This window comes from Fictibacillus aquaticus, from assembly GCF_002245695.1.
Taxonomy (GTDB): Bacteria; Bacillota; Bacilli; order Bacillales; family Fictibacillaceae; genus Fictibacillus; species Fictibacillus aquaticus.
The window spans coordinates 397,307-454,977 of the sequence record NZ_NOII01000002.1 but is presented as its reverse complement, the minus strand read 5'-3'; the positions used below and the strand labels follow the sequence as shown (position 1 = coordinate 454,977).

Annotated in this window: 54 protein-coding genes and 1 other annotated feature (1 of these 55 cut by a window edge); of the genes, 40 read left to right on the top strand and 14 right to left on the bottom strand. The window is 45.0% G+C overall.

The features are described from left to right. Both ccpA and CGZ90_RS10130 read left to right on the top strand, forming a co-directional pair. A protein-coding gene (ccpA, locus tag CGZ90_RS10135; RefSeq protein ID WP_094252370.1) for a catabolite control protein A crosses the window boundary here: on the top strand, positions 1-92 show its final stretch. Its footprint begins 910 nt before the window's first position; 92 of the gene's 1,002 nt are visible here — the last part of the coding sequence; its start codon lies beyond the left edge, outside the window; the stop codon is at positions 90-92. Positions 93-112: 20 nt separating this feature from the next. Continuing rightward, entirely contained in the window at positions 113-817 is a 705-nt protein-coding gene (locus CGZ90_RS10130) for a 5'-methylthioadenosine/adenosylhomocysteine nucleosidase (protein WP_094252369.1), read from the top strand. Positions 818-845: 28 nt separating this feature from the next. On the opposite strand, the gene CGZ90_RS10125 is transcribed toward CGZ90_RS10130, so the two are convergent. From CGZ90_RS10125 to CGZ90_RS10115, 3 genes are all read right to left on the bottom strand, one after another. Continuing rightward, positions 846-2,009 (bottom strand): acetoin utilization protein AcuC, encoded by a 1,164-nt coding sequence (locus CGZ90_RS10125; RefSeq protein WP_094252368.1) that lies wholly within the window; start codon positions 2,007-2,009, stop codon positions 846-848. A 1-nt stretch (position 2,010) separates the two neighbouring features. After that, on the bottom strand, positions 2,011-2,610 hold the full coding sequence (locus CGZ90_RS10120; protein ID WP_094252367.1) for a CBS domain-containing protein: 600 nt from the start codon (positions 2,608-2,610) through the stop codon (positions 2,011-2,013). Positions 2,611-2,701: 91 nt separating this feature from the next. Next, positions 2,702-3,334, bottom strand: coding sequence for a GNAT family N-acetyltransferase (locus tag CGZ90_RS10115; RefSeq protein ID WP_094252366.1), 633 nt, complete (start codon positions 3,332-3,334; stop codon positions 2,702-2,704). Between the two features lie 159 nt (positions 3,335-3,493). Here CGZ90_RS10115 and acsA point away from each other — a divergent pair, with 159 nt between their 5' ends. Further along, positions 3,494-5,209, top strand: coding sequence for an acetate--CoA ligase (gene acsA / locus CGZ90_RS10110; protein WP_094252365.1), 1,716 nt, complete (start codon positions 3,494-3,496; stop codon positions 5,207-5,209). A gap of 101 nt (positions 5,210-5,310) precedes the next feature. On the opposite strand, the gene CGZ90_RS10105 is transcribed toward acsA, so the two are convergent. Continuing rightward, positions 5,311-8,169, bottom strand: a complete 2,859-nt coding sequence (locus CGZ90_RS10105; protein ID WP_094252364.1) for a transglycosylase domain-containing protein — start codon at positions 8,167-8,169, stop codon at positions 5,311-5,313. A gap of 138 nt (positions 8,170-8,307) precedes the next feature. Continuing rightward, positions 8,308-8,527, top strand: a binding site (T-box leader). A 52-nt stretch (positions 8,528-8,579) separates the two neighbouring features. On the opposite strand from CGZ90_RS10105, the gene tyrS reads away from it, so the two are divergent. Both tyrS and CGZ90_RS10095 read left to right on the top strand, forming a co-directional pair. Then, a complete protein-coding gene (gene tyrS, locus CGZ90_RS10100) occupies positions 8,580-9,839 on the top strand; it encodes a tyrosine--tRNA ligase (protein ID WP_094252363.1) in 1,260 nt (419 codons plus the stop codon). Positions 9,840-9,872: 33 nt separating this feature from the next. Continuing rightward, on the top strand, positions 9,873-10,775 hold the full coding sequence (locus CGZ90_RS10095; RefSeq protein ID WP_094252362.1) for an aldo/keto reductase: 903 nt from the start codon (positions 9,873-9,875) through the stop codon (positions 10,773-10,775). Between the two features lie 420 nt (positions 10,776-11,195). On the opposite strand, the gene rpsD is transcribed toward CGZ90_RS10095, so the two are convergent. Next, a complete protein-coding gene (gene rpsD / locus CGZ90_RS10090) occupies positions 11,196-11,798 on the bottom strand; it encodes a 30S ribosomal protein S4 (RefSeq protein WP_094252361.1) in 603 nt (200 codons plus the stop codon). A 324-nt stretch (positions 11,799-12,122) separates the two neighbouring features. Between rpsD and megL the strand changes: the two genes are divergently transcribed. Then, positions 12,123-13,328: a methionine gamma-lyase gene (megL, locus tag CGZ90_RS10085; protein ID WP_240515405.1), complete on the top strand. Its 1,206-nt coding sequence runs from the start codon at positions 12,123-12,125 to the stop codon at positions 13,326-13,328. Between the two features lie 42 nt (positions 13,329-13,370). Here the strand turns inward: megL and CGZ90_RS10080 are convergent, their stop codons facing one another. Continuing rightward, positions 13,371-13,859, bottom strand: a complete 489-nt coding sequence (locus CGZ90_RS10080; RefSeq protein ID WP_094252359.1) for a GAF domain-containing protein — start codon at positions 13,857-13,859, stop codon at positions 13,371-13,373. A 191-nt stretch (positions 13,860-14,050) separates the two neighbouring features. Between CGZ90_RS10080 and refZ the strand changes: the two genes are divergently transcribed. Then, the gene (refZ, locus tag CGZ90_RS10075; protein WP_094252358.1) at positions 14,051-14,728 is read left to right on the top strand and encodes a forespore capture DNA-binding protein RefZ; all 678 of its coding nucleotides are present in this window, start codon (positions 14,051-14,053) and stop codon (positions 14,726-14,728) included. On the opposite strand, the gene hisJ is transcribed toward refZ, so the two are convergent. Next, a complete protein-coding gene (gene hisJ, locus CGZ90_RS10070) occupies positions 14,693-15,526 on the bottom strand; it encodes a histidinol-phosphatase HisJ (protein WP_094252357.1) in 834 nt (277 codons plus the stop codon). The two genes, refZ and hisJ, sit on opposite strands and share 36 nt — an antisense overlap. 197 nt (positions 15,527-15,723) lie before the next feature. On the opposite strand from hisJ, the gene ezrA reads away from it, so the two are divergent. The 6 genes from ezrA to CGZ90_RS10035 all read left to right on the top strand — a co-directional run bounded on the left by ezrA (position 15,724) and on the right by CGZ90_RS10035 (position 23,780). Further along, a complete protein-coding gene (gene ezrA / locus CGZ90_RS10065; protein ID WP_094252356.1) occupies positions 15,724-17,418 on the top strand; it encodes a septation ring formation regulator EzrA in 1,695 nt (564 codons plus the stop codon). Positions 17,419-17,620: 202 nt separating this feature from the next. Next, positions 17,621-18,763 (top strand): cysteine desulfurase family protein, encoded by a 1,143-nt coding sequence (locus tag CGZ90_RS10060; protein WP_094252355.1) that lies wholly within the window; start codon positions 17,621-17,623, stop codon positions 18,761-18,763. Positions 18,764-18,766: 3 nt separating this feature from the next. Then, on the top strand, positions 18,767-19,972 hold the full coding sequence (gene thiI / locus CGZ90_RS10055) for a tRNA uracil 4-sulfurtransferase ThiI (protein WP_094252354.1): 1,206 nt from the start codon (positions 18,767-18,769) through the stop codon (positions 19,970-19,972). A gap of 212 nt (positions 19,973-20,184) precedes the next feature. Then, positions 20,185-20,370 (top strand): alpha/beta-type small acid-soluble spore protein, encoded by a 186-nt coding sequence (locus CGZ90_RS10045; RefSeq protein WP_094252352.1) that lies wholly within the window; start codon positions 20,185-20,187, stop codon positions 20,368-20,370. Positions 20,371-20,496: 126 nt separating this feature from the next. Further along, entirely contained in the window at positions 20,497-22,080 is a 1,584-nt protein-coding gene (mbcS, locus tag CGZ90_RS10040) for an acyl-CoA synthetase MbcS (protein WP_094252351.1), read from the top strand. 98 nt (positions 22,081-22,178) lie between these two features. Next, entirely contained in the window at positions 22,179-23,780 is a 1,602-nt protein-coding gene (locus CGZ90_RS10035) for an amidohydrolase (RefSeq protein ID WP_094252350.1), read from the top strand. A gap of 585 nt (positions 23,781-24,365) precedes the next feature. On the opposite strand, the gene CGZ90_RS10030 is transcribed toward CGZ90_RS10035, so the two are convergent. Next, the gene (locus CGZ90_RS10030) at positions 24,366-25,163 is read right to left on the bottom strand and encodes an NAD kinase (RefSeq protein ID WP_094252349.1); all 798 of its coding nucleotides are present in this window, start codon (positions 25,161-25,163) and stop codon (positions 24,366-24,368) included. 142 nt (positions 25,164-25,305) lie between these two features. Here CGZ90_RS10030 and sppA point away from each other — a divergent pair, with 142 nt between their 5' ends. From sppA to CGZ90_RS09985, 9 genes are all read left to right on the top strand, one after another. Continuing rightward, positions 25,306-26,319, top strand: a complete 1,014-nt coding sequence (sppA, locus tag CGZ90_RS10025; RefSeq protein ID WP_094252348.1) for a signal peptide peptidase SppA — start codon at positions 25,306-25,308, stop codon at positions 26,317-26,319. A gap of 10 nt (positions 26,320-26,329) precedes the next feature. Next, complete coding sequence (locus CGZ90_RS10020) at positions 26,330-26,803, top strand: RDD family protein (RefSeq protein WP_094252347.1); 474 nt, start codon at positions 26,330-26,332, stop codon at positions 26,801-26,803. A gap of 80 nt (positions 26,804-26,883) precedes the next feature. Beyond that, on the top strand, positions 26,884-27,558 hold the full coding sequence (locus CGZ90_RS10015; RefSeq protein WP_165766828.1) for a DUF2953 domain-containing protein: 675 nt from the start codon (positions 26,884-26,886) through the stop codon (positions 27,556-27,558). Continuing rightward, positions 27,555-27,998: a GerW family sporulation protein gene (gene ytfJ, locus CGZ90_RS10010; RefSeq protein ID WP_094252345.1), complete on the top strand. Its 444-nt coding sequence runs from the start codon at positions 27,555-27,557 to the stop codon at positions 27,996-27,998. The genes CGZ90_RS10015 and ytfJ overlap by 4 nt, the downstream gene beginning before the upstream one ends. 120 nt (positions 27,999-28,118) lie before the next feature. Next, the gene (gene tpx / locus CGZ90_RS10005; RefSeq protein ID WP_094252344.1) at positions 28,119-28,616 is read left to right on the top strand and encodes a thiol peroxidase; all 498 of its coding nucleotides are present in this window, start codon (positions 28,119-28,121) and stop codon (positions 28,614-28,616) included. A 115-nt stretch (positions 28,617-28,731) separates the two neighbouring features. Further along, positions 28,732-29,730: a class I SAM-dependent methyltransferase gene (locus CGZ90_RS10000; protein ID WP_094252343.1), complete on the top strand. Its 999-nt coding sequence runs from the start codon at positions 28,732-28,734 to the stop codon at positions 29,728-29,730. A gap of 776 nt (positions 29,731-30,506) precedes the next feature. Then, the gene (locus tag CGZ90_RS09995; protein WP_094252342.1) at positions 30,507-31,694 is read left to right on the top strand and encodes an acetate kinase; all 1,188 of its coding nucleotides are present in this window, start codon (positions 30,507-30,509) and stop codon (positions 31,692-31,694) included. A 125-nt stretch (positions 31,695-31,819) separates the two neighbouring features. After that, complete coding sequence (locus CGZ90_RS09990; RefSeq protein ID WP_094252341.1) at positions 31,820-32,659, top strand: EcsC family protein; 840 nt, start codon at positions 31,820-31,822, stop codon at positions 32,657-32,659. A gap of 2 nt (positions 32,660-32,661) precedes the next feature. Continuing rightward, positions 32,662-33,174, top strand: a complete 513-nt coding sequence (locus CGZ90_RS09985; protein ID WP_094252340.1) for a MogA/MoaB family molybdenum cofactor biosynthesis protein — start codon at positions 32,662-32,664, stop codon at positions 33,172-33,174. 28 nt (positions 33,175-33,202) lie between these two features. On the opposite strand, the gene CGZ90_RS09980 is transcribed toward CGZ90_RS09985, so the two are convergent. Then, positions 33,203-33,517 (bottom strand): hypothetical protein, encoded by a 315-nt coding sequence (locus CGZ90_RS09980; protein ID WP_094252338.1) that lies wholly within the window; start codon positions 33,515-33,517, stop codon positions 33,203-33,205. Between the two features lie 228 nt (positions 33,518-33,745). On the opposite strand from CGZ90_RS09980, the gene CGZ90_RS09975 reads away from it, so the two are divergent. The 8 genes from CGZ90_RS09975 to CGZ90_RS09945 all read left to right on the top strand — a co-directional run bounded on the left by CGZ90_RS09975 (position 33,746) and on the right by CGZ90_RS09945 (position 41,226). Further along, positions 33,746-34,951 (top strand): argininosuccinate synthase, encoded by a 1,206-nt coding sequence (locus CGZ90_RS09975; protein WP_094252337.1) that lies wholly within the window; start codon positions 33,746-33,748, stop codon positions 34,949-34,951. Continuing rightward, positions 34,948-36,336, top strand: a complete 1,389-nt coding sequence (argH, locus tag CGZ90_RS09970) for an argininosuccinate lyase (RefSeq protein ID WP_094252335.1) — start codon at positions 34,948-34,950, stop codon at positions 36,334-36,336. The genes CGZ90_RS09975 and argH overlap by 4 nt, the downstream gene beginning before the upstream one ends. A gap of 62 nt (positions 36,337-36,398) precedes the next feature. After that, positions 36,399-36,557: a hypothetical protein gene (locus CGZ90_RS20735; RefSeq protein WP_165766827.1), complete on the top strand. Its 159-nt coding sequence runs from the start codon at positions 36,399-36,401 to the stop codon at positions 36,555-36,557. A 168-nt stretch (positions 36,558-36,725) separates the two neighbouring features. Beyond that, a complete protein-coding gene (locus CGZ90_RS09965; protein WP_094252333.1) occupies positions 36,726-37,487 on the top strand; it encodes an SDR family oxidoreductase in 762 nt (253 codons plus the stop codon). A gap of 118 nt (positions 37,488-37,605) precedes the next feature. Next, positions 37,606-38,727 (top strand): alanine dehydrogenase, encoded by a 1,122-nt coding sequence (ald, locus tag CGZ90_RS09960; RefSeq protein ID WP_094252331.1) that lies wholly within the window; start codon positions 37,606-37,608, stop codon positions 38,725-38,727. A gap of 132 nt (positions 38,728-38,859) precedes the next feature. After that, on the top strand, positions 38,860-39,537 hold the full coding sequence (locus tag CGZ90_RS09955; RefSeq protein WP_094252329.1) for a metal-dependent hydrolase: 678 nt from the start codon (positions 38,860-38,862) through the stop codon (positions 39,535-39,537). A 52-nt stretch (positions 39,538-39,589) separates the two neighbouring features. Continuing rightward, a complete protein-coding gene (locus CGZ90_RS09950; protein ID WP_094252327.1) occupies positions 39,590-39,829 on the top strand; it encodes a hypothetical protein in 240 nt (79 codons plus the stop codon). Positions 39,830-39,909: 80 nt separating this feature from the next. Then, the gene (locus CGZ90_RS09945) at positions 39,910-41,226 is read left to right on the top strand and encodes a DRTGG domain-containing protein (protein WP_094252325.1); all 1,317 of its coding nucleotides are present in this window, start codon (positions 39,910-39,912) and stop codon (positions 41,224-41,226) included. A gap of 569 nt (positions 41,227-41,795) precedes the next feature. On the opposite strand, the gene CGZ90_RS09940 is transcribed toward CGZ90_RS09945, so the two are convergent. Beyond that, complete coding sequence (locus tag CGZ90_RS09940; RefSeq protein WP_094252323.1) at positions 41,796-42,086, bottom strand: YtpI family protein; 291 nt, start codon at positions 42,084-42,086, stop codon at positions 41,796-41,798. A gap of 101 nt (positions 42,087-42,187) precedes the next feature. On the opposite strand from CGZ90_RS09940, the gene CGZ90_RS09935 reads away from it, so the two are divergent. Further along, entirely contained in the window at positions 42,188-43,135 is a 948-nt protein-coding gene (locus CGZ90_RS09935; protein ID WP_094252321.1) for a DHH family phosphoesterase, read from the top strand. Positions 43,136-43,725: 590 nt separating this feature from the next. On the opposite strand, the gene CGZ90_RS09930 is transcribed toward CGZ90_RS09935, so the two are convergent. The 3 genes from CGZ90_RS09930 to CGZ90_RS09920 all read right to left on the bottom strand — a co-directional run bounded on the left by CGZ90_RS09930 (position 43,726) and on the right by CGZ90_RS09920 (position 44,868). After that, entirely contained in the window at positions 43,726-43,908 is a 183-nt protein-coding gene (locus CGZ90_RS09930) for a YtzJ family protein (RefSeq protein ID WP_094252320.1), read from the bottom strand. A gap of 116 nt (positions 43,909-44,024) precedes the next feature. Further along, positions 44,025-44,534, bottom strand: coding sequence for a sporulation membrane protein YtrI (gene ytrI, locus CGZ90_RS09925; RefSeq protein WP_094252318.1), 510 nt, complete (start codon positions 44,532-44,534; stop codon positions 44,025-44,027). A gap of 1 nt (position 44,535) precedes the next feature. Next, complete coding sequence (locus CGZ90_RS09920; RefSeq protein ID WP_094252316.1) at positions 44,536-44,868, bottom strand: YtrH family sporulation protein; 333 nt, start codon at positions 44,866-44,868, stop codon at positions 44,536-44,538. Between the two features lie 122 nt (positions 44,869-44,990). On the opposite strand from CGZ90_RS09920, the gene CGZ90_RS09915 reads away from it, so the two are divergent. The 8 genes from CGZ90_RS09915 (at position 44,991) to CGZ90_RS09880 (ending at position 55,830) form a co-directional block, all read left to right on the top strand. Continuing rightward, entirely contained in the window at positions 44,991-48,362 is a 3,372-nt protein-coding gene (locus CGZ90_RS09915; protein ID WP_094252314.1) for a DNA polymerase III subunit alpha, read from the top strand. Positions 48,363-48,474: 112 nt separating this feature from the next. Continuing rightward, on the top strand, positions 48,475-49,710 hold the full coding sequence (gene ystJ / locus CGZ90_RS09910) for an NADP-dependent malic enzyme (protein ID WP_094252312.1): 1,236 nt from the start codon (positions 48,475-48,477) through the stop codon (positions 49,708-49,710). Between the two features lie 29 nt (positions 49,711-49,739). Then, positions 49,740-50,357, top strand: a complete 618-nt coding sequence (locus CGZ90_RS09905; protein ID WP_094252310.1) for a FadR/GntR family transcriptional regulator — start codon at positions 49,740-49,742, stop codon at positions 50,355-50,357. A 23-nt stretch (positions 50,358-50,380) separates the two neighbouring features. Continuing rightward, the gene (accD, locus tag CGZ90_RS09900) at positions 50,381-51,235 is read left to right on the top strand and encodes an acetyl-CoA carboxylase, carboxyltransferase subunit beta (protein ID WP_094252309.1); all 855 of its coding nucleotides are present in this window, start codon (positions 50,381-50,383) and stop codon (positions 51,233-51,235) included. A gap of 1 nt (position 51,236) precedes the next feature. Continuing rightward, entirely contained in the window at positions 51,237-52,214 is a 978-nt protein-coding gene (gene accA, locus CGZ90_RS09895) for an acetyl-CoA carboxylase carboxyl transferase subunit alpha (protein WP_094252307.1), read from the top strand. A 116-nt stretch (positions 52,215-52,330) separates the two neighbouring features. Next, a complete protein-coding gene (gene pfkA / locus CGZ90_RS09890; RefSeq protein WP_094252306.1) occupies positions 52,331-53,290 on the top strand; it encodes a 6-phosphofructokinase in 960 nt (319 codons plus the stop codon). 85 nt (positions 53,291-53,375) lie between these two features. Continuing rightward, positions 53,376-55,130: a pyruvate kinase gene (gene pyk / locus CGZ90_RS09885; RefSeq protein ID WP_094252304.1), complete on the top strand. Its 1,755-nt coding sequence runs from the start codon at positions 53,376-53,378 to the stop codon at positions 55,128-55,130. Positions 55,131-55,434: 304 nt separating this feature from the next. Next, entirely contained in the window at positions 55,435-55,830 is a 396-nt protein-coding gene (locus CGZ90_RS09880; protein ID WP_094252302.1) for an FxsA family protein, read from the top strand. Positions 55,831-55,871: 41 nt separating this feature from the next. Here the strand turns inward: CGZ90_RS09880 and ytvI are convergent, their stop codons facing one another. Then, positions 55,872-56,987, bottom strand: coding sequence for a sporulation integral membrane protein YtvI (gene ytvI, locus CGZ90_RS09875; protein ID WP_240515404.1), 1,116 nt, complete (start codon positions 56,985-56,987; stop codon positions 55,872-55,874). 45 nt (positions 56,988-57,032) lie between these two features. On the opposite strand from ytvI, the gene CGZ90_RS09870 reads away from it, so the two are divergent. Beyond that, entirely contained in the window at positions 57,033-57,491 is a 459-nt protein-coding gene (locus CGZ90_RS09870; RefSeq protein ID WP_094252301.1) for a DUF441 domain-containing protein, read from the top strand. Positions 57,492-57,671 lie beyond the last annotated feature (180 nt).

Here is a 57,671-nt window from a genome sequence, read left to right as displayed (position 1 = left end):
TGCTGACAAAGCTCATGAACAAGGAAAAAGTCGAAGAACATACGGTAGTGCTGCCACACCGCATTCAGTTCAGAAACACAACGAAAAACTGACTATATGGGGGAATTGAAAGTTGAGGATTGGAGTTATTGGCGCGATGGACGAGGAGATCGCGTTCATGAAAGAGAAACTGGATGTTTACGGTGAAAGCACCCAGGCTAAGATCAAGTTTTATGAAGGAACTTATGAAAACAAAGAAGTCGTATTGTGCAAGTCAGGAGTTGGGAAAGTGAACGCAGCGGTCACTACACAGCTGCTGATCGACCGTTTTAAAGTGACGCACATTATTTTTACTGGAGTTGCAGGAGCTCTTCACCCGCAACTTGAGGTTGGAGACATCGTTATATCTACCAGCCTTATGCAGCATGATATCGATGCATCTGCACTTAGCCCTCATTTTAAGCAAGGGACGATTCCGATGTTTGAGCATGAATCTGAATTTAATGCTTCAAAGGAGCTTGTGCTGCTTGCCGAAAAAGCGGCAGAACAGCTGAATGGACCGAAAGTGAGAAAAGGAAAAATCTTAAGCGGAGATCAGTTCATAGCTGACCGCAGCATCGTGGAAAAATACCATGCGGCATTCAGCGGCGACTGCATCGAGATGGAAGGCTCGGCGGTTGCTCAGACGTGTTTCCTGAACGATGTGCCTTTTGTTGTCATCCGTTCTATCTCCGACAAAGCAAACGGCGAGGCGCCTGCAAGCTTTACGGAGTTTACAAAGCTTGCTGCTGAACGCTCTTCGTTCATGGCTGAGTCGATCATCAAAACTTTGCAATGAAAAAAAGCGCTCTAAGCGCTTTTTTTATTTATCCGTTTTTCTTCTTTAATGACCGTATACTGTACAATGTCTTAGCGAGAGTGTCTTCGTTCTTAGCGGTAATTTCAGGCTTTCTTGGTATGGGTGTATAAATATCTGGGCTGTCGCTCCATGTTCTTGGAAGTTCAACGGGGCTCTCCCGGCTCCATTTGGCCAGCCACTCTGCAGGAAGATTTCCGCTTTCCTGAATGCCATTCATCGCAAGCCAGATGTTCGCCCATGCTCTAGGCACAACTCTCCATATGTCATAGCCGCCTCCGCCAGTTGCGATCCAGCGCCCGCCGCAATAGCGGTCTGCTATTTTTTTGGCAAGCCTAGGCATTGCCTCATATGTTTTCATCGTCACTGACAGGTGCGTAAGAGGATCATAGCAGTGCGCATCCGCTCCATTTTGCGTGACGATCACATCTGGCTTAAAATAATCCGCCACTTCAAGAAGGCTAGTCTCATAGCAGTGCAGCCAGGATTCGTCCTCTGTGAACGCGTCTACCGGAACATTAAAGGAGAAACCATAGCCAGATCCTTGTCCTTTTTCATGGACATTTCCAGTTCCAGGGAACAGGTACCTTCCTGTTTCATGAATAGATAGTGTGCAAACGTCGCTGTCGTCATAAAAAGCCCACTGCACCCCGTCTCCATGATGGGCGTCACTATCCACATAGAGGACACGCACACCGTATTTGCGGCGTATATACTCGATGACGATGGAGCTGTCATTGTAAATACAGAATCCTGAGGCTTTCCCTCGAAAACCATGGTGAAGGCCGCCGCTCAGCGAAAGAGCATGTTTTGTTTTTCCCTCCATTACAAGATCGGCTGCCGTCAATGTAGCTCCGACGATCCATGCGCCTGCATCGTGCATTCCTTTAAATGAAGGCGTGTCTTCCGTGCCAAGTCCATAGTTGCCCGCGATATCTGAAGACAGCGAGCCTTCTCCAGCTTTCTTTACTGCCTCAATGTATCCTTTGTCATGGATGAGCATAATTTCTTCGTCAGATGCTTTTCTCGGCTTCACGACAGACGTGTCAGAAAGGTGTCCTGACGCTTTCAGCAGATCATATGTCAGCTTGACCCTCAGCTGGTTAAAAGGATGGCTGTCATGAAACTTGTAGTCCAGCAGATTCTCAGAATATATAAAAAGAGGTTCGTTCATTTTATCTCACCGGTCCTAAAACAGTATACCCCTCGTCATTTAGGTGCTGTATAACTGGAAGCGGATTCATGGTGGCAAGGCGGAACACAAGCACTTTCTCTTCATCATTCTGACAAGGGTAAACCAATACACTTTGAATGTTTATATGATGTTCCTTAATGATTGCAGCGACCTCGGCAAGCTGTCCGGCTTTGTTGATCACTTTGATCTCCAGCTTTGAACTCGGCTGATGTGCGCCTGTGAGCCGCACAAGCGTATGCAGCATTTCTTTTTCTGTAACTAGCCCGATAATGCGGTCTTCTTCGATAATGGGTATATATTCCAGATTGTTTTGATAAAACACTCCAGATAGCTCCTCAGCACTGTCCAATGGATGAGCGGTTATCATGTCAGTTTTCATTATGTCCGATATGAAGTTATCTTCGCTTTCCTCCGCTTTTTTAATATCGATATCTGAAACCATGCCTTTCCATCTTCGGTCATTATCTTCTGCTGCAAAATATCTGGAAGACTGCTTCATCATTTCCTGTTTTGCCGCTGCAACAGAAACGCTGATCTTAAAAACAGGGACGTTTGCGGCCATGATGTCCTTAACAAGCATAATATCCGCTCCTTTTTACACTGTTGGAAAGTAGTGCTTTTTAACAAAAGCTGATTCGGCATCGTTATCGTAAAAGCGCAGCAAGGAACTTTTAGTACATGAAACGGTTTTGAAAGCGTATCCTGTCAAATTGCTGCACATCGTCCAGAGTGACACGGTTTCCAATCTTGACCATCAGGCAGTTGGCCGGATGCGAACAGATTTCAGGATCATCTGTCGCCATATATTGCAGCCCGCCGGCATTCATCATTTTCTCCATCACCTTCCGGTAGTCCCACACGTTCAGCCCGGTGCCTTGTAAATCCCAGTGCCAATAATACTCAGTGGTGATAATGATATAGTCGTTCATGGCATCATCCATCATGGATACTTTTAATAAATTCTTACCAATTTTATAGTTGCGGAACTCAGATATGACTTCGATGGCTCCGAGTTCAAGCAAGTTTTCCATACTGCCTTGTGACCAGCGCTCGAGTGGGTCAGGGTGGACATATGTAACATAGCCTATCACCGTGTCTTTCGTACGTGCGATGATAATCCGGCCTTCCTTAAGTCCTGCTATTTCAATCAGCGCCTTTTTCTGCTCTTCATGCGGTCTGAAGGCTTTTAACCCGCTGTGAAACTGAAGGGAAGACAGCGTCTCAGGTGACACTGGCCCCTCGATGGTCACTGCACCGGAGGAAGTCTGCAGTACAAGGCAATTGTACGTTTTTTTGTGTATCATCTATAACACCACCTAGAATTACTTCAACTCTATTATACATAAACTGCAGCGTTTAAGCGGCAGGCAATTGTGTATTTTCTGCACAATTCTAATTAGTTAAAAAATTCTGATGCATTATGATATAATAAATTGACTTTACACAGGGAAAGGAGATTGACGATGAAACTGGAAGCGCTTCCTATCATTCAAGGGAATTTTAACTTGCAGGACTATGAAAAAGCATACGAAACATTTGACTGGAAAGACGTTGAAAAAGAATTCTCCTGGCATGCAACAGGCAGAGTGAACATGGCATATGAAGCCATAGACCGCCATGCAGCCTCCCACAGGAAAAACAAAGTAGCTCTTTATTTTTCCGATCAGAACCGTGACGAAAAATATACGTTTAAAGAAATGAAAGAAATGTCAGACCGTGCTGGCAGCATGCTGAGAAAGCTTGGCGTTGAAAAAGGGGACAGGGTATTTATCTTTATGCCGCGTTCTCCTGAGCTTTACTTCACTTTCCTTGGAGCCATCAAGCTAGGTGCGATTGTCGGACCGCTTTTTGAAGCATTTATGGAAGGTGCGGTTAAGGATCGCCTAGAAGACAGTGAAGCAAAAGTGCTTGTTACGACGCCTGCTTTGCTTGAGCGTGTTCCTGTATCAGACCTGCCTCATCTAAAGCATGTCGTCCTAGTTGGAGAAGATGTTAAAGAAGAAGGGCCTTGCGTCAGCTATTTTAAACAGATGGAAAAAGCGGACAAAGACCTTCAAATTGAATGGGTGGACCGAGAAGACGGGCTCATTCTTCATTACACGTCCGGTTCAACGGGCAAGCCAAAAGGAGTCCTTCACGTTCATAACGCCATGCTCCAGCACTTCCAGACTGGAAAATGGGTGCTTGATCTGAAAGAAGACGATGTTTACTGGTGTACAGCTGATCCTGGCTGGGTAACTGGCACATCATACGGTATCTTCGGGCCATGGCTAAATGGAGCATCGAGTGTCATCCGCGGAGGGCGCTTCAGTCCTGAAGACTGGTATTCTACGATAGAAAGGTATGGCGTAACAGTTTGGTACAGCGCGCCGACAGCGTTCCGCATGCTGATGGGTGCAGGCGATGAAGTGCTGAAAAAATTTGACCTTTCTTCATTAAGGCATATCCTGAGTGTTGGTGAACCGTTGAATCCAGAAGTCGTCCGTTGGGGCATGAAGGTGTTCAACCTGCGCATTCATGATAACTGGTGGATGACAGAAACAGGCGGACAGCTGATCAGCAACTATCCATCGATGCAGATTAAGCCTGGATCGATGGGCAAGCCGTTTCCTGGCATCACCGCAGCGATCGTAGATGACCAGGACAATGTCCTGCCGCCTTACCGCATGGGGAACCTCGCCATTAAAAAAGGCTGGCCATCCATGATGCACACGATCTGGAATAATGAACAAAAATATGAATCTTATTTCACTCCAGGCGGATGGTACGTTTCAGGTGACTCCGCATATATGGATGAAGACGGCTACTTCTGGTTCCAAGGCCGCATTGATGATGTAATCATGACATCGGGTGAGCGAGTTGGTCCGTTTGAAGTAGAAAGCAAGCTTGTAGAACACCCTGCAGTTGCTGAAGCAGGTGTAATTGGAAAGCCTGATCCTGTCAGGGGAGAAATCATTAAAGCGTTCATCGCTCTGCGTGACGGCTATTCTCCGAACGACGAGCTGATTGAAGATATACGCTCATTCGTGAAAAAAGGACTCGCTGCTCATGCGGCTCCAAGAGAGATCGAATTTAAAGACAAGCTTCCAAAAACGAGAAGCGGAAAAATCATGCGCCGTGTCTTAAAAGCATGGGAGCTCGATCTTCCGACAGGTGATCTGTCAACGATGGAAGACTAATAACAAAACAAAAAAGCCGTCATATGACGGCTTTTTTGTTTTGCTTGAAAACACCAAAAAACCAGCATCTGCCAAAAAGCAGATGCTGGTGTTTACTATCTTTAATTCTTTTTCTTTTTCTTGTTCCCTTGGTTCGTCGTATCAGCCGGCGGCGGGTCCGCTGGAGGATCAGTTGGAGGCGGATCATCGGTTCCAGGTTTATCATCATCCGGCTTTGGCGGCTCAGTCGGTTTGTTCGCAGGAGGCTTAGGTCCTGTTGTTACTTTAGTAGCTGAACCAGATTCCCGTCCTGCGATATCCACCGCTGTTACATAGACAACACCTTTTGCCGGAATAGAGGCAGATGTTTTGTCAGATGTTACGCTCCCGATTTTCTTGAACGGTGCTTTTCCGTCTGCTGAATAATAGATTCGGTAGCCGATAACATCTTTTTCTCCATGAGCTGCCCATGTGAGCTTGCCGTTCTTGGCGGCAGAGCCTGTCACGGCGCCTGGTGCCTTACCGTTATCTTTCAGCGTTTTTTCAGGTACAACATTTTCAAAGAGCTTGCTCTTAGTCGTTGCATCAGTAAGCTTATCGAATCCTAGCTCTTTTAAGTAGTCTTCTTTGATTAGTACGCCTACTTTTGTGAACTCTTCCGGAGTGCTGTCAAGTGCCTTGTATTTTTCATCTCCGACCGTCACATAACGTCCTGGCATTAATGTGTCATCAACGCTGTTTGGTGTAAATTTTGCATTAAATAAATCACTTGTCACAAGTCCTGCGCTGCGGCACAGATCTGATGGAAGCTTTCCTGAAATTCCGCAGATCTGCATCCTGACAATTCCGGACGGCATAGAAAAGCTATTCTTAGGCGCCATCAAGTCAGGAGCGAACTGATATGCGTCATTCGCCAGTGCGGCCCAGATCGCCTGATTCCGCGGTCCTGTTCCTTTCTGCATTGAAGCAGGATGATCATACCCAAGCCATACACCAAGTGTGACGTTAGGATTCGTTGCGACAAACCATGAATCTTTGTCTTCATTGGTTGTTCCTGTCTTGCCTGCCCAGTCAGCCGAGAAGGAAAGCATCCCTTTAACGTTAGGTGCAGTTCCCCCGCCTGAGAGGACGTCTCGCATCATATCAATCGTCAAATAAGATGTCTGAGGCGAGAAAACCTTAACAGACTTTGGCTGGTGCTTATAAAGGACCTCGCCTTTGTTCGTTTCGATCTTCTCGATCATATAAGCATCTACAAACTCCCCGCCATTAGCGAATGTAGCGAAGGCGTTCGTGTTTTCCTCAACTGTGGCACCGATCGTCATCCCCCCGATAGCCAGGGATGAGCTGTAGCGGTCTTCTTCAACTATCCGTGAGAAGCCCATCTGAATCAGCTTGTTCGTTGCTTCAACAGAATTGACACGCATATAGCTGCGTATCGCTGGCGTGTTCCTGGACTGCATGAGTGATTCCCTGACAGAAAGGAGACCTTTAAACTTTCCATCCCAGTTTCCTACTACTTTTGATCCTACCTGCAAAGGTGCATCTGGAATGATCGTGCCAGGCTGCACTTTTCCAAGCTCCATCGAATACGAATATGCAAGCAGAGGTTTCATGGTCGAACCGTTCTGTCGCGGAGCTCTTGTAGCATGGTTGACTTGCTCACGTTTAAAATCTCGTCCGCCGACAAATGAGATGATGGCACCGGTTTTGTTTTCGATCAAAATTCCGCCGGTTTCCTCAGGCTCAGATTTTGTCACCCATTCGCCTTTTTCGTTCTGAACTTTGTAATAGTGGAGTGCAGGGCTGAACAGATTCTTGTTCTTTACCGTCTTATCCATTTTTTCGTATATTTTTTTATTCAATGTAGTGTGGATTTTTAAACCTTGTTTGCCCATCTGCTTGCTGGCGTTGTCTTTATATTCCTGCTGTTCGGCAGGCTTCAGCTTTCTCCAGACCTTGCCATCTTTCTTGGCTTGCAGTTCGCTTAAGATGTCGACTGTCCTGCGTTCGATCTCATACGTTATGTATGGATATTTTTCAAATGAAGTCTGTTTTTTCGAAGTCAGGCTTTTGCGCAGATTAAACTTAAGGGCCTGATTGTATTCCTGCTCTGTGATGTAACCGCCTGTGAGCATTCGGTTCAGGACGGTTTTCATTCGGCTGATCCCGTACCGAAGCTCTTTTTCGGGCTTGACTTGTCCGTTGTTTTGATACGGCGTGTAAACGAACGGATTTTGCGGCAAACCAGAAAGATAAGCGGCTTGAGCAAGGTTCAGCTTATCAGCGTTAACGCCGAAAATCCCTTGAGAGGCTGCCTGGATGCCTGCGACGTTGTTGCCGGAAGAGTTTCTTCCATAAGGAACGACATTCAAGTAAGCCTCTAAAATCTCTTCTTTTTTGAAAAACTTTTCGAGGCGCATTGCCAGCAATATTTCCTTTGCCTTGCGGTCGAATGACACTTCGTTGGTCAAAATCTGATTCTTGATCAGCTGCTGTGTCAATGTACTTCCGCCTGATCTAACCTCCGAACCCGTAAATTCCTGCAGCATAGCTCTCATGATTGCTTTAGGTACGACTCCGTAATGTTCATGAAAATACTGGTCCTCTGTTGCGATGACCGCTTTTTTGACAAACGGAGAAACCTTGCTCAGCGGTATTTCGGTCCGATCCAGATCAGATTTCATCGCACCGATATCTTCTCCGCCTTTAAAATAAGCTCTGCTCGTTTCCTCGTAATTGTATATATCTTTTTTCATAGATGCGTAAGCCCTTACAGGTTCGTCCCTGACAAGAGATGCAAAAAAACCTGCACCTACTCCTGCGGCAAATGTACCGCCCAGCAAACCGAGTACGACGAGCACTAAAAACGTATTCCAAAGAATTGTGTATGTAAGACTGGCTGTATAAATAATTTTTTTCTCGTGCAGAATACGGGTTAGATTTTCCCACTTCTGCTTTAGTGAGTCTAGTTGAGACATCCCATAATTCCCCCCTATCTCGTACAATTATACCATATTGGATAAAACGGAAAAGCAGTCGTTTTAACATTCGATTTGTTTACTATGATTGACAGAAGAACACTGTTGTGATAAAAATGAGAAAACAAATGGCGAATACAATTGGCGTTGATAGGAACGAGTAGCGTGCGTCTCCCTGTTTCAGAAAGCTGGTGGCTGATGCGAACCAGTACACAGGCGTAAGTGAATTACCTCCTGGAGCTTTCTCTGTGAACGGAACTAAGTAGCAGGGGACGGAACTGATCCGTTAACAAGTTGAGGTGGAGAGCATTTATGCTCTCAATCAGGGTGGTACCGCGCGAGAAATCACGTCCCTTTTTATAAGGGGCGTTTTTTATTTGCCTAAAAATCGGTAAAAGGAGAGAAAAAAGATGTCAGTCATTAAAGACCTTGAATTTCGCGGGCTGCTCCACCAGGTAACAGACCGTGAAGGACTTGAAAAAGAATTAGAAAACGGGATGGTCACCCTTTACTGCGGTTTTGATCCGACGGCAGACAGCCTTCATATCGGAAACCTGCTTCCTATTCTTACATTAAAAAGATTTCAGATTGCTGGTCATCAGCCGCTTGCCCTAGTAGGGGGAGGAACAGGACTGATTGGCGACCCGAGCGGGAAGAAAGCAGAACGTACATTAAATGAACAGCAGACAGTTGTGAATTGGTCCAATAAAATTAAAGATCAGCTTTCTCGTTTTTTAGATTTTAACGCAGAGAAGAACCCAGCAAGAACGGTAAACAACTACGATTGGCTGAGTGAGCTGAGCGTCATCGGCTTCTTGCGCGATGTTGGGAAAAACTTCAGCATCAACTACATGCTTGCTAAAGATTCTGTCAACGCACGCTTGGATGCAGGTATATCATTTACTGAGTTCTCATACATGATCCTTCAGTCGTACGATTTCCTTAATCTGTACCAGAAAGAAAACTGTAAGCTGCAGATCGGCGGAAGTGACCAGTGGGGCAATATTACAGCAGGTATGGAGCTGATCCGCCGCAGCGGTGAAGATGAGAAGGCTTTCGGACTGACGATCCCGTTGATCACAAAAGCGGACGGTACGAAATTCGGAAAATCTGAATCGGGCACGATTTGGCTAGACAGTGACAAGACGACACCTTATGAATTCTACCAGTTCTGGGTGAACACAGCAGATGCCGATGTAATGAACATGCTGAAATATTTCACGTTCTTGTCTCAGGAAGAAATCGCTGCACTCGAAGAGCAGTTTAAAACTGCTCCAGAAAAGCGTGAAGCCCAGAAAGCCCTAGCTCGAGAGGTAACAACTTTGGTTCATGGAGAGGAAGCTTACAATCAGGCGCTCAAAATCACGGAAGCACTGTTCAGCGGCAACGTGAGTGAGCTTTCTGCAAATGAAATCGAACAAGGGTTTAAAGATTTCCCTTCCCATACAATGGAATCAAGAGAAGAGGTACAGCTTGTAGACCTTCTTATCGCAGCGAAGGTTTCTCCTTCTAAACGGCAGGCGAGAGAAGACATCACGAATGGAGCCATTTATGTAAATGGTGAGCGGCTGACAGAGCTTGATGCAGTGATTGGTGAAAAAGACCGTATCGAAGACAAGTTCGTGTTAGTCCGCAGAGGTAAAAAGAAGTATACACTTATCCGATTTTAATCTTCATCCAGAAACACAACGGGAGTGATAAGAATGGAAAAGGTACAGCTGGCAAACGACTTAGAATTTTCACGTATCGTACACGGTCATTGGAGACTGGAAGAATGGAATCTCAGCGATCAGGAACTACTGGCCCTTGTTGAACAGTGCATCGAATGGGGGATAACAACGTTCGATCATGCTGACATTTATGGCGGCTACACGTGCGAAGAGATTTTTGGCAGAGCATTGGCATTGAAGCCAGAGCTGAGAGACAAAATTCAGATCGTTTCAAAGTGCGGAATTAAGCTCGTATCTGGAAACAGACCAGATCACAGCATCAAATCGTATGATACAAGCAAAAAACATATCATTGAATCAGCGGAACGTTCGTTAAAGAATATGGGGACAGATTACCTGGATCTTTTATTGATTCACCGTCCTGACCCGTTCATGAACCCGGCAGAGACGGCAGAGGCGTTCAATGAGCTAAAGAAACAGGGGAAAGTAAGGCATTTCGGCGTATCCAATTTCACACCGTCACAGTTTAACATGCTTCAAAGTTATTGTGACACAGAACTGGTAACGAACCAGATCGAACTATCAGTGCTGCATACAGAACCGTTTTTCAACGGTTCTATGGATCACTGTCTCGAGAAAAGAATCGCTCCAATGGCTTGGTCGCCTCTTGCTGGCGGCAGGCTATTTACAGGCAGTGATGAAAAGAGTGCGGCAGTTAAAAAGACTATGGAAAAAGTGGGAAGCGAGATTGGTGCAGAAAGCCTTGATGAAACGGCTTATGCATGGCTCCTCGCCCACCCGGGACGTATCATGCCGATTGTCGGAAGCGGAAAGAAAGAACGCATCGCCGCAGCTGTAAAAGCCGAGCAGCTAAAGATGAGCACAGAACAATGGTTTGACATCCTGCAGAGCAGCATGGGCCGGGAAGTGGATTAATAATAAGTAAAAAAGGGACGAAGCGGTGGCTGCGTCCCTTTTTTTAGTTTTTTGCTTTTGAATGTTTTTTTTACTTAGACAGTTCAGCGGAGTTGACACTGAAATCTGAACTTCAAAGCTTGATCCACTGGTATTTCGATTCCAAATGCTGTGGCTGGCACATTCACTTAATCATCTAGAATTCTTCTTTGATAAAGTTGATCGGAGTGTAAGGCGCCGACTCCAGCGGGACGAGTGGGACAGGTGAGACCCTTTAGGGCGCGCAGCGGCAAAGGGGCTCACCGCCCGCCCCGCGGAAAGCGTGCGCCTGAAACGGAGGTCAACCTCTTCTCTGAATGCTTTAAAGCAACATAGTTTTTACGAAAACAGTATAAAACAAAAACCCCGATCCATATGGACCGGGGTTTTGCTTCGCTAAGATTAACGAGAGTAGTATTCAACGATAAGCTGCTCAGTGATCTCAGCTGGAAGCTCAGAACGCTCAGGAAGGCGAGTGAATGTGCCTTCAAGCTTGTTTTCGTCGAAAGTCAAGAAGTCAGGAACAAAGTTGTTTGTTTCAAGAGCTTCTTTAACTGCTACTAGGTTGCGTGACTTTTCACGTACACCAACAACATCTCCAGTAGATAGACGGTAAGAAGCGATATCAACACGCTTTCCGTTTACTGTGATGTGTCCGTGGTTTACAAGCTGGCGAGACGCACGGCGAGTGCGAGCAAGACCAAGACGGTAAACAACGTTATCTAGACGAGACTCAAGAAGAACCATGAAGTTTTCGCCGTGGATACCAGGCATTTTGCCAGCATCATCAAAAATGCGACGGAATTGACGCTCGTTAACTCCGTACATGTGGCGAAGCTTTTGCTTCTCTTGAAGCTGAAGTCCGTATTCAGAGATTTTTTTGCGTTGGTTTGGTCCGTGTTGACCTGGAGCGTAAGGACGCTTAGCAAGTTCCTTACCAGTTCCGCTTAATGAAATTCCAAGACGACGGGAAATTTTCCACGTAGATCCTGTGTATCGAGACATAATTGTCTCCTCCTTCACGTGTTTTGTTTTGGAGTAAAACAAGAAACAGTGACTCCGCCCTTTTCAGCGGCAGATTTTGTTTTCACACATCTTCACTTCAGCAGCCTAGAAGCTACGCGATGTACCTTAAACAAGGAACAAAATCAAACGGCCGATGGACACAGTGCTGCATTATTTTACACAAAGAACAGTATACGATTAATAACGAGTTAAGTCAAGCAGTCATTTATAAAAAGCGGGCGGTATATTAATTGTCAATCTGAAATTAATTTTATATGATAAAATAATAAAGAAAGCGCTTACATTATGTGAAAAGAGGGTCTTATGATGGAGGATATTCAATCAAGACAGGAACGTTCACGACGATTTGAAACAGAGGTTATTCACACAGGCTATAACGCCCAGCAGCATTGTGGCAGCCTGGCTCCGCCAATTTTCCAAACCTCGACCTTCGTATTCCCTGATGCAGAATCGGGAGAACGGAGATTTGCAGGAGAAGAGGAAGGCTTCATCTATACCAGACTGAATAATCCAACTGTAGCGATGCTTGAGGAAAGAATAGCAGCGCTGGAAAAAGCTGAAAAAGGTCTGGCGTTCGGTTCCGGTATGGCAGCTGTCTCAGCTGTTTTAATGGGTATGGTAAGAACAAGGGATCATATTTTGTGTTCAGAAGGCGTATACGGGTGTACATTCGGCCTGCTGAATTTAATGAACGAGCGGTTCGGGGTGAGCCATAGCTTTCAGGCGATGGATGAAGAAGAACGGATTAGAGCTGCCATCCGTCCTGAAACGGCGCTCATTTATGTTGAATCCCCAATTAATCCGACAATGAAGCTTGTAGATTTAAAACTTGTCGCTGATATCGCGAAAGAATATCATATACCAGTTGTAGTTGATAACACTTTTTCTTCTCCGTATCTTCAGAGGCCGCTAGAACTGGGCTGCGATGTCGTCGTCCACAGCGCAACAAAATATTTATGCGGACATGGAGATGTTATTGGAGGTCTTGCAGCGGGCAGCAAGGAATTAATGAGCAGACTGGCGATGACAACGCAAAAAGATATTGGCGGGGTGATGTCTCCATTTGATGCATGGCTTGTACTCCGCGGTATGAAAACACTGCCCGTCAGGATGGACCGGCATTGCAGCAATGCATCAGAGCTGGCAATAAAATTGAAGAATCATCATCGTGTATCGCGTGTACTGTTTCCAGGAGATCCCGAATTTGCACAATACGGGATTGCAGCCTTGCAGATGGATGGACCAGGCGGTCTGATCAGCTTTGAATTAACAGGCGCGAAAGAGGATGCACAGCGGTTTATGAATTCACTCGAACTCATTAAGATTGCAGTAAGTTTAGGAGATGCGGAAACATTGATCCAGCATCCTGCAACAATGACTCATGCGGTTGTTCCTGAGGCTGACAGACAAAACATGGGAATAAGTGATACGCTTCTCAGGCTTTCAGTAGGACTTGAAGCATGGCAGGATATATGGGCTGACATTGAACAGAGCCTTAACTCCTTATAAATGAAAAAAACGCCAGGCATCTTGACATGCCTGGCGTTTTTTCTATGAAAGGTGCTTTATTAAAATACTGACAAACGTTTCAAGGTTATCTTTATCAACAGCATCAAAGCGTCCCTTTTCAGGGCTGTCAATATCGAGCACACCAAGAAGTTTTCCTTCTTTTAAGATAGGAACGACGATCTCTGACTGTGATGCAGCATCACAGGCGATATGTCCCGGAAACTGATGAACATCTTCTACGAGAACCGTCTCCTGATCTTGAGCAGCCTTCCCGCATACTCCTCTGCCAAGAGGAATTCTAACACAAGCTGGAAGACCTTGGAACGGGCCAAGTACAAGCTGAGAAGTGCTCTCTTCCATCAAGTAAAATCCAACCCAGTTCGTGCGGTCAAGAAACTGATTGAGCAGCGCAGAGGCATTCGCCAGATTCGCTGTCATGTTTCTCTCGCCTTCAAGCAAAGCATCAAGCTGCTTGAACAGCAGTCCATATGCTTCTGCCCGGTTTTCACTGTAAGACTGAACGTTAAACATACAAATTCCCCCCAACTACTTTATGATATGCCATATATATTAGCAGAAATTGTCGAAGTGTACAGGTTATAGGCTTTATTTGCCGAGCGATTATGAAAGGTATTAATAACAAGCTGCAAGAATGTTATAACTATAATCTCATTTCAATCTTTACATGCATTTCACTGCGTCAGAAAAGGGTGGTGGAAACGATGAAAACAGCAAGTCCAGGAACGAAAGCGAAAATATGCGAAGCAGCCATATCCTTGTTTACCAGCCAGGGTTTTAGAGGTACGACGATCAGACAGATTGCTCAGAAAGCCGATGTGAACATTGCTTTAATATCCTATCACTTTGGCGGGAAGAAAGGTCTGCTTGAAGAGCTTGTCATGTCCTTTTACGAAGGATATGTACGCAGGCTGGAGGTGGTTTACCACACTTCGACGAAAGAAACAGCCAGAGGAGCATTAATGGAGCTGACGGAAAAGCTGCTTTCGTACCAGAAAAACAATCTGGAACTTGCGAGGTTCGTCCACCGTGAAATGACCCTAGATTCGACGCTTATACGAGAACTAATGTCCACTTATCTGGCAAAAGAAAAATACTACTTGAACGCTTTTTTCGAAAAAGGCATAAAGCGCCGTGAATTTAAGCGGCAGTCTGTAGATTTACTGTCTGTCCAATATAAAGAGATGATTGTGCTCCCGTTTCTCCAACCGCTGTATTTAACGGAAGTCTTCCATCTTCCAGTAGGTGAAAACGTATTTTACCGCGACTATCAAAAATGGATAAACAGCTGGATTGAACGTTTTGTCTGTGTACCGGAAAAGAAACCATCCATTCTGTCTAATGTGTTATTTGGTTCTGTTCAGGAAAAGTGGGGAGGCTAGCTTTTCTTGAAAAAGAAGCTGATCATATCCCTGGTTTATTCCCGCTGACGTATGGGCATCTGACCCGTATACAAGCGGGATTTTTCTTTTTACAGCTTCCCGGACCACCCAGTCTGAAGGATACGGTTCTCCGCACAATGGTTTCACAGTTCCTGCTCCGTTATAATCCAGCTCTAAACCTCGTTCTTGGATAATATCCAGAATACCGTATATTTCCTCCTTGAAGGAGCCGGCAGACGGATACAGCTTTTTAAACTTCCTCGCCAAAGTGATATGGCCGATCCGCTTTGGCTGGAGGCTGCGAAAAGGATAACTGACAGACGCTTTGACAGTGCGATAATAGGATGCATAAACATGGTCAGTGCTGCCAAATGATTTCGTCATCTCTTCGAACATGTCCTCGCTGTAATCCATACACCAATATACATTGTTATGTTTTAAAAAGTGGACTGATAAAATAGCATCGTCCAGCTCGCCTTTTACCTCGCCTAAAAAGTGATCGGTCTCCTCTTCAAACCCTTCAATAAAGTCTACTTCAAGCCCGGTGAAAATTTGGATATGATTTTGGTATTCTTTTTTCAGATCTTTTATCGCCTGAAAATAACGGGGAAGGTCAGCATACGCCATGGCTGAATCAGCTGCTGGAACTGGATCAGTGAAGCCAGCGGGCAGGGGTGCATGTTCTGTAAACGTAATACCATTAAAACCGAGCTGAATGGCCCGTTCTGCATAATCGGCAAGTGCATCCGGCGAACCGTGCGGACAGAATGGCGAGTGTATGTGGCCGTCAAATCGCATAAAACGACTCCTTTGCGAGAATTTTGTTATATATGGAAATTTTTTATCAAAAATTGCATTTTTTTTGGTTCAAAGCAGTGTTTACATGTTATATTTAATACATTAAAACACACAGATATACATAAAACCAACCGTAAGCTTGGCTGCTGCCAGCCGGCTTTTTATATTTTCAGGGGAAGAGAGAAAGGGTGCTACCTATGACATTGCCTATAATTGCTGCAATAATCGCTGTCGTATTGTTAATCGGATATGGTGCATGGTCGCGCCGCAAGATTTATAACGAAATAGATATCCTTGAAGGGTTAAAAATCCAGATTATGAACCGCCCGCTGACAGATGAGATCGCAAAGGTCAAAGGTCTCGTGATGATCGGCGCCACAGAGGAGAAATTCGAATCATGGCGCGGCGAATGGGATGAGATGGTGACGGCAACCTTGCCAGGCCTTGAAGAAGATTTGTTTGATGCTGAAGAGTATGCTGACAAGTACCGTTTTGGCAAAGCGCGTGAAATCATCCGTCAAGCTAGAAGAACAATAGACAGCGTTTCCTCAAGAATCGAAATTATTACAGGGGAAATCAACGAGCTCATCACAAGCGAAGAGCTTAATAGAGAGCAGATCATCGAGGCGAAGGAACAATTTCTGCAAGCAAAAAAATACTACTTGACGCATCTTCGTTCCCTCGGTCAGACGGCTTCCGTATTTGACAAGGAGTTTGAAGATATCCAGCATAAGTTTGATGAGTTTGAACAGCTGACAAGTGCAGGCAGCCATCTTGAGGCGCGCCAGATCCTGGTTGAGAGTGCAAACCGTCTTCATGTGACAAAAACAAAGATGCAGGCTGTGCCAGAACTTCTCGTCAGTGTTCAATCGGACCTGCCCTCACAGCTTCGCAACTTAAGAGAAGGATTTCATGAAATGGAACAGCAAGGCTATGTGCTGAACCATATTGTGATTGAAAAAGAGATCGAACAGCTGACTCAGGATTTGGCGGAAGTAACAGAAAAGGTATACCGCATTGAAACAGAAGATTCACAAAAAGAACTGGACGAAATGTTCAGCAAAGTGGATCAGCTTTATGAGCTTCTTGAAAATGAAGTCGTCTCCAAACAGTTTGTTCTTAAAGAAAAAGAGATCATTGCCGAAATCTTAAACGATATGAGAATCGGTATGGAAAACCTGCGTGAGGAAACGGACATTGTCTCGCTTACTTATCAGATCGATCACAATGAATCTGAGATGCAGAAGAAGATTGAAAAGCTATACAATAAACTGCAAAACCGTTTCAATCTTATTGAAGAATCAATCGTTACGAAAAAAGATTCTTTCTCAGTCATCAGAGAGATGATCGAGGAAATGAAAAGCCAGCTTGACGAGCTGCAGCGTTCGCAAAAAATCTATCAGGAAATGCTGCTGAATCTCCGCAAAGATGAGCTTCATACGAAAGAAAAGCTTAAAGAGCTTCGCCGCAAACTGCTTGAGGCTCGCCGTATGGTGCAAAAAAGCAACCTGCCCGGACTGCCTGAGCATTATCTTGTGACGATAGGAAAAGCGGAAGAGTACATTATTGAAGTTTCAAAAAAGCTTGATGAAAAGCCGCTTGAAATTGCTGAAGTGTCATACGTTCTGGAAAAGGCCCTAGAAGCAGTTGAAGAAGGCTACGATGAGACGGCTAAAATGATTGAAACAGCCCAGCTGGCTGAACAGCTTATACAATACGGCAACCGGTTCAGAAGCAGCTACCAGAATGTATCCATCCGCTTGATAGAAGCGGAGATTGCTTTCCGGAACTGTCAGTATGAAGATGCTCTGCAGATTGCCGGCTCGGCTGTAGAAAGTGTTCACCCAGGTGTGCTGAAGCAAATGGAAATTAATATGAAAGTGCACGTATAAAGAGGTAGTCCTGTCTTCGGCGGGACACCTCTTTCTTTTTTTCAACAAAACATTACTTAGGCATTTTAGTTATTGCTTTGTGCACAATTAACGGAGTTTTTGGAATGCTATTAAATAGAAAAATGTGTATGTTCACTCACAGGGTTTATGGTAAGATTAGAAAATGTGAAAAAGTACGGTACATCCATCAGGGGGATTCGGGATGATTTATTTTGACAACAGTGCCACAACAAGGCCATATGAGGAAGTTGTTCAGACGTTTGCCGCGGTTTCGAAACAATATTTTGCCAATCCTTCTTCACTTCATGCTAAAGGTGGAGAGGCAGAGCGTCTTCTTAATAAAGCTAGGCAGAACATTGCTGCATATATGGATGCGGAACCTTCAGAGATCATTTTTACTTCCGGAGGAACAGAAGGCAATAATATTGCCATTAAAGGAAGTGCGATCGAAAATAAAGAAAGAGGCATGCATCTGATCACAACAATGACCGAGCATGCGTCAGTTTATGAGACGTTTAATTATTTGGAGAGCATCGGTTTCTCTGTCACATATCTTAATGTTAACAGCAATGGTCAGATATCATTAGAAGAGCTTGAGAATAGCATCACAGACAAGACGACACTCGTCTCGATTCTGCATGTGAATAACGAAACAGGAGCCGTTCAGCCTGTCGAAGAGATCGGAAAAATTCTCGCTGCTCATCCCAAGATTATCTATCATGTCGATCATGTGCAGGGTGTCGGAAAAGTCCCTCTCGACCTCAAAAGAGCAGGCATTGATTTATGCACGATTTCAGGACATAAATTTCATGGATTGAAAGGGACCGGTGCATTGTACGTGAGGAGCGGTATCCGTCTTTCGCCGCTTTTTACGGGAGGAGAACAAGAAGGCCGGATTAGAGCCGGAACAGAGAATGTTGCCGGCATCGTCTCTCTCGCTAAGGCTATGAGAATGACTCTTGATGAAGCAAAACAGAAAGGTTCCTTTCTAAAGGAAATCCATTCTTATTTATATAACTCGCTCTCTTCTGTTCCAGGCATTGCCGTCAACTCACCGCAAACTGGGGCAGCACCGCATATTTTGAACTTTTCGATTGATGGCATCAAGCCGGAAGTATTCATCCACACGCTTGAAGAGCAGCAGATTTATGTATCCACCAGGTCCGCTTGTTCTTCAAAAAAAGCCGGTGCAAGCCGCATCCTGCTTGCTATGGGTATAAAAGATAGTCTGGCATCAAGCGCCATCCGCATCAGTCTTTCTTATGAAAACACGATGCATGAAGCGGAAATTGTAGTTGAGACAATCAAAAAAGCTGTAAAAAATTTAAAAGAAGTGATGAGGTAAGCCATGAATTATGATCATATCGTCGTCAGGTACGGCGAACTATCGCTAAAAGGTAAAAACAGAAGACATTTTGAATCTCAGCTGTTCGAAACAGTCAAGAAAAAGCTCAAACCTTTCCCTGCTTTAAAAGCAATGAAGGCTTTTGACCGGATCAACATTGATTTAAACGGTGAGGATTATTCACCGGTCGTGAAGAAGCTGCAAGAGGTGTTCGGGATTCACGCCATCTCGCTGGCTGTTAAGTCTGAAAACGATCTGGAAATGATTAAAGCGGCAGCACTTGAGGCGTTCCGCAAAGCGAACACCGGTCCAGGAACATTTAAAATTTCAGCAAGACGAGCATACAAGCATTTTCCAGTCGGTTCTCAGGAACTAAATCGTGAAGTGGGCGCACATATATTAATCAACACGGAAAATATCACGGTAGACGTTCACAAACCTGATATCGATGTCAGGATCGAAGTAAAAGAAAACGCAACGTACATCAGCTGCATTACCTTCCCAGGCGCAGGCGGTCTTCCTGTAGGAGTGGGCGGAAAGGCGATGCTCATGCTTTCAGGAGGAATCGACAGCCCTGTCGCAGGTTATTTGACGCTCAAGCGAGGCGTGCGCATCGAAGGACTTCATTTCCACAGCCCGCCGTTTACAAGTGAGCGGGCTAAACAGAAAGTCGTTGATCTTACGCAGGAATTAACGCGTTTTGGCGGCAAGATCAAGCTTCACGTCGTCCATTTTACAGAGATTCAAAAAATCATCAAAGACAAGATTCCGGCAAGCTACTCGATGACGATCATGCGGCGTGTGATGCTGCGAATCGCTGAACAGATTGCTGAAAAGAACAATGCAATGGCAATTGCCAACGGTGAGAATCTAGGCCAAGTGGCGAGCCAGACGATGCACAGCATGTATGCCATCAACGAGGTGACGAACATGCCGATCCTTCGTCCTGTCATAACAATGGACAAGATTGAAATTGTGGATATTGCCCAGAAAATCGGCACGTTCGATATTTCAATCCGGCCATATGAGGATTGCTGTACAATCTTTCTGCCTTCTGCACCGAAAACAAAGCCGAAAAGAGAAAAGGCCATCAGGTTTGAACAGTATATCGAGAACCTTGATGAGCTTGTTGCGCGTGCGGTAGAACAGGCGGAGACCATTTTCTTAGATGAAAATAAAACAACAGAAGAATTCAGCGACTTATTTTAAGCAAACCCCCAGTCTTCCATTGGAAGGACTGGGGGTTTTTTGTGAAGTATTACTGTCAATACCTCAACAGCCCATAAAGCCTCTGTTTAGGGCTAAATTCCTCAGATTTTTAAAGTCTTTAAAAAGCAATCTCCTTAATACAACAATTTCCAAGCATGATTTTTCGGTTTTGCCGCAAATTAAAGGTACAAACCAAAAGGAGGTGAAACAAAATGGCTAACCAAAACCAACTAGTTGTTCCAGGTGCACAACAAGCTATCGACCAAATGAAGTATGAAATCGCTTCTGAGTTCGGAGTAAACCTTGGTGGAGAATCTACTGCTCGTGCAAACGGATCTGTAGGTGGAGAAATCACTAAGCGTCTTGTTGCTCAAGCTCTTGGCGGATACCGCAAATAATTGAATAACATGGATCTACAGGGCGGGTGATACCCGCCCTTTTTATTTTTTTTATTAAATTTCCAAATTTTCAAAAATGTTTTATAATAGTATCGTTCGATATACATACAACAAGGAGGCTGGAACATGAATCTTATCGCACCGGAAAAATACAATTTGTCCCAGGAAATGGAGCGCTTTGCAGCTGATCCCGCTAAAGAGGCACTCGTCTGGAGGGATGCTTCAAGTAACACGGTAACCGTTACATATAAAGATCTTTTTGCCCAGGCTAACAAGATTGCGAACGCTTTGAAACGAAAAGGCTTGATAAAAGGGGATAAAGCACTTGTACTGATGCCGAGGAGACTGGAAACGTATGCAGTTTATCTGGCTTGTTTAAAATCTGGAATAGCCGTCATTCCATGCTCTGAATTGCTGCGAGCAAAAGATTTAAGCTACCGCATTCAGCACAGTGAAGCACGCGCAGTTATCGCAGACAGTCAATACGTACATAACATTGACAGCATTACAGAGCCATTGCCTACTCTTTCACTTAAATTTACCGGTACCGGTGCTGCAGATGGATGGGACAGCCTTCCCGTGTTAGCTGAAAATGAAAGCGTTTCCTTCGAGATGCCGGAGACGAACAGAACCGATATGGCATTCCTCTCTTATACATCTGGAACAACAGGAAACCCGAAAGGCGTCGTGCATACGCATGGATGGGGATACGCGCATATTCGCACTGCAGCTCAAGGATGGCTCGGTATTAAAGAAGGAGATAAAGTGTGGGCAACAGCAGGTCCAGGATGGCAGAAATGGATATGGAGTCCTTTTGTATCAACTTTAGGTATGGGGGCTTGCGGATTTGTTTATAATGGCAAGTTTGATCCTGCAGTATACCTTGATCTTCTTGATACAGAAAAGATCAACGTATTATGCTGCACACCTACAGAGTATCGCCTGATGGCAAAGGTTGAAGGATTGTCTCGATACAGCCTGAAATCGCTGCATAGTGCAGTTTCAGCAGGGGAGCCGTTAAACCGGGAAGTGATCGACACATTCAGCCGCCATTTCTCTGTCACGGTTCGAGATGGCTACGGGCAAACGGAAAATACATTGCTTGTCGGAACGATGGAAGGCATGGAAGTAAGACCTGGTTCAATGGGCAAGCCTACGCCAGGCAACCAGGTGGAAGTCATTAACGAAGACGGGGTTCCTGCAGCTGCTGGAGAAGTCGGTGACATCGCGGTGCATAAGGATTCGCCTGCATTGTTTAAAGAATATTACAAAGACCCTGAGCGCACTTCCATGGCATTCAGAGGAGATTTTTATTTAACCGGGGATAAAGCGAAGAAAGACGAGGACGGATATTTCTGGTTCGAGGGCAGAGGAGATGACATCATTATAAGCTCCGGCTATACAATCGGACCTTTTGAAGTGGAAGATGCGCTAGTTAAACACCATCTTGTTAAAGAATGCGCTGTCGTGGCGAGTCCTGATGAAATTAGAGGCAATATTGTCAAAGCCTTTGTTGTGCTGAGAGATCCGGAGACAGTGATTAATGAAAATTTAGTCAAGGAGCTGCAAAACCATGTGAAGGAACTGACAGCTCCTTATAAATACCCGCGGCAAATTGAATTCATCACAGAGCTGCCGAAGACCACTTCAGGAAAAATAAGAAGAATCGAGCTGCGCCAGAAGGAAATGCAGCAAGCGGCCGGAAAATAATGAAAAGGAGCAGACAACTGGAAGGTGTCTGCTCCTTTTCATTGAGTAAAGCGTGATAATTGAATTAAAATGAAAGCAGACAAAAGGGGGAAGCGCTAATGGGGACTCTTTATATAAACGCCAGCATCTATACGATGAGAGATGAATACGAAACAGTTGAAGCGGTTTTCTGCAGAGACGGAAAAATTGAAGCGGCTGGTTTTGAAACAAGCATCAGAGAAGAATTTCAAGAATTCATTACTACGGTCATCGATTTAAAAGGCGGGATGATGATACCTGGGCTGACTGACAGCCATCTGCATCTGATCGGACATGGGGAAAAGCTTATTCGCCTGGATTTGTCAGCACTCACATCTGCAGAAGATTTGCTGGAAGTATTAAAGCTTAAGGCGTCTCTGTTGGAAGAAAACGAATGGCTGATCGGTGACGGCTGGAATGAGAACAACTTCCCTGACGTCCGGATCGTGAGCCGTGAAGAATTGGACAGGATTTCTGGCGGGAGGCCAGTTTTTATTTCCCGTGTATGCCGGCATGCTTTCTTAGCCAACTCGAAGGCACTTAGTCTTGCTGGCATCACTAAAGATACTGAAGATCCTGCAGGAGGAATTATTCACCGCGATGAGAGAGGGGAGCCCACCGGCCTGTTAATGGACAGTGCAGCTGACCTCGTCAAAAAAGTCATCCCTCAGGCAGAACAGCATTATTTGAACAGAGCGCTTGAAGCGTCTGTGAAGGATCTGTTGTCAAAAGGAATTGTTGGTGCGCACTCTGAAGATTTAAGCTATTATGGAGGATTTCGTTTTGCAGAAGAAGCTTTCAAAAACGTTTTAGGAAGAAAAGGAATACCATTTAAAGCACATCTTCTCGTGCACCATCTGGCTCTTGAAGAAGTGCTCGAGTGTGAACCGTTTACATCGCCTTATGTGGAATATGGAGCATTGAAAATATTCAGTGATGGAGCATTTGGCGGAAGGACAGCTCTTTTAAGCGAGCCATATTCCGATGACCCAGAAACAAACGGAGTGTGCATACACAGTGCAGGGCAGCTGGCAGAGCTGGTGCAGCTGGCAAGAAAGCACCGTATGGCTGCAGCGGTCCATACGATCGGCGACAAGTCGCTGGAGATGGTCATTGATGCGTTTGAAAAGACCCCGCCTCCTATAGGAAAGAAAGACCGGATCATTCATGCTGGTCTTGTTCGGGAAGACCTCGTAGCAAGGATGAAAGAACTTCCGGTTATTATTGACATCCAGCCGGGCTTTGTATCATCAGACTTTCCATGGCTGATCGAAAGGCTTGGAGAAGACCGTGTAAGGTATGCTTTTGCTTTCAGGACATTGCTTGATCATAACATTATCTGCGCAGGAGGTTCAGATGCCCCGATAGAGCCTGCCAATCCGCTGCTTGGATTATATGCAGCGGTTCATCGGAGAAAGCCGGGCGAAACGCATGAAGGATATGTGCCGGCACAGAAACTGACTATGTATGAAGCCATCCAGCTATACACAACTGGAAGTGCAGCTGCGATCGGGAAAGAAAACAGCCAAGGAATCATCGCACCAGGCTATTGTGCCGACTTCACCGTCTTTGGCCGCGATCTATTCAAGACAGCTCCTGAAGAAATACTTCAGACAAAAGTCTTGTATACAATCGTTGACGGACAGACAGCTTACAGCAGCCAAGAGGTCCGTGTTATTTAAAAAGCAGCCTTCCATGAATCAGAGAAGAAGTTGATCTCCGTTTCAGGCGCACGCTTTCCGCGGGGCGTCCGGTGAGCCCCCTCGCCGCTACGCGCCATTGAGTGGTCTCACCTGACCGCTCGTCCCGCAGGATAAGGAAGGCTGCGCAGCAAGACATCGCACGAAGAAAATGCGATTTTTCATTTTCGAGGAGTCGGCACCTTTCACTCCGATCAACTTTATCAATGAAGGATTCAAGATGAACAAGCGTTTCAGCTATAGATTTTTCTGAGATACCCCGCTGAATTTTAAAGTAGTATTTAAGGACTGAAGAACATCGTAAGGGTTTAATATGATCCGGTCATGTCCACTTAAATTGAATGCTTTTTTACAAAGAAGAAAGGATCATGCCGCCTCGCATTACGAGTTGGGTTGATCCTTTCTAGTGGTTTGGTTCAATGAATTGTAATGAAAATATGTCGTGATTGGAGCGGAAGGGTGCGAGACTCCAGCGGGGCTCACCGCACGCCCCGCGGAAAGCTCAGCACCCTGGAGCGGAAATCACCGCACCACGCTAGATTGTAAAGGTAAGGGCTGCTTTTTAAATTACAAAAAGCTTCTGCGTACTTTATGCCAGAAAGAGTTATCCTTCAGCTTTACGGTCTTAACTTTTTTTGTGCTCAAGCTGAATTCAAGGCTCTCGCAATGCTGGATGCTGAGAGCTTCATTGTCGATGCCGATAATCGGGTAATGGCTTGTATCCTGTGAAATTTTAAACGATAACTTCCTTTCGCTGCTTAGAACAAAAGATGAGCCAAGGGTGCGGTACTGGTTGTTATTTAAAGAAGCCATCTCACTCACCTGATAGCATGCGAGCATGGGATCAAGCACTGCACCGTTCACTGATTTGTTATAAGCGGTGCTTCCGGTCGGTGTGGAAACGAGCATACCGTCTCCGCGGAACGTTTCAAAATACAAGTCGTCAATAAATACATCCATCACGTACGTTTTAATGACTGAAGAGCGGATTGAGCATTCATTTAAACAAAAGAAACGGGAATGCCCGTCCACAGTAACCTCGAGGGTAGGATATCTTCTCACCTCTATCTGTGCCGAATTCATCGCCTGCAGCATTCCTGAAAGATCATCAATATGAAAATCACAGTAAAAGCCAATATCCTCAGCACCGACACCGACGTACAGACAGTCGTCACGGAACCCCGTTTTGCGTACAGCCTGCAAAAATGCTCCGTCTCCTCCGATCGATGCAATAATGTTTGCATCCGCATCGTTATCAACAAGAGTAAATCCTTGCTCTTCAGCAAGCTTTTTCATGTTCTCAACTTTTGATGTAACCGGTTCTTCATCTTTGTAAAATAAATACAAATGTTTGCGCTCTTCCATGGTGCAAAACCTCCAATAATAGATTGCTTTCTATAATAAGGTGTTCGAGATAGATGAAAAGATTCCTTTCTTTCATGCAAATGGAATTTATAAGGAGAAACAGGTAAACTGTAGTATAGACAGCATAAGGAGGCTTTCATTAATGAATAAAAAAAGATGGATTGCACTGGCGATCGCTGCCGTACTTTTTATCAGTTCAGCACTTTTTCAATTTCTCGGTTCACTGGCTGCAGGCAAGCTGTTCGGCGGCATGGAAGAGAGCTGGCTTTCGGCTGGCGATGAAGAATTTGCTGAAACAGTGATTCAAGAAGGGGATTCTGACAGAAAAATCGTCGTACTGGACGTTTCAGGCGTGATACAAGACACTGGCGACGCGGCTTCGTTCTTTGAGAGTGCTGGCTACAATCACAGGCAATTTTTAAAAATGCTTGATCAGGCAGGTAAAGATGACAGCGCTGCGGGTATAATTATTAAAGTTAACAGCCCTGGAGGAGGGGTTGTTGAAAGCGCGGAAATACATAAAAAAATTGTGGAAACACAGCAGAAACACCGCAAGCCGGTATTCATTTCAATGGGCAGTATGGCTGCATCAGGCGGCTACTACATATCCGCTCCTGCTGATACCATCTATGCTAACCCAGCCACTATGACAGGGTCACTAGGCGTCATTATTCAATCGATGAATTATGGGGAACTCGCTGAAAAGCTAGGTGTAAAGTGGGAGACGATAAAGAGCGGACCTCATAAAGATATCCTGTCTCCATCAAGAGATATGACAAAAGAGGAACAGAACATATTGCAGGACATGGTCGATGATTCGTATGACGAGTTTGTTTCCGTTATATCACAAGGCCGGAAGATGAATGAAGATGCAGTAAGAAAAATAGCTGACGGCAGAATTTACAGCGGAAAGCAGGCGAAGGAGCTCGGACTGGTCGACAATCTGGGAACATTTGATGATGCAGCAGCTGGGATGAAGAAGAAGCTTGGCGACAGCGGTCTTTCGCTCGTTCAGTACGAACTGCCTGTTGGATTTGAGTCTCTTTTCCAGATGAGTGTGCAGAAAATTGCCGGTTCCGGCGGGGATCTTCTTGGTATCAAGCAGCTGATGAATGAGCAGCAGTCTCCGCAGCTCAAGTATTTATATTCAGAATAGGGGTGAGCTGATGGAAAATGAAGATTGGAACGTATTGCCGGATACTGCTTTACACAAGGAAGAAGCAGATTATCACTACGCTGGATTCTGGATAAGATTTTGGGCGTTTCTTCTAGACTTCGTGGTTGTTTCAAGTTTGAACCGTTTTATTTTGTTTCCATTTTTGTTTACAAATAACCCTTCTTTTGGACCGCGCGGCATTTTTACGCTCGAAGGTCTTGTAGCAGCGATTGTTTTGTACGCCTATTATGTAGTCATGACTAAGGTGTTCAGTCAGACGCTTGGAAAGATGGTTTTCAATATAAGGGTGATCGCCAAGGAAGAGCAAAGGCTCACGTGGGGAGATTTGTTTTTCCGTGAAGTAATCGGAAAGTTTATCAGCAAGTTCTTATTTGCAGGCTATATTGCCGCTGCTTTTTCAAAGAAAAAACAAGGCTTTCATGACCATTTCGCTGATACATTTGTTGTGCACAACCGAGACTGATATCTAATAAAACCTGCTGAAGATAGCAGGTTTTATTTTTTTCTTTCTTGCTCATAATGGGAAGAGGAAGGAAGAGGATCATGTATTGGATTGCAGCTGTCATTATATTTTCTGCTATCCTGCTGACAGGATTGTGGGTATCGAGGATATCAGTCTCGTTTGAATTTACCGCTGGTGCTGCCGACAGCAGCGTGACGATAACGTTCAGGCTTTGGAAAATATTCAGCCATACAAAAGTCATCACGAGTGCTGAAACAGAGAGCGGAGGAAAAGTCGAGTACACAGAAAAAGAGATCAATTCAAAGCGAAAGCAAAAAATCAGAAGGAAGAAAATATCGTTCAGTGTGATCTTCTCTCGCTTTAAGAGAGTTAAGGCAGAGCTGAAACATATTCATCATCTGGCATCAATAGCGGCTGGCTTTTTAAAAAATGTGAAGCTGTACAGATTCAGGTGGGAAACAGTCATTGGAACAGGTGATGCATCCTCAACTGCTGTCATGTCAGGCTTGCTTTGGTCTGTAAAAGGGATCGTCAACACTCTTTTATATTCATTTCTTTCAGTGCAAAGGGAGCCTCATATAGAGGTGCATCCTGTTTTTTCCCATGCTTACTCCAAAACGCATGTGTCGGGTATGTTTTCCTTTAGAATCGGACATGCTATTGTCGTGATGCTGCGTGTGACTAAAGCGTGGCGGAAGTCCAGATCGAAAATGAAACGAAGTTCGAATGCCATGACAGGAGGATTTGAAACATGAATGACCATCCGATCCAAGGGTTGATGAAGACAGCCATGGAAAATCTTAAAGAAATGATCGACGTTAATACGATAATCGGTGATCCTGTAGAAACACCTGATGGAAGCGTGATCCTGACTGTTTCGAAAGTCGGTTTCGGCTTTGCCGCAGGAGGATCTGAATTTAATGCATCATCAGGCAGTAATTCTTCGGGGCAAGGGCAGCAGGGTGAAAACAAGATTCCTTTCGGAGGAGGAAGCGGCGGTGGTGTCTCGATAACGCCGATCGCTTTTCTGATCGTGTCTAATCAAGGAATTAAGACAATTCATCTTGATAACAGCACGCACTTATACGAAAAGATTCTCGACTTAGCACCCGGTGTGATCGATAAGCTTCAGAACATGATGAACAAAAACAAAGGGCAGATGACCCGCAGACAATCAGAAAAGAACGATTTTTAAATACAAACCGGCTGGCCAATTGGCCGGCCATTCGTTATTAACGGCAGGAGCTCAAAAGTTGCGCAAAAGATATTGCCGATTTATGATGGACATGTACATATTGCAAAGGAGGCTGTTAAAATGTCAGTAACTTTCAAAGAAAAACCGGTAACATTAGTCGGAACTCAGTTAAAAGCAGGGGATACAGCACCTGATTTTAAAGTGCTCGCGAATGATTTGTCAGAGGTAACGCTTGCTGATTCTAAAGGCTCAGTGAGGCTTATTTCAGTAGTTCCTTCAGTTGACACAGGTGTTTGTGATGCTCAGACACGTAAGTTTAACGAAGCAGCATCAAAGCTTGATAACGTTAAAGTACTTACGGTTTCTGTGGATCTTCCGTTTGCTCAAAAGCGCTGGTGTGCAGCTGCGGGTGTGGAAAATGTGCAGACTCTTTCTGACCACCGTGACCTTTCTTTCGGGAAAGCATATGGGACAGCGATTGAAGAGCTTCGCCTTTTAGCGCGTGCCGTATTCGTCGTGGACAGCTCCGACAAAATCACATATGTTGAATACGTGAATGAAGTGACCAACCATCCTGATTACGACAAAGCGATCGAAGCTGCAGCAGCGGCTAACTAAAAAAAGCTCCAGCGGGCAGCAAGTCCGCTGGAGTTTTTTCATTTAGGAGTGGTTTCCTAGATTATCATGCTGATATTTGCTAAAATGTTCCCTAGATAACAGGAGGAACGTGATTATGAGCTCTTTTGAAAAAATGGAAAAATTATTTACTGTACTGGATGTTACTGCTTCTGCGATAAAGGAAGAAGACAGCACGCCTTATCTGACAGCTCTTGCTGAATCAGGCGAAAACCTCTTTTACGGGGAGGTTCCGCAGGATTACAGCGCGAAGCTTAAGGATCTGCTGCAGCAGGAATACAAGAAAGTAAGTATATCGGCACTCGAAAATGAAGAGATTAGAAAAGCGTTTCAGCTCGCCGTTTTAAAAGGCATGAAAGAAGCAATCCAGCCAAATCATGCTATGACACCTGACGCGGTAGCCTTATTTATGGGGTATTTGATCAGAAAGATGAAGGAGCACGAAACAAATGTTACCCTGCTTGATCCGGTAATAGGATCGGGGAACATGCTTACCGCAGTAATGAACTTGCTTGAAGGGAAAGAACTGTCTGCATTTGGCGTTGAAATCGACGAAACGCTTCTAAGGCTTTCATGGAGCAGTGCCAATCTTCAGAAGCATGCAGTTGAGCTCTTTCATCAGGATACGATAAAGCCCCTTTACATTGAACCTGTTGACATAGCCCTCGCCGACCTGCCTGTTGGTTTTTATCCGGATGACGAGACAGCGAAGGATTTTGTGGTTCATCATGAAAAAGGTCATACTTACGCTCATCATCTCATCATGGAACAGGCGATGAAGTATGTGAAGGACTCTGGATTCGGTGTTTTTCTTGTGCCAAACAGGCTGTTTGAAAGTGAACAGGCTGATCTGCTGCAAAAGTGGATAAAGAATCATGCTGCTGTCCTCGGACTCATTGAACTCCCGATGTCTCTCTTTAAGTCGGAAACTCATGCGAAAAGCATTTTGATCCTGCAGAAAAACGGAACAGAAATGATCAAGCCTAAGCAAGCGATGCTTGTCAAACTTCCGCCGTTCTCCAACAAAGATGCATTGAACAAAGTGATGAAACAAATGGACGAGTGGTTTAAAACTGAATGGAAACGTGAAAAATAATCAGCGAAGCGTATGCTTTGCTGTTTTTTTTATGGGCATTATCAGTGGGCGATTAGCATATATGCTGACTTAGCTAGCTCCTGCAGCGACAGTCAACCAGGGAGTTTTTAAAGATCTTTTATTTTAAATGATTTTGTTTTAAGAAATTTCAGCGGGATTGCTAGAAAGCTTCAACGCCTAATCCATGATGAATACTTCCATTCTACAATTATTTGTTTGGGACGACTCATTCTTTACGCTAATCATCTTGAATTCTTCATTGAAAAAGTTGATCGGAGTGAAAGGTGCCGACTCCGGCGGGATGAGTGGGACAGCCCGAAAGGCAGAAACGGCTCGTTCAGCCCCGACCAGCAAATGAGAAAGGGACCGGTAAGTCGCTCTTTGACTTATTGGGCACTTGCTCATTTGACCTCGAGGGGCTAGCCGTTTTCTGCTAGACAGGTGAGACCTTCCAATGGCGCATGCGACGGAAGGGCTCACCTCTCACCCCGCGGAAAGCGTGCACCTGAAACGGAGATCAACCCGTCTTTGATTTCTTTCATAACAACATTGTTTACGAAAACAGCCACTTAAAAATTAGCATTGAAAGTGTGCAAAAACACAGTGATTGAAAACGCAATCAAGTCTGAAAATAACGAATATGGTATGTAAGCGTTTCAGCGCCTTGATATATAAACTAACGAGTGATTAAATAAGGAAGGATATTGTCTAAATTATCGATAAGGGGAGTAAAACGATTTACACTACCCCTTTCATAACATAAGGAGATGGCGGGTTTGGCTAAAATTATCGCAATCAATGCAGGGAGCTCATCGTTAAAGTTTCAGCTTCTTGATATGCCTGAAGAGACGGTCCTTACAAAAGGACTTGTTGAAAGAATCGGCATGAACGATTCAATTTTTACGATTGAAGTTAATGGAGAAAAAGTAAAAGAAGTAACAGACATCAACGACCATGCTGTTGCAGTTAAGATGCTTCTAGAAAAGCTGCTGAAGCACAGCATTATCTCATCTTTTAACGAAATTGAAGGAATCGGCCACCGTGTCGTGCACGGAGGAGAGAAGTTTAACGATTCTGTTTTAATAACAGATGAAATACTAGCCGAAATCGAAGAGCTTTCTTTCTTAGCGCCGCTTCATAATCCGGCTAACCTTGTCGGGATCAACGCATTTAAAGGCGTACTGCCAGAGGTGCCGGCTGTCGCTGTTTTTGATACAGCTTTCCACCAGTCAATGCCTGAGAAATCCTTTTTATACAGCCTTCCATATGAATATTATAAAGAATTTGGAATCCGTAAATACGGTTTCCACGGAACAAGTCATAAATATGTGTCCGAGCGTGCAGCCGAGCTTCTTGGCCGTCCGATCGAGCAGCTGCGCCTTCTTTCTTGCCATTTAGGAAACGGAGCGAGTATCGCTGCGATCGAAGGCGGAAAGTCCATCGATACGTCAATGGGCTTCACACCGCTTGCAGGTGTAACGATGGGGACACGTTCAGGGAACATTGACCCTGCTCTTATCCCATACATTATGCAAAAAACAGGGCAGTCTGCTGAAGAAGTGCTGAACGTACTGAACAACAAGAGCGGTATGCTTGGTGTATCCGGATTCTCTTCAGACCTTCGTGACATTGAAACCGAAGCGGAGAACGGCAACGAGCGTGCTGAACTTGCTCTTGAGGTATTCGCGAGCCGTATCCACAAATATATTGGATCATATGCTGCACGAATGGCTGGAATCGATGCAATCATCTTTACTGCAGGTATCGGTGAAAACAGTACTTCTGTCCGCGAGCGAGTATTAAGAGGTCTCGAGTTCATGGGTGTGTACTGGGACCCTGCACTTAACAAGGTAAGAGGAAAAGAAGCGTTTATCAGCTATCCTCACTCTCCTGTAAAAGTTATTGTGATTCCGACAAACGAAGAAGTGATGATCGCCCGTGATACACTTCGACTGACAAAATAATAATCTTTCTGAAGAAGCTGGCAATAGCCGGCTTCTTATTTTTTTGCTGTTTTTTCAGGCCTTGTTTTTAACGAAGCCGTACAATTAGGGTATAATGGTAAAAAAAGTGCAGGAGGCGACCTCTTTTGAACGGAACAGTGAGAGACGAACAGGTCTGGCGGGACATCGAGTCTTGGGAAAATGATTTTTTTACATATGAACCGACCGATTTTGGAAGAACATACGATAAATGGGTATCCTCTCAGCTTGAACGGCTTCCATCGGAATGGGGAGATAAGGTCAGCGAGTGGATCGATACTTCTCTTTTCCATATTCATGCGGCCATTCAGAATTCTCAGTTTCAGCTCGACACTCGCCAGCGCATCTTATCAGAAGCACGTACATTCCGGGAAGATATTTATGAAATAGAAGATCTTCAGAAATGTACGATCGACCAGCTGATTTATATGGCTGAACAGGAAATAGCAAGGAACCGTCTCGCTTCATTGGCTCAAGGAGGGTTAGCTGGAACAGGAGGCGTATTGCTTCTGGGAAGCGATTTTCCAGCCGCCGTCACGCTTGGTGTGCGTTCTGTACAGTCCATTGCTCTTCATTATGGTTTTGACATCCAAAAGCCTGCCGAGATGATGCGCTCATTGAAGGTGTTTCATATGGCCACACTTCCTAAAAAATATCAGGCGCACAAGTGGGACGAGCTCTTTCATGAACTTCAGACGACTGAAGAGCACCCCATTTTTTATGCAGGCAATGATGAAGTTGCAGACATTACCTGGCTCTCCCAGCCGCTGAAACAGGGCATCAAGGCGCTTGCGATTGTTATGCTCCGTAAGAAGCTCGTACAGGGAATACCGCTTTTCGGAATGGCGCTCGGGGCAGCAGCAAACTATCAGCAGGCACGAAAGATTACCGAGATCGCCCACCGTTTTTATCAGAAACGCTTCCTTCTAGAAAACAGGAGGCTCTAGTTTTGAATAGTACCCCTGAAGAACATAAAAAACAGGCTCCTGCATCGGCTGCTGCAGCCATTATAACAGTTAGCGACACAAGGACTCCTGAGACTGACAAAAGCGGAAAGGTCATAAAAGAACTGCTTTTGGATGCGGGACACGCGGCTGGAGAACCGGTCATTATTCCAGATGACCGCGATGCAATAACAAAGCACATAGCCAGCCTGATGAAAGAAAGCAGCTTGGATGTCATCCTAATAACCGGAGGGACTGGGGTCGCCGAAAGAGACGTAACGATTGAAACCGTTACACCGCTGTTTGAAAAAGAACTGCCAGGCTTTGGGGAGATTTTCCGGATGCTGAGCTTTACCGAGGATATTGGCTCTAGTGCCATTCTAAGCCGGGCAGCAGCAGGAACCTCAGGAAAGACCGCGATCTTTGCAATGCCGGGATCTTCCGGTGCAGTTAAACTCGCTATGACAAAGCTTATTCTGCCAGAGCTCAGACACATAAAACAGCAGCTGAATAAATAAAAAACCGCCACCCGGCGGTTTTTTGCTTTTAAGTATGTGACTTGTAGACAGCTGCACCGTTATGCCGGTACCAGAGCCAAAGGTCGTTTATGACAGAAGCATGGTGGGCTATGGAAGTGTTTAATTCACAGGAGATCGGAAAGTTCTCCTCATGATCCAGTCTTGTCTGCAGCATGTTAATCTGGTTTTCGATTTCTTTTATCCGGTCAGGAATAATGCCGCGTATATTCTCCCATTCAAGCAGGATGGCTTCCTGCACTTCTGATGAATATTGATGCCATTCCAGTTTCAAAAAAGGCAGCTTGATCCCAAGGCGTTCATCTTCACGAAAGAAGTCATTCATTTCATTCACCTCTCGATTCTAGTGTACCGGATATACTCTCGTTTTGCGATAATTTAAGCGTGTTAGAATTTTTATTCATATTTAAGAATATTATTGCATTCGTCTTTTGGATTTGTTAAGATAGTTTTGTGATTCAAATGTAGGGCACTTTGTTCTATTTTTTTGCAAAAGAATGAATAAAAATTCAATTATACTTAGGTTTTATACATTGTTTGGAGGGATTGGAAAGTGGAAAATAAAAAAGTTGTTCTTGCTTATTCAGGTGGATTGGATACATCGGTTGCCATTCAGTGGCTAAAAGAAAAAGGATACAGTGTCATCGCATTATGTCTGGATGTCGGCGAAGGCAAAGACCTGCCGTTCATTCAAAGCAAAGCCCTGACAGTAGGAGCGGAAGAGTCTATTGTACTCGATGTCAAAAAAGAGTTCGCGGAAGTATACGCTTTGACAGCACTGCAATCTCATGCATTATATGAAGGGAAGTACCCGCTTGTATCAGCTCTCAGCCGTCCGCTCATCGCTCAAAAGCTTGTGGAAACAGCTAAAGCATATGGTGCACATGCAGTAGCACACGGATGCACAGGAAAAGGAAACGATCAGGTGAGATTTGAAGTGTCTATCGCGGCGCTTGCACCTGAGCTTGAAGTAATTGCGCCGGTTCGAGACTGGCAATGGTCACGTGAAGAAGAGATTGAATATGCAAAAGAGCATAATATTCCAGTTCCGGTTCAGACAGAGAATCCGTTCTCGATCGACCAAAATTTATGGGGAAGAAGCAATGAATGCGGTATACTCGAAGATCCTTGGGCAGCGCCTCCGGAAGCAGCTTATGAACTGACTCTTCCTCTCGAAGAAACTCCGGACACGCCGGAGATTGTAGAGATCGGTTTTGAAAAAGGTGTTCCAGTTACTTTAGATGGTCAATACTTGAATTTGGATAAATTGATCCTAGAATTGAACCTTTTAGCTGGAAAGCATGGAATCGGCAGGATTGACCATGTTGAAAACAGACTCGTCGGCATCAAGTCCCGTGAAGTGTATGAGTGCCCGGCGGCATTGACGCTCATTAAAGCACATAAAGAACTGGAAGACCTTACACTCGTAAAAGAAGTCGCACATTTTAAGCCAGTTATTGAGAAGAAAATGACAGAGCTGATCTATGAAGGGCTTTGGTTCTCTCCTCTGCAAAAGCCGCTGGCTGCATTCCTGGAAGAAACTCAAAAATATGTAACAGGAACTGTCCGTGTCAAGATGTTTAAAGGCCACGCAATCGTAGAAGGAAGAAAATCACCGTTCTCACTTTATAACGAGAAGCTTGCGACTTATACAGTGGAGGATGAATTCGATCACCAGGCTGCGAAAGGCTTTATCTCTCTATGGGGTCTGCCGACAAAGGTCAGCAGCATGGTGCAGAAAAATGAGGTGAAAGTGTGACAAAACTTTGGGGAGGCCGTTTCGAAAAGCATCCTGAAGAATGGGTCGACGAATTTGGAGCTTCTATTGGTTTCGACCAAAAGCTGGCGGTGGTAGACATAACAGGCAGCCTCGCTCACGCTAAAATGCTTTTGCAATGCGGTATTCTGAGCATCGAAGAGCACAGTCTCATTCAAACAGGGCTGCTCGTATTAAAAGAACGTGCCGAAAAGCAGCAGCTTGAATTCAAAACAGAATATGAAGATATCCATTTGAACATAGAAAAGCTTTTGATTGACGAGATCGGACCGCTTGGGGGAAAGCTTCACACAGCTAGAAGCCGCAATGACCAAGTAGCGACAGATCTTCACTTGCATGTGAAAGAAGAAACGCTGTCAACAATCTCGCACATCAGCAGCTTGCAGGCGACACTTCTTGAACTTGCGAAAAGCAATGTAGAAACAATTCTTCCGGGATATACTCACCTTCAGCGTGCACAGCCTGTTTCTTTCGCTCATCACGTGATGGCTTATTTTTGGATGCTTCAGCGTGATAAGGAACGATTCTCGGACAGCCTGAAACGTACGGATATGTCCCCGCTTGGGGCTGGAGCACTTGCAGGGACAACGTTTCCGATTGACCGGAACTTGACAAAAGAGGAGCTCGGTTTCTCTAAAGTTTATCCCAACAGCTTGGATGCAGTGAGCGACCGCGACTTTGCAATCGAGTATTGCTCCAATGCAGCTATTACGATGATGCACCTTTCGCGTTTTTGCGAGGAGCTTATCCTTTGGTCGTCTCAGGAATTTCAATTTGTCGAAATCAGCGACAGCTATTCAACAGGCAGCAGCATGATGCCGCAGAAGAAAAATCCAGACATGGCAGAGCTGATCCGCGGTAAATCAGGAAGAGTGTACGGCAGTTTGGTTCACTTGCTCACTGTGATGAAAGGCCTTCCGCTTGCCTACAACAAAGATATGCAGGAAGACAAAGAGCCTGTTTTTGATACGATCGAGACCATCAAAGGCTGTCTGTCGATTTTTAACGGCATGATGAAGGAAATCAAGATCAACGATATTAAGATGATGGAAGCGGTGAGGAAGGATTATTCCAATGCTACAGAACTTGCTGACTATCTGGCTAAGAAAGGGATGCCTTTCCGTGAAGCGCACGAGGTAACAGGTAAAATCGTATTCGCCTGTATTCAAAAAGGAATCTATCTGCTCGATGTGCCTCTAGACGAATACCGTTCTTACAGCATGCTTTTTGAAGAAGATGTGTATCATGATCTTCTGCCTGAAACAGCAGTAGAGAAACGGAATTCTGAAGGCGGAACTGGGTTTGAAGCGGTCCAGTCGCAGCTTGCGCTGGCGGAAGAAACACTCTTTGAACTGCCAAAAATTTGAGCGGCTAAGTCATGCTGCTTCGGCAAAAAATAATACCATCCTGTTTCGAGGAGAGAAAAGTGATGGCAAAAGACAAGCCGAAAAATGAATGGAATTTCGACCAAGAAGGAGAAATGACCGTTCATCAGCAAATTACTGATGCGTATCAAAGCGGAGTAATCGATATGCTAGACCAGCACGCTAAACGCAGTAAAAGCGATGACGAAGAAAGTCTGCAATAAATGAAGAAACCGGCTGAGGCGGATTGCCTGCAGCCGGTTTTTTTGTTGAATGCTAATCATTGCGCTCTGATCAAAAGCTGATGAGCAGATGAAGAGTGCTCCCAGCACGTAAAAATAAAATCTTTGTAGTAGACTAAAGAGAAGGAAGAAGAGACGGGAGGCTTTTTAGTGAAACATGCCCTTATTACAGCCGGAACAAAAGGATTAGGAAGGAAAGTGACAGAGCATTTTTTGCAGAAGGGGTATGCTGTCACGGTGAATTATAGAAGCGATGAAGAGACGGTAAGCAAGCTTCGCTCTATATGGGAGCAGTACAGTGACAGGCTGCTGTTCGTTAAAGGAGACGTGACGAAAAAAGAGGATTTGCAGCATCTGGCTGCAGAGTCCCTCAAACGGTTTGGAAGAATAGATTGTTTGGTCAACAATGCTGGCCCTTATATTTTTTCGAGGAAAAAATTAGCTGATTATACAGAAGATGAATGGGAAGAAATGATTTTGGGCAATTTAAGCGCTGTGTTTTATCTTTTTAAGCTGACAGTAAAGACGATGAGGGAGCAGAGGTTCGGGCGCATTATTACATATGGTTTTCAAGATGCAGATCACGCGCCGGGCTGGGTGTACCGTTCAGCCTTTTCAGCAGCTAAAGTAGGACTCGTGTCACTTACGAAAACGATCGCTCTTGAGGAGGCAGAGTACGGCATCACAGCTAATATGATCTGTCCGGGCAATATATTAGGAGAAATGAAGGAAGCGGATATCTCCTATGCAAAAAAAATCAGAGATCCCGAAACTCCCGTAGGAAGGTCTGGAACGGGCGAAGACATTGCGAGGCTTGTTACATTTCTTTGTGAAGAGGATTCTGACATGGTGACAGGAAGCGTGATATCTGTGACGGGCGGACGCGATGTTATTAACCGGTACCGAAAATAAATTGGCTTTTTATTTTAAATTATTGGTGGTATGTTAACAATAGGATCATAAGCATAATTTTCCAATATCATCTGTTGCATGAAGATTTATATTTGTATCTTTACAGGAGGGATTGTTGATGAGAATTGGTGTGCCATCCGAAATAAAAAACAATGAAAACCGAGTGGCCATGACACCGGCCGGCGTTCTTAACCTCGTAGCTTCTGGCCATGAAGTATATATCCAGACAGGTGCAGGAGAAGGATCGGGCTTTGCAGACGAAGAGTATGAGCAGGCAGGAGGAAGCATTGTTGAATCCGCTGCCCAGGCTTGGTCGATGGACATGGTGATGAAAGTAAAAGAGCCGCTGCCGGAAGAATTTATTTATTTTCACGAAGGGCTCATCCTTTTCACATATCTTCACCTTGCGCCTGAGCCTGAACTGACAAAAGCGCTCACTGATAATAAAGTAGTGGCGATAGCGTATGAAACGGTGCAATTGCCAAACCGGACATTGCCGCTGTTAACACCGATGAGCGAGGTTGCCGGACGGATGGCTGCCCAGATCGGCGCACAGTTTCTAGAGAAGCCTAAAGGCGGGATGGGCATTCTGCTAGGCGGCGTTCCTGGTGTGAAAAGAGGCAAAGTGACAATCATCGGAGGCGGTGTAGTCGGAACGAATGCGGCAAAAATCGCGATGGGTCTCGGTGCCGATGTTACGATCATCGATTTGAACCCAGAGCGGCTGAGACAGCTGGATGATATTTTCGGTGCGGAGATCAACACTCTTATCTCTAATCCGCTCAATATCGCGCTTGCTGTGGCAGAGTCTGATCTAGTCATCGGAGGGGTGCTCATCCCGGGAGCGAGGGCACCGAAGCTTGTTACGGAAGAGATGATCAAATCGATGAAACCGGGTTCAGTTATTGTAGATGTGGCAATCGATCAGGGCGGAATTTTTGAGACGGTCGACCGGATCACCACTCATGACAATCCAACCTATGAAAAGCATGGCGTCCTGCATTATGCTGTAGCCAATATGCCAGGGGCAGTTCCAAGAACTTCGACCATCGCACTTACAAATGTGACGGTGCCTTATGCACTTCAAATCGCTAACAAAGGGTATTCAAAGGCTTGTCTCGATAATGAAGCGCTGCTACAAGGAATCAACACACTGAACGGTTATGTTACGTATCGCGCTGTCGCTGAAGCGCATGGCTTAGAATATAAAGAGGCAGGATTTCTTTTATCAACAATGTAACAGCAGGCACTTGCGGCTTTTAAGCCGTGGTGCTTTTTTTATTGGTATCCCAAAAAACGGTGTGATTTTTATTAAGAAAGGGAAGGGGAAAGTGATCCGAACTCGAAGTTTTTAATAAAGGAGCTGAAACATTTGAAAATCACTTATCATGGACATTCCGTATTACATGTAGAAACAGGGAGCAGTTCGATTTGGATCGATCCCTTCCTGACATACAATGGATTATGCAGTGCAAATCCGGATGAGGTAAAGGCAGATGTCATTCTGCTTACGCATGGCCATAATGATCATGTTGGGGATACGATTGATATCGCCAAACGGACAGGTGCACTTGTTGTAGCGCCATTCGAACTTGCCGAACATTTAGAGAAAAAAGGCTTGAAAACACATCCGATGCATATTGGCGGAGCAAGAGAGTTCGACTGGGGAAAAGTGAAGTTCACTCAGGCTTTTCATGGATCCAGCTTTACAGAAGAGGACGGCACCACCGTGTACACGGGGATGCCTGCAGGAATATTATTAACAGTCAACAATAAGACCATCTATCATGCAGGCGATACTGCGCTTTTTTCAGATATGAAAATGATTGGCGAGCGAAACTCAATCGATGCTGCATTTCTTCCTATTGGAGACAATTTTACGATGGGGCCTGAAGATGCAGTGGATGCCGCATCCTGGATCAATGCTAAGCTAACCGTTCCTATCCACTTTAATACATTTCCGGTTATAAAACAGGATGCACGTGCTTTTGTGGATAAACTCAAGGTGCCAGGAAGGGTGCTTGAAAGCGGCGAGACCATCTTCATATAATTATTCTAACCTCCCTTACGCGGCATACGTATAAAGCAGGGAGGTTATTTATATGCAAAATAATGTGCTTCTTAAGCTTCTGCTGCTGTCCTACCTTTTGTATATTGGAAGAAGCGTGTTCGTTTTTTCCCCTGACAGTACAGCCTTTATCTTTACGTCTTGCTGGATGATACTCGCTCTCCTTTTTGCTGCAGGCCAATTTTCTGTACAAGCAAAACGGCAGAAAGCAGCAAAGGCGGTTAGCCGGCACACAGAGCTTCAGCAAAGGTTAAGGGAAAATTCGGGAGGTTGAGAATATCTTTCCAACCCTGTATAATCTGTATTAATAAAGTTAATGAAACAGATAGATACAGTTGGAAAGAAGTGAAGCCGGTGTCGACGAAACATGAACAAATCCTGCAGCATATCGAAACGCTTGAAATCGGTTCGAAAATCTCTGTGCGCCAAGTCGCTAAAGATCTGGCGGTCAGTGAAGGAACAGCTTACAGAGCCATTAAAGAAGCTGAAAACCAAGGGCTTGTCAGCACGATTGAACGTGTTGGGACGATCAGGATCGAACGGAAGGCCAAAGAGAACATCGAAAAGCTGACCTTTGCGGAAGTCGTCAACATTGTGGACGGCCAAGTACTCGGCGGCCGTGAAGGTTTGCACAAAACGTTGAATAAGTTTGTGATCGGTGCGATGAAGCTTGAGGCGATGATGAGATACGTTGAAGCGGGAAGCCTGCTAATTGTAGGAAACCGGACGAACGCCCATGAACTCGGTCTTAAAGCAGGGAGCGCTATACTTATCACTGGTGGCTTTGATACGGAAGAGGATGTAAAAAAACTTGCAGATGAGCTGAAACTGCCGGTTATTTCAACATCGTATGATACATTTACGGTCGCAACGATGATCAACCGCGCGATATCAGACCAGCTGATTAAAAAAGAAATCGTTCTTGCATCGGATATATTAATCCCGATCGATGGCACGTATTACCTGAAGCAGAGCGACGAGGTAAAAAAGTGGCATGAGCTGAACCAGGAAACAAAGCACAGCCGATATCCAGTTGTGGATAAACAGATGAGGATCACAGGTGTCGTCACTTCTAAAGATATCATCGGAGTGCCTGTTGAGACGGTTATTGAAAGAGTGATGACAAGATCACCGCTTACGGTTACCGAAAAAACTTCTGTTGCTTCGTGCGCACATATGATGATCTGGGAAGGAATCGAACTGCTTCCGGTTATTTCTGCCAGTCATAAGCTGATCGGTATCTTAACAAGACAAGATGTTCTAAAAGCTCTTCAGATGATGCAAAAACAGCCACAGATCGCAGCGACCTTTGATGATATGGTAACGGCCGAGATGAGAGAAATTAAAGAAGGACAGCAAGTGAAGTATGAGTGCGCTATTACCCCACAGATGACTAATCCTCTCGGAACAGTGTCTTACGGTGTAATGATGACGCTCGTCACAGAAGCTGCTCGGAAAGTGCTGAGACGGATCAAGCGCGGGGACCTCGTTGTCGAGAATGTAACCTTTTACTATATTAAACCTGTACAGATGGAGAACATCGTCACGATCTCGCCGCGTGTGATCGAGATGAGCAGAAAGTTCGGGAAGATGGACATAGAGCTTTACCTTGAAGATACACTCGTTGGCAAAGCACTGCTGATGGCCCAGTTGATCGATCATAGACCATAAGAAAAAAGCCTTGTAAGGCAAGAGACCACAGCTTTACTAACAAATGCTGCACGGTGATCTCCGCTCCAGGGTGCTGAGCTTTCCGCGGGGCGTGCGGTGAGCCCCTTTGCCGCTACGCGCCCTAAAGGGTCTCACCTTCCCGCTCGTCCCGCTGGAGTCTCGCACCCTTCCGCTCCAATCACTACATGTTTTCATCCACCAATGAATAGAAACAAACCACAAAAAAGGGCCAAACCAACTCGTAGTGTCGAGCGGTATGACCCTTTCTTCTGTAATATAAAAGCATTAAAAGCGAAGGCTTCTGAAACGACTATTATAAAGAGAAAACGGTAGAATTTAACTTGTTTTCAGTAGAATGCACTCGCTTGATCATCTAGAATTCATCATTGACTAAGTTGATTGGAGTGTAAGGCGCCGACTCCAGCGGGATGAGTGAGATAGGTGAGACCTTCCAATGGCGCGTGCGCCGGAAGGGCTCACCGCTCACCCCGCGGAAAGCGTGCGCCTGAAACGGAAATCAACTACTTCTCTGAATTCTATAATAGCATTATAATTTACGGAAAATCCGGCTATTGCATCTCTTTCTGTGCAAGCGGCTGAAAATGTTTATAGCTTTTAAATCCTGTGTAAAGCAGTGCGATTCCGTAAACCGCAAAAACGATCGCGATCCAGAGCTGAAGCTTCGTTTCGATGCCAGAAAGTTCGTTCAGTCCGAAAGACAGAAGGAACGAACCAAGAGCCAATCTCGATTTGGAACCGTTCCAAGCTTTAATATATGGATTTCTTGCCCGGACTTCTCTAACTTTATAGAAGGCATAAAGAGAAAAGGATAGAATTATAAGAATAACAAATATCGGCATTTGAACACCTCGGTGCAAAATTTTCTAATCGTCCAGTCCGTTTTTTATTGTACTTCTTTTTCAGTATTTTTGCCAGAACGTTTCATGAAAGGGGAGCATCCATGAAAGCAGAGATTCTCGAGAATATAAAAAAATATGACCGTATCATCATACACCGGCACGTCAGGCCAGACCCCGATGCCCTCGGTTCGCAGGGCGGGCTCGCACAAATAATCAAAGACAGTTTTCCTGATAAAGAAGTGTATATGGCAGGCGAGGAGATTGATTCTCTGACTTTTCTCGTGAAAATGGACGAGATAACAGATGAAATGTATGAAGGGGCTCTGGTCATCGTATGTGATACAGCCAATTCTCCCCGGATCAGCGATCAGAGGTACCGCTTAGGGGATAAAGTCATTAAAATAGACCATCATCCAAATGAAGATCCATATGGTGACCTTCTCTGGGTCGATACAAACGCTAGTTCCGTCAGTGAGATGATCATGGATTTTGGCCTGTCCGGCCGTGAACAAGGACTTGTTCTGACAAAAGAAACAGCGAGGCTTCTGTATGCCGGAATCGTGGGTGATACAGGCAGGTTCCTTTATTCCAATACGACAGAACGCACTTTTCGTTATGCGGCAGAGCTTATTGCAGCCGGAGTATCCACGCATGAAATATACGAGGGTCTGTATAAAACATCTGAGCCGCTCGCGCGCTTGACAGGATATGTGATGGAGCATTTTAAGACGTATGACAGCGGAAGAGTCGGCAGCATGCATCTGACAAAAGACATTCTTGTAAAGTACGGTGTGACGGTCAGCGAGGCATCGCTTTTAGTGAATGCTTTCTCTCACGTAGAGGGAATGCTTGCATGGGCATTCTTTGTAGATGAGCCAGACCAGGTCAGAGTGAGAATCCGTTCAAAGGGACCAGTTGTGAATGTTCTTGCACGGCAGTTTAATGGAGGCGGACATCCGAGATCTTCAGGTGCCACCGTCTATACAGCAGAGGATACTCAAAAGGTTATCGAGGGATTGAGACGTATTGTGAGTGATTATACTTTTTAAAGTGCTCATTATTACCGGCACTTTTCAGAAGACATTTTTCGAAATTGATTGTTGCTTTTGAACGATTTGTTGTTAGAAAGTTCGGCGGAGTTGCGACTGAAGCTTCAACGTCTAATACTGAGAGATACATCTACCAGGGCTTTAATTGCTATTACTGGCACATTCATCACCTACGCTGGGTCATCTTGAATCCATCATTGAAAAAGTTGATCGGAGTGTAAGGTGCCGACTCCTCGAAAATGAAGGTCACATTTTCTTCGTGCGATGTCTTGCCGCGTAGCCTTCCTTATCCTGCGGGACAAGCGGTCAGGTGAGACACTCAATGGCGCGTAGCGGCGAGTGGCTCACTTGTCCAGCAGAAAACGGCTAGCCCCTCGAGGTCAAAAGGGCAAGTGTCCAATAAGTCAAAGACCGACTTACCGGCCCCTTTCCCTTTTGCTTGTCGGGGCTGAACGAGCCAACCCGTGCTTTTCGCCATGCCCCGCGGAAAGCGTGCGCCTGAAACGGAGATCAACCTCTTCACTGACTCCTATAAAAGGCAGCGTAGTATAATATACATCCAACAAAAAAAGACCTCCTTACTGGGGGTCTTAACTTTTCTGGGGAATAAACCACGAGCCGACATCGGTTACATCCTCGTGAACGTCCAGCTTCAATTTTTCGATTTCTTTTTTAATAAGGTCGACGACTTCCTTTGTTTCAGCAAAGGCTGAAAATCCGTTCTGAAGTTCTTTAACCTTAGCACGAGCCAGTTCTTTACGGTTAATGATCATGTCTGATTTCCCCCTACTTATTTATATATATTAGTTTATACAAAAATTCAGTCATTTGCCATGTGTATGCCCAAAGTGTCATGAAATAGTAAAATTAGGCGTTGAAAGAGATGGGATCAGGAGGAAATCTGGCTGCTGATGTGTATGTGAATCTCAAGTTTTGTGTATAAAAATAAATTGGTGACCCGTACCTTGTACGAGTGGTCATCGATAATGAATGTTTTGTTTTCAATCGTTTTTCTGAGAAGCAGCTCGCTTTTGGCCACGGTTTCAATGTCCTGTCCGATCAAGTGGTGTGTTTCTTCCAACACACGCTGTGAGACTTTTAATATATCAAGCTGCGGAGCTTTAAGCTCATGGGTATTAACGACCCTAACTTTTATATCCTGCACCTTCAGCTTTTTGGCGATTTCTTCATTATTCTTTTCGTAATCGGAGATAATGAGTTTTTGAGAGCTTTTTAGATTGCGGATCTGCTCTTTTTGACTCAATATCATCTTAATGTACCTTTCCTGAAACATGCCGTATTGCGTCAGAAAGAATACCCAGCCCAATAGGAAGCCGATAGCCAGGCCAGCAAAAAATCGCTGATATCCCTTTCTTTGAAAATATGGAGGGATTCGCATATCAGCTCAAGTTTTCTTGTGTCAGCCATTGAAGCAGGAGCATGGCGGAATTTGCACCTGCCATGGCAACTAGAATATAGGAGAGCTGCTTAAATATTTCGAAGGTCGAACCGTTTACAAACCCGCGTTCAAAGTTGCTGATCGTGTCAAAAGTACCTCCAATTGCCGCAACGATGGCCCAAATCTTCAGTTTTTTTGCGAGCTCCACCGTTTCCATCATCGGCGCCTTTCCAACGAGGAATGAAGCAAGCCCGCCAACGAGGGCACCGCCTAAAATGACCCCAAAGGCAATAAAGAAATCTATAATTATATTCGATATAAAATCACGTACCATAACCTGTCCCCCCTTTATATTCAATGTATGGGTGAGAGGCGCTGTGTATGCTTTTATATTGAGACTGTGAATGGTCCGGTATACTATAAGGATACAGAATTAAATAAGGGGGTAAGTCTGCCATGTTCGTTCCGCTTCATATACATACAGAATACAGCCTGCTTGAAAGCTCATGCAGACTTCAAGGCCTTGTCAGCCGGGCATCTGAGCTCGGAATGACTTCACTGGCCATCACGGACAAAGGCAACATGTATGGCGCGCTTGCCTTTTATAAAGCTTGCAAAGAAAAAGGGATCCAGCCGATTATCGGATTGGAAATTGAGGTTATTCCAATTGAAGCGGTTTCTGCCAAAAACGGCCGGCTTCTGCTTTACGCGAAAAATAAAAAAGGGTACGAAAATCTATTAAAATTAAGCACATATATTCAGCGTGATGCTCCAGCATCTGACAAGGGTGTACCTAAAGAACTGCTGCATCGCCATAGAGATGGGCTGGCTGCCGTTTCGACGGGGATAGAAGGGGAAATCCAGCTGCTGCTGGGAGAAGGAGCATCCTGTCTTGAAGAAACGCTGTCACTTTATACAGAATGGTTTGAAGGAAGCTTTTATTTAGGACTCGAAGACCATGGGACTGGGCGGGAAAAAACAATAAACATGGATATCGTTTCCCTTTCAAGGCGTTACCATATTCCACTGGCTGCGATGAACGAAACATATTATACCGATCGTGCCGATTCCAAAGCACACCACATCCTGCTGTGTATAAAACATGGAGCGAAAGAACGGGACAGCGCCAGTATTGCGCTGCCGACTGACGAGTATTATTTAAAATCAGCAAAAGAGATGGAAGAACGGTTTGATTATGAAATAGAAGCTGTGCATAATACAAAGAAAATAGCACAGAGCTGCCAGCTTGAACTGGATCTTGGTGTACCGATGCTGCCCAGCTATCCGCTTCCTGAGGGCACTTCCGCTTTTGAGTATTTAAAAGAGCGTTGTATGGTCGGTGCCAAGGAGCGCTATGGTGAGCTGACAACACCAGTCATAGAGCGGATAAAGTATGAACTCTCAATTATCCGAAACATGAAATTTGAAGATTATTTCCTCATTGTCTGGGATTTTATGAAGTTTGCTCACGAATCTCATATGATAACCGGCCCTGGGAGGGGATCTGCCGCAGGTTCGATCATTGCTTATGTTTTAAAGATTACAAGTGTCGATCCGCTAGAACACGGCCTTCTGTTTGAACGCTTCCTCAACCCTGAGCGCATATCGATGCCAGATATCGATATCGACTTTCCTGATACGAGAAGGGAGGAAGTACTGCAGTATGTAGCCTCCAAATATGGACGTGAGCATGTTGCGCAGATTATCACGTTTGGCACACTCGCTGCCAAAGCAGCTGTACGTGATGCGGGAAGGGTGATGGATACACCTGGTGAAGTGGTGGACAAGACGGCTAAGCTTATACCGTCACGCCCAGGCATTACCTTGAGAGCAGCTATGAAAGAATCGTACGGTTTTGAAAAAGCTTATACAGAGGATGAGGCTGTCCGCAGACTCGTTGATGTGGCTATGACGCTTGAAGGGCTTCCGCGTCATGCTTCTACTCACGCCGCCGGGGTTGTGATCAGCTCGGACCCTCTCTCTAATCATGTTCCTCTGCAGGAAGGACATGGGGGCATTCCGCTGACACAGTTCAGCATGGAATGGCTGGAAGAAGCAGGGCTTCTTAAAATGGACTTTTTAGGGTTAAGAAACTTATCTCTTATTGAAGAAATTATCTCATCCGTTCATAATAGAACGGGTTTTAAGGTGGAACTTTCCGAAATTCCGTTAGATGACAGCAAAACATTTGAGCTTCTTGGAAAAGGCGATACGACAGGTGTATTTCAGTTAGAATCGGATGGTATGAGGAAGGTGCTGCAGAAGCTGAAGCCGACCGGGTTTGAGGACATTGTAGCAGTCAATGCGCTCTACAGGCCGGGACCGATGCAGAACATCCCTGATTATATAGAAGGCAAGCATGGAAACAAAAAAGTGACATACCCTCATCCAGATCTTGAACCTATCTTGAGTCCAACCTACGGTGTCATCGTGTATCAAGAGCAAATCATGCAGATTGCTTCAAAAGCGGCGGGTTTTTCTCTTGGTGAAGCTGATCTGCTGCGGCGTGCTGTAGGGAAAAAGAAGAGGGATATATTAATCAAGGAACGGACGCATTTTGTGGAAGGGTGCCTTGTTAATGGATACAGCAGTGAAACAGCAGAGTCGCTTTACGATCTGATCGTCCGTTTTGCTGATTATGGCTTTAATCGCAGCCACGCTGTTGCCTATAGTGTCATCGCCTATCAGCTGGCTTATTTAAAAGCCAATTACCCACTAGACTTTATGGCGGCTCTATTATCGAGTGTTATCGGTAACCCGGATAAAACGAATGCCTATATAAAAGAATCCCGTCATAAAGGGATCCCGGTTCTTCCTCCTTGTGTAAAAAAGAGCGGCATTTCGTTCCGTGCTGAAGAGAATGCTGTACGGTTCGGTCTCTTATCCATTAAAAATGCGGGTCTGCAGGCGATCCGCCACATTGAAGAAATTAACAGCAAAAAAGCTTTTGAAGACGTGTTTGACCTTTGTGCTCGCTGCAGTACGAAAAAAGTGAACAAGCGGACGCTCGAATCTTTGATTTTTGCCGGAGCGATGGACTGTTTCGGCCAAGAACGCTCCACTCTTCTTGCAACGCTCGATTCCGCGCTGGAGTATGGTGAAAAGTTACAATCTTTGCAGGGGCAGGAACAATATATACTATTTAATGACAAAGAAGGAATTCCAAAGCCAAGTTATGTAGAGGTCCCGCCCCTCAAGGAAAATGAAAGGCTAGCTTTTGAGCAGGAAGCGCTTGGTTTTTATTTTTCTTCTCACCCTGTCGAGCGGTACCGCAGCCATCTAGATCAATGGAACAGCCAGAATGTTCACTCTCTTTTGCAGCTTGATAAAAAACAGGAAGTAAGAGCTGGAATTATGATTGATAAAGTCAGGGTGATTAAGACGAAAAAAGGGGATATGATGGCTTTTATCAGTTGCAGTGATGAAACAGGCGAGACAGAGGCTGTTGCCTTTCCTGAAGCATATAAAGCTTATCACGGACTGTTATTAAAAGGTGAACTGCTTTTCGTAGAAGGGACTGTTGAGAAGCGCAACGAATCAGGACAGCTGCTTATTCGAAAAGTGATGCCGCTTGCCAAGCTGCCTTCTAAAAAAGAAGGGAATACTAGTATTCTGTATGTTAAGTTCAGCAATGGAAGAGAAGAGAGAACGATTTCGGCTGCTGCTGAAATACTGTCAGGTTCTCAAGGTGAGACATCCGTAATCCTGTATGATGAACAGACAGGGAAAAAAGTGAAGCTGAAGCAGACAGTAAGTGCGGATAAAAGTCTTATTGAAGAACTTCAAGCGATAACAGGTGAAGAGAATGTTATTTTAAAAGAAAAATAACCGTTTTACAGTCTGTTAACATTTGTTATAATGGTTAAGTCAATGCAGTGGTCTGACCACCTCCTAATTGGCTTATCAAACTATAAACTTTTGAATATTAGGAGATGAAAAAATGTCTATTTTAAGAGAAGAAGCACTGCATATCCACAGAGTGAACAAAGGGAAGCTGGAATCGAAGTCGAAGGTGCCGGTCCGTAATGCGAAGGACCTCAGCCTTGCCTATTCGCCTGGTGTAGCAGAGCCATGCAAGGACATATACGATGACAAATCCAAAGTATACGAGTATACAATGAAAGGCAATACGGTAGCTGTCGTTTCGGACGGCACCGCAGTTCTTGGTCTTGGCAACATCGGGCCAGAAGCAGCTCTTCCTGTAATGGAAGGGAAAGCGGTCCTCTTCAAGAGCTTTGCAGGAGTAGACGCTTTTCCGATCTGCCTGAATACAACTGATGTCGAAAAGATCATTGAGACAGTAAAGCTTCTCGAGCCAACGTTCGGCGGCGTTAACCTGGAAGATATTGCAGCTCCGAACTGCTTTGTGGTGGAAGAGAGACTAAAAAAGGAAACGAACATACCGATTTTCCATGACGACCAGCATGGAACAGCGATCGTAACCCTTGCCGGTCTTGTCAACGCCCTTAAGCTTACTGGAAGAGAAATGGGCAAAATCAGGGTTGTCGTTAATGGAGCAGGTGCTGCAGGTATTGCCATCATAAAGCTTCTTGACCGTTTTGGTGTAAAGGAAATCATTATGTGTGATACAAAAGGTGCAATTTTTGACGGCCGTTCTTATGGGATGAACCCTGTGAAGAGCGAAGTGGCGCGCTTTACGAACCGTCAAAAGATAGAAGGTACACTCGGTGACGTGATTGCTGGAGCAGACGTGTTTGTTGGAGTTTCCGTTAAAGGCGCTCTAACGAAGGAAATGGTTGCTTCCATGAACCCTGATCCGATCATTTTTGCGATGGCTAATCCGGATCCGGAAATTATGCCGGAAGAAGCGAGAGATGCTGGCGCAAAAGTTATCGGTACAGGTAGATCAGATTTCCCGAACCAGGTGAACAACGTGCTTGCCTTCCCGGGTATATTCCGCGGCGCATTAGATGTTAGAGCGACTCACATTAACGAAGAGATGAAGATTGCGGCCGTACATGCGATCGCTAACCTTGTAGATCCGACGGAGCTGGCTGCTGAATATGTTATTCCGGCACCATTTGATCCGCGTGTTGCTCCAGCTGTTGCAGCGGCAGTAGCGACGGCAGCTATGGAGACAGGTGTTGCGCGCATAAAGGTTAACCCTGAGGATGTCGCTGAGAAAACACGAAAGCTGGCAATTATCGGAAAATAAAGATTTGATTTGCTGCAAAGGAGAAAGGAATGTCAATCGAGCCTGTTGAAAAAGTTTATATTGAAATATTAAAAAAGATTAAAGCTATAATCTCTGAAGATGGGCTGCAGGCTGGAGACAAGCTCCCATCGGAAAGAGAACTGACTGACAGGCTCGGTGCTTCCCGCTCTTCTGTACGTGAAGCACTAAGGGCCCTGGAACTGCTGGGCCTGATTGGGACTCGCAGGGGGGAAGGCACCTTTATACGTGAGGCTACTGGACACCGCCTAGTTGAAGTCCTGGCATCTTTTATACTAAATGATTCAAAGGCTCAGGAGGATCTTGCAGAAACAAGGCATATTATCATTAAAGACTGTGCCGGACTTGCCAGCAGCAGGATTACAAGCAGTGAACTTGAAGAGCTGGAGCTTCTTGCTGCCGAGGCAGTTACTGTTCCTGAGAAAGCTAAGGAATTTGAGAAAAAACTGATTCAGTCAGGAAAGAATCACCTGTTATACCGCCTTTACGTAGAGCTTAATGGATATGACACAGCATTCGCTGCAGCGCCAGCACTGACAAAGGAAGACTGCCTCTCTATTATTGAGGCTCTCCGGTCAAAAGACAGCATGACCATTGCAGACATTCTAAAAAAACAAACTATGAAATAAGTACACTGATAGGTGGTGTTCATTTGTTAAAAGACTTTTTTGCTAAAAAGAAGAAGTATGCCACAATTCCGTCAGAAAAAGTAAAACAGGATGTTCCCGAAGGCTTGATGTCTAAGTGCCCTGGGTGCAAAAGTATCCTGTATACAAAAGAATTGAAGAAAAACCTTTATGTTTGTCAATCGTGCCAATATCACTATCCGATGAATTCAAAGGAACGTATTGATAGCCTTCTTGATACGGGGACTTTTACAGAGTTTGATAAAGATATGATTTCAGCTAATCCGCTCGGGTTTCCTGGATATCTTGACAAACTTGAAAGCGACCGGAAGAAAACAAATATTAATGAAGCGGTTGTAACAGGCGAAGGAACGATCTCTGGATTTCCTGCTGTCATCGCAGTGATGGATTCCCGATTTCGTATGGGAAGCATGGGATCAGTTGTCGGTGAAAAAATCACAAGAGCGATTGAACAGGCTGCACAGAAAAAGATGCCATTCTTGATCTTCACAGCATCCGGCGGAGCGAGAATGCAAGAAGGTGTCCTGTCGCTGATGCAGATGGCAAAAACATCTGTCGCATTACGCAGGCTGAGCGATGAAGGGCAGCTGTTTATTTCCATCATGACTCACCCGACTACTGGTGGAGTATCAGCTAGTTTTGCTTCTGTAGGAGATTACAATTTTGCCGAGCCAGGAGCTCTTATAGGCTTTGCCGGCAGAAGGATCATCGAACAGACGATCAGACAGGAACTGCCTGAAGATTTTCAGACTTCCGAATTTCTCCTGAAGCACGGCCAGCTGGACTCAGTCGTACCGCGGCCAGAAATGAAATCAACTCTTACAAAAGTATTGAAAATTCATCATGAGGGGAGGCGTTAGTATGGCAGGAGAATTAGAGTTTGAACGTCCGATCAGCGAACTGGAAAAGAAAATTGCAGAACTGAGGAGCTTTATGGCCGAGAAAGGAATCGATCTAAGCGATGAGATCAGCCGTCTCGAGGAAAAGCTTTCTGGTCTTCAGCAAAACACATATGAAAACATAAAGCCGTGGGACAGAGTTCAGATCGCCCGCCATGCAGAACGCCCAACAACTCTCGATTATATTTCACTGCTGATGACTGATTTCATGGAGCTTCACGGTGACAGGCTTTATGCGGATGACGCTGCAATCGTTGGCGGAATTGCTATGTACAAAGATGTCCCTGTTACGGTTATCGGCCATCAGCGCGGCAAAGACACCAAAGAGAACTTAAGAAGAAACTTTGGAATGCCGCATCCAGAGGGCTACCGTAAAGCGCTTCGATTGATGAAACAGGCGGAAAAATTCGGGCGCCCTATCATCTGCTTTATTGATACAAAAGGCGCTTACCCTGGAAAAGCTGCAGAAGAGCGGGGCCAGAGCGAAGCTATCGCCCGCAACCTTGTGGAGATGGCTGGGCTGAAGGTGCCTGTCATCTGTATCGTGATCGGTGAGGGAGGAAGCGGCGGCGCTCTTGCACTTGGAGTTGGAAACCATGTTCATATGCTGGAAAACTCCACTTATTCGGTTATATCTCCAGAAGGAGCGGCAGCTATTCTTTGGAAAGATGCTTCTCAGGCAAAACGTGCTGCGGAATCTATGAAGATAACGGCTCCAGATTTAAAAGAATTAGGCATTATCGATGAAATCATCACAGAGGTAAAAGGCGGTGCACACCGGGATAAACGTGAGCAGGCGGCTATGATTGATGCTGTCATCACCCAGTCGCTGGAAGAACTGTTAAATTTATCGGAAGATGAGCTTATCGAGCAGCGATATAAAAAATATAAAAAAATCGGACAATTTTCGTTTGTAACCGATTCCATTGTTGTTAAATAAGGAATGTGCTTTCTCTGCCCAGAGAGAGCGCATTTTTTTGTTCATTGTTGTCTATTGTGTTCAACTTTTGAACATGATATTTTAGTAAGACGAGAGAACTAGAGAGGTGAATTCTATTGAAACGGATAGGGGTCCTTACAAGTGGTGGAGACTCTCCTGGGATGAATGCTGCGATCCGCGCAGTCGTTCGAAAAGGGATGTTCCACAATTTGGAAGTTTACGGTATATACAATGGTTACGCAGGATTAATTGCGGGTAATATAAAGAAACTTGAACTTGGATCTGTAGGCGATATCATCCACCGTGGCGGTACGATGCTGTATTCGGCACGCTGTGAAGAATTTAAGACTCCTGAAGGCCAGAAAAAAGGCATTGAACAGCTTAAAAAGTTCGGTATTGAAGGGCTTGTAGTCATCGGAGGCGACGGATCTTTTCAAGGTGCTAAAAAGCTCACTGAACAAGGGTATCCGACAATCGGTGTTCCTGGGACGATTGACAATGATATTCCTGGCACAGATTTCACGATTGGGTTTGATACGGCTCTTAACACGATTATCGGAGCGATTGACAAAATCCGAGATACAGCAACATCGCACGAGCGCACTTATATCATCGAAGTCATGGGCCGTGATGCAGGGGACTTGGCTCTTTGGGCAGGACTAGCAGACGGAGCGGAAACCATCCTTATTCCTGAAGCGAAACATGAGATGGAAGACGTTGTACAGAAATTGAAACGCGGACATGAGCGCGGCAAAAAGCACAGTATTATCATTGTTGCTGAAGGTGTCGGAAGCGGCGGTGATGTGGCGAATAAGATTGAAGAAATGACAGGGTTTGAAACTCGTGTTACCGTTCTAGGCCACATTCAGCGCGGCGGTTCGCCGACTGCAGCTGACCGTGTACTTGCAAGCCGTCTTGGAGCACGGGCTGTGGAGCTTCTTCTTGAAGGCAAAGCGGGGCGTACGGTTGGAATCGAGAACAATAAACTGGTTGATTACGATATCACCGAGGTTCTGGGACGCAAGCATGCAATCGATGAAGGCATGTACAGACTTTCGGAGGAACTTTCTATATAGTGGATAACCAAAAGCATCGTGCTCCAACATTTGGCGTACGGTGCCTTCTTGCGGAATTGACAATAAATATTTTCAGGAGGCATTTATGCGTAAGACAAAAATAGTTTGTACGATTGGACCAGCAAGTGAAAGTGTTGAAAAGCTCTCGCAGCTAATAGAAGCAGGTATGAATGTAGCGCGTTTGAACTTTTCACATGGAGATTTTGATGAGCACGGTGCACGAATTCAAAACATCCGTGAAGCAGCAGGCAAGCTGGGGAAAACGGTTGCCATCCTGCTTGATACGAAAGGTCCTGAAATCCGAACACAAACATTAGAAAATGGTGTTGCTGAGCTGAAGGCAGGAGAAGAATTGATCGTTTCCATGACTGAGGTTATCGGAAACGAAAAGAAAATCTCTGTATCTTATCCTGGTCTAATTCACGATGTGCACGTTGGTTCACGAATTCTTCTTGATGACGGATTAATCGAGCTTGAAGTGACAAGCATTGGAAGCGATGAACTTCGCACGAAGATCTTAAACTCTGGAACATTGAAAAACAAAAAAGGAGTAAATGTTCCTAACGTCAGCGTTAAGCTTCCAGGCATCACGGATAAAGATGCGAAAGATATCGAGTTCGGCATCCAGCAAGGTGTAGATTTCATCGCTGCTTCATTTGTGAGAAGAGCGACTGATGTTCTTGAGATCCGTGACATCCTTGAACGCAATAATGCAGCAGACATCCAGATCATCCCTAAGATCGAAAATCAGGAAGGTGTCGACAACATTGACGAGATTCTTGCTGTATCAGATGGTTTGATGGTTGCACGTGGCGACCTGGGTGTTGAGATTCCAGCTGAGGAAGTTCCTTTGGTTCAAAAAATGCTGATCAAAAAGTGCAACGAGCTTGGCAAGCCGGTCATTACGGCTACTCAAATGCTTGATTCTATGCAGCGCAATCCGCGTCCGACACGTGCTGAAGCAAGTGACGTAGCTAATGCGATCTTTGACGGAACGGATGCAATCATGCTTTCTGGTGAAACAGCCGCGGGAACTTATCCTGTAGAAGCTGTTCAGACAATGCATAAGATTGCCAGCCGTGCGGAAAGCTCTCTTGACTACCGCAACATTCTTTCGCTTCGCAGCAAAGAAAGCAAGACAACAATAACAGATGCTATCTCACAGTCCGTTTCATTTACAGCATTAAACCTTGAAGCGAACGCTGTTATTACAGCAACAGAAAAGGGCCAGACTGCCAGAAGCATCTCAAAATACCGTCCAAAAGCACCAATCATCGCGGTAACAAGCAACGAGGACGTTTGCCGCAAGCTTTCTCTCGTATGGGGAGTAACACCTGTTAAAGGTGAAAAAGCGCAGACAACGGATGAAATGTTCCAGACGGCGATCGATTCTGCTCTTAAAGCTGGATTCGTTCAGCACGGAAACCTTGTGGTCATCACTGCTGGAGTTCCTGTAGGCGAATCAGGTTCTACAAACTTGATGAAGGTTCATGTCATCGGTGATGTTTTGGCGAAAGGGCAAGGTATCGGACAGACAACGGCTAGAGGAAAGGTTGTTGTAGCCCGTACTGCAAAGGAAGCTCTCGACAATATGGAGCCTGGTGCGATCCTGGTTACAATGGGCACTGACCGCGACATGATTCCTGCTTTTGAAAAAGCGGGTGCTGTTATTACAGAAGAAGGCGGATTAACGAGCCATGCTGCTGTAGTAGGCGTAAGCTTAGGTATTCCAGTTATCGTTGGTCTTCAGAACGCGATGACAATGTTCAAGAATGGCCAAGAGATTACAGTCGATGCATCAAAAGGATACATTTACGACGGGCACCAGCACGTCCTTTAATAGTGAAGCCCTTATGCCTGAAGCAATGGCATAAGGGCTTTTTGTTTTGGCTAACTTTGCTTCATAGCAAGAGACCGGGGTCCGGTACCATGATTCTTTTGGTTCTTAAGCTCAGTTTTTGCTGACATTTTCCTCGAAGCAAGTAATCAATGTCCTGTACCGAGATTATGATCTTCGGTATAATGGAGATCTTTATCGGTACCGGACCCCTCTGCAGGTCGCGGGGGAGTTCTAAGTTTGTCCTTTGGGGCAAATTTGGACTATACTAAAGGCAAAGATATTAAAGTGAGAGAGGCGTTACTTGATGCTGCGTTTTCTGCTTCCTGTGTTTATTATTATTCCTGCGATTGAAGTCGGTCTGTTTATAGTAGCTGGACAATATATCGGCATACCTGCCACGATTGGGATGATTCTTCTTACTGGAATTATTGGTGCATGGCTTGCTAAGCGGGAAGGTTTGCATACTCTAAATGAATTCAGGCTGAAAATGTCTCGCGGGGAGCTTCCTGGAGAATCACTGATGGACGGCGGCTGTATCATTGCTGGAGGAGCGCTGCTGCTGACACCTGGCTTCCTGACCGATGCAATCGGGTTTTTCCTGCTCTTTCCGCCGACCCGTCTGCTGGCAAAGCGGCTTTTAAAAAGAAAATTAAAAAGTGCCTATGAAAATGGGCAATTCTCGTTTTATTGGCGAAAATAAAGACGCAGCCGGTTTCCACCGGCTGCGTTTCCTGTTATCCATTATTGCACGGGTTTACCGGTTACATAGCGGATGATCTCATGAAAGAAACGTGCTTCGTACAAAGCTCTGATAATAATCAGCAGGACAGGTCCGATAATTAATCCGAGAAACCCGAACCATTGAAAACCGGCGAAAAGCGCGATTAAAGTGGCAAGAGGATCTAGACCGATGTTAGAAGAAAGGATTTTTGGCTCCATCACCTGACGCTGAATAACAACGATTCCATAAAGTACAGATAATCCGATGGTGAGTGTATAATCACCGGAAAAAAACGCGTAGGCGATCCATGGAAGAAAAACGGCACCAGTGCCAAGGTACGGAAGAAGGTCAACTAAACCAATCACCATAGAGATCGTTATCGCGTACTCAACCCTCAGGATAAGGAGCCCTGTGAGTACGATGCAGGCAGTTATAGAGATCAATGTAATCTGAGCTTTTATGAACCCGAACATCGCTTTTTGAAGCTCAGCATAAACTCGTTTACTGGTCCGGAGAAGCGGATCTGGAAGAAAACGGTCCATGTAGCCGGTCAGGCGGTTCCAGTCTTTGCTTATAAAAAAGGATGCGAGAAGAGAAAAGATAAATATGGTCAAAAAGCTCGGCAGACTGACGATCGCTCTTGAGAGGGAGTCGATAAATCCGTGAGCTGCTGCTGTTACGCCGGAAGTGAAATCATCTCCAAGCTTTTCGATGTTTTCCATGATGGTTGTCTGCTGTCCATGATTCAGCTGATTTACAAGTGATAGGATGTCTTGATACATAGGCAGGATCTGGTGCTTAAAGAGCTGCTCAAGGTGAAACACGAGCACTTTGCTGTATTGCGGAATATCATTAGCCAGATAAGCAAAGCCTGTTATTAATTCCTGAATGAGGAGGGTCAGTGCGCCTGCGATGGCTCCAAGCAGTACGAGCAGTGACAAAATGACAGCAGCTCCGCGATGCATCTTAAACCTTTTTTCCAGAAAAGAAGCTATTGGGTTGATGAGCAGCGCGATAACTGCACCGATGATAAACGGATATAATAAGGAAGATAGATACATAAGAGCAAAACCTGAAAAAATAAAAACGCCGATCACAGCGGCGAACCTTATACACATTTTGTATGTTTCATTCAAGTGGAGAACACCACCTCATTATTTAATAAGAAACGAGGGAAAACAATGGAGTCAGCGATTTTTTTATTCGGGCTTCTGGCGATAGGCTATATTGCAAAAAACCAGTCGCTGATGATAGCGGTGGTTATTTTGCTTCTATTAAAATACAGCGGCATGGGGGATAAACTATTTCCTATCATTCAAAAAAAGGGAATTAACTGGGGAGTTACGGTTATAACGATTGCTGTTTTAGTACCAATTGCTACTGGAGAAATTGGCTTGAAGCAGTTTGGAAGCTCTATGAAATCGTCTTACGCATGGATAGCACTTTTATCAGGTATTGCGGTCGCGTTAATTGCACAGAAAGGGATTATTTTGCTGCAGGATGATCCTCATATTACAGCTGCTCTAGTTTTTGGTACGATTCTTGCAATAGCGCTATTTAACGGGGTAGCAGTCGGCCCGCTGATCGGTGCAGGAATCGCATATCTGGCCATGAAGACGCTGGAATTTCTCACGAGGTAAAAGCCGGAAAAAGCAGGATAATCGTAAGAATTAAGCCGTTTCCATTCACAAAGTTCAGATTATTGTTTATAATCGTAGTGTATGTCCCATATCCTTTAAATAGTCTGCATTTTTTCTTTATGAACAAATGTAAGCTCTTTCTATTTTTCTAAGGTGTAGTATTAAAGGAGACAGAGATGA

Bases quoted from the DNA above. Each gene is read 5' to 3' on its own strand.
- hisJ (WP_094252357.1), bottom strand. From the start codon at position 15,526: ATGCGATTTGACGGCCACATACACTCGCCATTCTGTCCGCACGGTTCG.
- acsA (WP_094252365.1), top strand. From the start codon at position 3,494: ATGAAACTGGAAGCGCTTCCTATCATTCAAGGGAATTTTAACTTGCAG.
- CGZ90_RS10105 (WP_094252364.1), bottom strand. From the start codon at position 8,169: ATGTCTCAACTAGACTCACTAAAGCAGAAGTGGGAAAATCTAACCCGT.
- CGZ90_RS09905 (WP_094252310.1), top strand. From the start codon at position 49,740: ATGTCAATCGAGCCTGTTGAAAAAGTTTATATTGAAATATTAAAAAAG.
- tpx (WP_094252344.1), top strand. From the start codon at position 28,119: ATGTCAGTAACTTTCAAAGAAAAACCGGTAACATTAGTCGGAACTCAG.
- CGZ90_RS10060 (WP_094252355.1), top strand. From the start codon at position 17,621: ATGATTTATTTTGACAACAGTGCCACAACAAGGCCATATGAGGAAGTT.
- CGZ90_RS09920 (WP_094252316.1), bottom strand. From the start codon at position 44,868: ATGGTACGTGATTTTATATCGAATATAATTATAGATTTCTTTATTGCC.
- CGZ90_RS10120 (WP_094252367.1), bottom strand. From the start codon at position 2,610: ATGCTTGTTAAGGACATCATGGCCGCAAACGTCCCTGTTTTTAAGATC.
- CGZ90_RS09870 (WP_094252301.1), top strand. From the start codon at position 57,033: ATGGAGTCAGCGATTTTTTTATTCGGGCTTCTGGCGATAGGCTATATT.
- tyrS (WP_094252363.1), top strand. From the start codon at position 8,580: ATGTCAGTCATTAAAGACCTTGAATTTCGCGGGCTGCTCCACCAGGTA.
- refZ (WP_094252358.1), top strand. From the start codon at position 14,051: ATGAAAACAGCAAGTCCAGGAACGAAAGCGAAAATATGCGAAGCAGCC.
- CGZ90_RS10080 (WP_094252359.1), bottom strand. From the start codon at position 13,859: ATGTTTAACGTTCAGTCTTACAGTGAAAACCGGGCAGAAGCATATGGA.
- CGZ90_RS09950 (WP_094252327.1), top strand. From the start codon at position 39,590: ATGCAAAATAATGTGCTTCTTAAGCTTCTGCTGCTGTCCTACCTTTTG.
- CGZ90_RS10020 (WP_094252347.1), top strand. From the start codon at position 26,330: ATGGAAAATGAAGATTGGAACGTATTGCCGGATACTGCTTTACACAAG.
- mbcS (WP_094252351.1), top strand. From the start codon at position 20,497: ATGAATCTTATCGCACCGGAAAAATACAATTTGTCCCAGGAAATGGAG.
- thiI (WP_094252354.1), top strand. From the start codon at position 18,767: ATGAATTATGATCATATCGTCGTCAGGTACGGCGAACTATCGCTAAAA.
- ystJ (WP_094252312.1), top strand. From the start codon at position 48,475: ATGTCTATTTTAAGAGAAGAAGCACTGCATATCCACAGAGTGAACAAA.
- CGZ90_RS10045 (WP_094252352.1), top strand. From the start codon at position 20,185: ATGGCTAACCAAAACCAACTAGTTGTTCCAGGTGCACAACAAGCTATC.
- ytfJ (WP_094252345.1), top strand. From the start codon at position 27,555: ATGAATGACCATCCGATCCAAGGGTTGATGAAGACAGCCATGGAAAAT.
- CGZ90_RS09940 (WP_094252323.1), bottom strand. From the start codon at position 42,086: ATGCCGATATTTGTTATTCTTATAATTCTATCCTTTTCTCTTTATGCC.
- CGZ90_RS09915 (WP_094252314.1), top strand. From the start codon at position 44,991: ATGTTCGTTCCGCTTCATATACATACAGAATACAGCCTGCTTGAAAGC.
- CGZ90_RS20735 (WP_165766827.1), top strand. From the start codon at position 36,399: ATGGCAAAAGACAAGCCGAAAAATGAATGGAATTTCGACCAAGAAGGA.
- CGZ90_RS10030 (WP_094252349.1), bottom strand. From the start codon at position 25,163: ATGGAAGAGCGCAAACATTTGTATTTATTTTACAAAGATGAAGAACCG.
- sppA (WP_094252348.1), top strand. From the start codon at position 25,306: ATGAATAAAAAAAGATGGATTGCACTGGCGATCGCTGCCGTACTTTTT.
- accA (WP_094252307.1), top strand. From the start codon at position 51,237: ATGGCAGGAGAATTAGAGTTTGAACGTCCGATCAGCGAACTGGAAAAG.
- CGZ90_RS10095 (WP_094252362.1), top strand. From the start codon at position 9,873: ATGGAAAAGGTACAGCTGGCAAACGACTTAGAATTTTCACGTATCGTA.
- CGZ90_RS10115 (WP_094252366.1), bottom strand. From the start codon at position 3,334: ATGATACACAAAAAAACGTACAATTGCCTTGTACTGCAGACTTCCTCC.
- ytrI (WP_094252318.1), bottom strand. From the start codon at position 44,534: ATGCGAATCCCTCCATATTTTCAAAGAAAGGGATATCAGCGATTTTTT.
- pyk (WP_094252304.1), top strand. From the start codon at position 53,376: ATGCGTAAGACAAAAATAGTTTGTACGATTGGACCAGCAAGTGAAAGT.
- CGZ90_RS10000 (WP_094252343.1), top strand. From the start codon at position 28,732: ATGAGCTCTTTTGAAAAAATGGAAAAATTATTTACTGTACTGGATGTT.
- CGZ90_RS10125 (WP_094252368.1), bottom strand. From the start codon at position 2,009: ATGAACGAACCTCTTTTTATATATTCTGAGAATCTGCTGGACTACAAG.
- CGZ90_RS09980 (WP_094252338.1), bottom strand. From the start codon at position 33,517: ATGAATGACTTCTTTCGTGAAGATGAACGCCTTGGGATCAAGCTGCCT.
- ald (WP_094252331.1), top strand. From the start codon at position 37,606: ATGAGAATTGGTGTGCCATCCGAAATAAAAAACAATGAAAACCGAGTG.
- megL (WP_240515405.1), top strand. From the start codon at position 12,123: ATGATGGAGGATATTCAATCAAGACAGGAACGTTCACGACGATTTGAA.
- CGZ90_RS10015 (WP_165766828.1), top strand. From the start codon at position 26,884: ATGTATTGGATTGCAGCTGTCATTATATTTTCTGCTATCCTGCTGACA.
- CGZ90_RS09880 (WP_094252302.1), top strand. From the start codon at position 55,435: ATGCTGCGTTTTCTGCTTCCTGTGTTTATTATTATTCCTGCGATTGAA.
- CGZ90_RS10035 (WP_094252350.1), top strand. From the start codon at position 22,179: ATGGGGACTCTTTATATAAACGCCAGCATCTATACGATGAGAGATGAA.
- rpsD (WP_094252361.1), bottom strand. From the start codon at position 11,798: ATGTCTCGATACACAGGATCTACGTGGAAAATTTCCCGTCGTCTTGGA.
- ezrA (WP_094252356.1), top strand. From the start codon at position 15,724: ATGACATTGCCTATAATTGCTGCAATAATCGCTGTCGTATTGTTAATC.
- CGZ90_RS09930 (WP_094252320.1), bottom strand. From the start codon at position 43,908: ATGATCATTAACCGTAAAGAACTGGCTCGTGCTAAGGTTAAAGAACTT.
- CGZ90_RS09935 (WP_094252321.1), top strand. From the start codon at position 42,188: ATGAAAGCAGAGATTCTCGAGAATATAAAAAAATATGACCGTATCATC.